The organism is Vreelandella sp. H-I2 (assembly GCF_052959335.1).
Window position 1 is genome coordinate 227,334 of sequence record NZ_JBRAMC010000002.1, and the last position, 57,671, is coordinate 285,004.

At 54.6% G+C, this 57,671-nt stretch carries 46 protein-coding genes (2 of these 46 cut by a window edge); 23 read left to right on the forward strand and 23 right to left on the reverse strand.

Annotation, left to right across the window (positions count from 1 at the left end; genetic code table 11):
- The 4 genes in view from modA to ACUVOF_RS05660 are tightly spaced (at most 27 nt apart) and all read left to right on the forward strand, a layout consistent with a single transcriptional unit that may run on beyond the window.
- Positions 1-374: the end of a molybdate ABC transporter substrate-binding protein gene (gene modA, locus ACUVOF_RS05645; protein WP_447043413.1), read on the forward strand. It extends 412 nt beyond the left edge of the window; the window shows 374 of its 786 coding nt (coding positions 413-786); its start codon lies beyond the left edge, outside the window; its stop codon occupies positions 372-374.
- A gap of 27 nt (positions 375-401) precedes the next feature.
- On the forward strand, positions 402-1,070 hold the full coding sequence (gene modB, locus ACUVOF_RS05650) for a molybdate ABC transporter permease subunit (protein WP_447043787.1): 669 nt from the start codon (positions 402-404) through the stop codon (positions 1,068-1,070).
- Between the two features lie 7 nt (positions 1,071-1,077).
- Positions 1,078-2,199 (forward strand): ABC transporter ATP-binding protein, encoded by a 1,122-nt coding sequence (locus tag ACUVOF_RS05655; protein WP_447043414.1) that lies wholly within the window; start codon positions 1,078-1,080, stop codon positions 2,197-2,199.
- 2 nt (positions 2,200-2,201) lie between these two features.
- Positions 2,202-2,735 (forward strand): DUF192 domain-containing protein, encoded by a 534-nt coding sequence (locus ACUVOF_RS05660; protein WP_447043415.1) that lies wholly within the window; start codon positions 2,202-2,204, stop codon positions 2,733-2,735.
- A 161-nt stretch (positions 2,736-2,896) separates the two neighbouring features.
- Here ACUVOF_RS05660 and ACUVOF_RS05665 read toward each other — a convergent pair whose 3' ends face one another.
- On the reverse strand, positions 2,897-3,631 hold the full coding sequence (locus tag ACUVOF_RS05665) for a ParA family protein (RefSeq protein WP_113269090.1): 735 nt from the start codon (positions 3,629-3,631) through the stop codon (positions 2,897-2,899).
- A gap of 318 nt (positions 3,632-3,949) precedes the next feature.
- Between ACUVOF_RS05665 and ACUVOF_RS05670 the strand changes: the two genes are divergently transcribed.
- The 11 genes from ACUVOF_RS05670 (at position 3,950) to ACUVOF_RS05720 (ending at position 18,036) form a co-directional block, all read left to right on the forward strand.
- Positions 3,950-4,960 carry a DctP family TRAP transporter solute-binding subunit gene (locus ACUVOF_RS05670; RefSeq protein WP_447043416.1) on the forward strand — a complete coding sequence of 337 codons (1,011 nt, stop codon included), beginning with the start codon at positions 3,950-3,952 and terminating at the stop codon, positions 4,958-4,960.
- Positions 4,961-5,021: 61 nt separating this feature from the next.
- Complete coding sequence (locus ACUVOF_RS05675; protein WP_447043417.1) at positions 5,022-5,501, forward strand: TRAP transporter small permease; 480 nt, start codon at positions 5,022-5,024, stop codon at positions 5,499-5,501.
- Complete coding sequence (locus tag ACUVOF_RS05680; protein WP_447043418.1) at positions 5,491-6,795, forward strand: TRAP transporter large permease; 1,305 nt, start codon at positions 5,491-5,493, stop codon at positions 6,793-6,795. Before ACUVOF_RS05675 ends, ACUVOF_RS05680 begins: the two co-directional genes overlap by 11 nt.
- 457 nt (positions 6,796-7,252) lie before the next feature.
- Positions 7,253-8,233, forward strand: coding sequence for a TAXI family TRAP transporter solute-binding subunit (locus ACUVOF_RS05685; protein WP_447043419.1), 981 nt, complete (start codon positions 7,253-7,255; stop codon positions 8,231-8,233).
- A 197-nt stretch (positions 8,234-8,430) separates the two neighbouring features.
- Positions 8,431-11,034 carry a TRAP transporter permease gene (locus ACUVOF_RS05690; RefSeq protein ID WP_447043420.1) on the forward strand — a complete coding sequence of 868 codons (2,604 nt, stop codon included), beginning with the start codon at positions 8,431-8,433 and terminating at the stop codon, positions 11,032-11,034.
- An 11-nt stretch (positions 11,035-11,045) separates the two neighbouring features.
- Complete coding sequence (locus tag ACUVOF_RS05695; RefSeq protein WP_113269096.1) at positions 11,046-11,474, forward strand: universal stress protein; 429 nt, start codon at positions 11,046-11,048, stop codon at positions 11,472-11,474.
- Positions 11,475-11,813: 339 nt separating this feature from the next.
- Positions 11,814-12,632, forward strand: a complete 819-nt coding sequence (locus tag ACUVOF_RS05700) for a DUF2189 domain-containing protein (protein ID WP_113269097.1) — start codon at positions 11,814-11,816, stop codon at positions 12,630-12,632.
- Between the two features lie 160 nt (positions 12,633-12,792).
- Complete coding sequence (locus tag ACUVOF_RS05705; RefSeq protein WP_447043788.1) at positions 12,793-13,290, forward strand: molybdopterin-dependent oxidoreductase; 498 nt, start codon at positions 12,793-12,795, stop codon at positions 13,288-13,290.
- Positions 13,280-15,526, forward strand: a complete 2,247-nt coding sequence (locus ACUVOF_RS05710; RefSeq protein WP_447043421.1) for an ATP-binding protein — start codon at positions 13,280-13,282, stop codon at positions 15,524-15,526. Before ACUVOF_RS05705 ends, ACUVOF_RS05710 begins: the two co-directional genes overlap by 11 nt.
- Positions 15,507-16,673 carry a nitric oxide-sensing protein NosP gene (gene nosP / locus ACUVOF_RS05715; RefSeq protein ID WP_447043422.1) on the forward strand — a complete coding sequence of 389 codons (1,167 nt, stop codon included), beginning with the start codon at positions 15,507-15,509 and terminating at the stop codon, positions 16,671-16,673. The genes ACUVOF_RS05710 and nosP overlap by 20 nt, the downstream gene beginning before the upstream one ends.
- Positions 16,642-18,036, forward strand: a complete 1,395-nt coding sequence (locus ACUVOF_RS05720) for an ATP-binding response regulator (RefSeq protein ID WP_447043423.1) — start codon at positions 16,642-16,644, stop codon at positions 18,034-18,036. The genes nosP and ACUVOF_RS05720 overlap by 32 nt, the downstream gene beginning before the upstream one ends.
- On the opposite strand, the gene ACUVOF_RS05725 is transcribed toward ACUVOF_RS05720, so the two are convergent.
- Positions 18,033-18,710, reverse strand: a complete 678-nt coding sequence (locus ACUVOF_RS05725) for a response regulator (RefSeq protein WP_113269101.1) — start codon at positions 18,708-18,710, stop codon at positions 18,033-18,035. The genes ACUVOF_RS05720 and ACUVOF_RS05725 overlap by 4 nt on opposite strands.
- A gap of 116 nt (positions 18,711-18,826) precedes the next feature.
- Here ACUVOF_RS05725 and exaC point away from each other — a divergent pair, with 116 nt between their 5' ends.
- Both exaC and adhP read left to right on the forward strand, forming a co-directional pair.
- Positions 18,827-20,347, forward strand: a complete 1,521-nt coding sequence (gene exaC, locus ACUVOF_RS05730; RefSeq protein WP_447043424.1) for an acetaldehyde dehydrogenase ExaC — start codon at positions 18,827-18,829, stop codon at positions 20,345-20,347.
- Positions 20,348-20,469: 122 nt separating this feature from the next.
- A complete protein-coding gene (gene adhP, locus ACUVOF_RS05735; protein ID WP_447043425.1) occupies positions 20,470-21,498 on the forward strand; it encodes an alcohol dehydrogenase AdhP in 1,029 nt (342 codons plus the stop codon).
- 84 nt (positions 21,499-21,582) lie between these two features.
- On the opposite strand, the gene dauA is transcribed toward adhP, so the two are convergent.
- The 7 genes from dauA to ACUVOF_RS05770 form a co-directional block, all read right to left on the reverse strand.
- Complete coding sequence (dauA, locus tag ACUVOF_RS05740; RefSeq protein ID WP_447043426.1) at positions 21,583-23,325, reverse strand: C4-dicarboxylic acid transporter DauA; 1,743 nt, start codon at positions 23,323-23,325, stop codon at positions 21,583-21,585.
- Between the two features lie 147 nt (positions 23,326-23,472).
- Positions 23,473-25,521 carry a choline BCCT transporter BetT gene (betT, locus tag ACUVOF_RS05745; protein WP_447043427.1) on the reverse strand — a complete coding sequence of 683 codons (2,049 nt, stop codon included), beginning with the start codon at positions 25,519-25,521 and terminating at the stop codon, positions 23,473-23,475.
- A 217-nt stretch (positions 25,522-25,738) separates the two neighbouring features.
- Positions 25,739-26,158, reverse strand: coding sequence for a hypothetical protein (locus tag ACUVOF_RS05750; protein WP_447043428.1), 420 nt, complete (start codon positions 26,156-26,158; stop codon positions 25,739-25,741).
- Between the two features lie 191 nt (positions 26,159-26,349).
- Entirely contained in the window at positions 26,350-27,045 is a 696-nt protein-coding gene (locus ACUVOF_RS05755) for a response regulator (RefSeq protein ID WP_447043429.1), read from the reverse strand.
- A gap of 103 nt (positions 27,046-27,148) precedes the next feature.
- The gene (locus ACUVOF_RS05760; protein ID WP_447043430.1) at positions 27,149-28,555 is read right to left on the reverse strand and encodes an ATP-binding protein; all 1,407 of its coding nucleotides are present in this window, start codon (positions 28,553-28,555) and stop codon (positions 27,149-27,151) included.
- Entirely contained in the window at positions 28,555-31,695 is a 3,141-nt protein-coding gene (locus ACUVOF_RS05765) for an efflux RND transporter permease subunit (RefSeq protein WP_447043431.1), read from the reverse strand. Before ACUVOF_RS05765 ends, ACUVOF_RS05760 begins: the two co-directional genes overlap by 1 nt.
- A complete protein-coding gene (locus tag ACUVOF_RS05770; RefSeq protein ID WP_447043432.1) occupies positions 31,692-32,912 on the reverse strand; it encodes an efflux RND transporter periplasmic adaptor subunit in 1,221 nt (406 codons plus the stop codon). The genes ACUVOF_RS05765 and ACUVOF_RS05770 overlap by 4 nt, the downstream gene beginning before the upstream one ends.
- A 202-nt stretch (positions 32,913-33,114) precedes the next feature.
- On the opposite strand from ACUVOF_RS05770, the gene ACUVOF_RS05775 reads away from it, so the two are divergent.
- Together ACUVOF_RS05775 and ACUVOF_RS05780 are read left to right on the forward strand one after the other, a co-directional pair.
- Positions 33,115-33,708: a TetR family transcriptional regulator C-terminal domain-containing protein gene (locus ACUVOF_RS05775; RefSeq protein ID WP_447043433.1), complete on the forward strand. Its 594-nt coding sequence runs from the start codon at positions 33,115-33,117 to the stop codon at positions 33,706-33,708.
- A 127-nt stretch (positions 33,709-33,835) separates the two neighbouring features.
- A complete protein-coding gene (locus tag ACUVOF_RS05780; RefSeq protein WP_447043434.1) occupies positions 33,836-34,729 on the forward strand; it encodes an alpha/beta fold hydrolase in 894 nt (297 codons plus the stop codon).
- A 20-nt stretch (positions 34,730-34,749) separates the two neighbouring features.
- Here the strand turns inward: ACUVOF_RS05780 and fabF are convergent, their stop codons facing one another.
- Positions 34,750-36,021 (reverse strand): beta-ketoacyl-ACP synthase II, encoded by a 1,272-nt coding sequence (gene fabF, locus ACUVOF_RS05785; RefSeq protein WP_447043435.1) that lies wholly within the window; start codon positions 36,019-36,021, stop codon positions 34,750-34,752.
- An 81-nt stretch (positions 36,022-36,102) separates the two neighbouring features.
- Here fabF and ACUVOF_RS05790 point away from each other — a divergent pair, with 81 nt between their 5' ends.
- The gene (locus ACUVOF_RS05790; RefSeq protein WP_447043436.1) at positions 36,103-36,744 is read left to right on the forward strand and encodes a TetR/AcrR family transcriptional regulator; all 642 of its coding nucleotides are present in this window, start codon (positions 36,103-36,105) and stop codon (positions 36,742-36,744) included.
- 189 nt (positions 36,745-36,933) lie between these two features.
- Positions 36,934-39,117 carry an OsmC domain/YcaO domain-containing protein gene (locus tag ACUVOF_RS05795; RefSeq protein WP_447043437.1) on the forward strand — a complete coding sequence of 728 codons (2,184 nt, stop codon included), beginning with the start codon at positions 36,934-36,936 and terminating at the stop codon, positions 39,115-39,117.
- Positions 39,118-39,190: 73 nt separating this feature from the next.
- Here ACUVOF_RS05795 and ACUVOF_RS05800 read toward each other — a convergent pair whose 3' ends face one another.
- Positions 39,191-40,093 carry a LysR family transcriptional regulator gene (locus ACUVOF_RS05800; RefSeq protein ID WP_447043438.1) on the reverse strand — a complete coding sequence of 301 codons (903 nt, stop codon included), beginning with the start codon at positions 40,091-40,093 and terminating at the stop codon, positions 39,191-39,193.
- A 100-nt stretch (positions 40,094-40,193) separates the two neighbouring features.
- Here ACUVOF_RS05800 and ACUVOF_RS05805 point away from each other — a divergent pair, with 100 nt between their 5' ends.
- The gene (locus tag ACUVOF_RS05805) at positions 40,194-40,409 is read left to right on the forward strand and encodes a DUF2798 domain-containing protein (RefSeq protein ID WP_022522320.1); all 216 of its coding nucleotides are present in this window, start codon (positions 40,194-40,196) and stop codon (positions 40,407-40,409) included.
- Between the two features lie 29 nt (positions 40,410-40,438).
- On the opposite strand, the gene ACUVOF_RS05810 is transcribed toward ACUVOF_RS05805, so the two are convergent.
- The 8 genes from ACUVOF_RS05810 to ACUVOF_RS05845 all read right to left on the reverse strand — a co-directional run bounded on the left by ACUVOF_RS05810 (position 40,439) and on the right by ACUVOF_RS05845 (position 49,171).
- On the reverse strand, positions 40,439-41,311 hold the full coding sequence (locus tag ACUVOF_RS05810) for a DMT family transporter (RefSeq protein WP_447043439.1): 873 nt from the start codon (positions 41,309-41,311) through the stop codon (positions 40,439-40,441).
- Positions 41,312-41,480: 169 nt separating this feature from the next.
- Positions 41,481-42,710 (reverse strand): nucleoside recognition domain-containing protein, encoded by a 1,230-nt coding sequence (locus tag ACUVOF_RS05815; protein ID WP_447043440.1) that lies wholly within the window; start codon positions 42,708-42,710, stop codon positions 41,481-41,483.
- Positions 42,711-42,797: 87 nt separating this feature from the next.
- Complete coding sequence (locus ACUVOF_RS05820) at positions 42,798-44,135, reverse strand: four-carbon acid sugar kinase family protein (protein WP_447043441.1); 1,338 nt, start codon at positions 44,133-44,135, stop codon at positions 42,798-42,800.
- On the reverse strand, positions 44,132-45,400 hold the full coding sequence (locus tag ACUVOF_RS05825) for a ribulose-bisphosphate carboxylase large subunit family protein (RefSeq protein ID WP_447043442.1): 1,269 nt from the start codon (positions 45,398-45,400) through the stop codon (positions 44,132-44,134). The genes ACUVOF_RS05820 and ACUVOF_RS05825 overlap by 4 nt, the downstream gene beginning before the upstream one ends.
- Positions 45,401-45,418: 18 nt before the next feature.
- A complete protein-coding gene (locus ACUVOF_RS05830; protein ID WP_447043443.1) occupies positions 45,419-46,693 on the reverse strand; it encodes a TRAP transporter large permease in 1,275 nt (424 codons plus the stop codon).
- Positions 46,690-47,220, reverse strand: coding sequence for a TRAP transporter small permease (locus tag ACUVOF_RS05835; RefSeq protein WP_447043444.1), 531 nt, complete (start codon positions 47,218-47,220; stop codon positions 46,690-46,692). Before ACUVOF_RS05835 ends, ACUVOF_RS05830 begins: the two co-directional genes overlap by 4 nt.
- A gap of 65 nt (positions 47,221-47,285) precedes the next feature.
- Positions 47,286-48,284: a TRAP transporter substrate-binding protein gene (locus ACUVOF_RS05840; RefSeq protein WP_447043445.1), complete on the reverse strand. Its 999-nt coding sequence runs from the start codon at positions 48,282-48,284 to the stop codon at positions 47,286-47,288.
- A gap of 59 nt (positions 48,285-48,343) precedes the next feature.
- Positions 48,344-49,171 (reverse strand): phosphogluconate dehydrogenase C-terminal domain-containing protein, encoded by an 828-nt coding sequence (locus ACUVOF_RS05845; protein WP_447043446.1) that lies wholly within the window; start codon positions 49,169-49,171, stop codon positions 48,344-48,346.
- 234 nt (positions 49,172-49,405) lie between these two features.
- On the opposite strand from ACUVOF_RS05845, the gene ACUVOF_RS05850 reads away from it, so the two are divergent.
- Positions 49,406-50,116 carry a transcriptional regulator NanR gene (locus ACUVOF_RS05850; RefSeq protein ID WP_447043447.1) on the forward strand — a complete coding sequence of 237 codons (711 nt, stop codon included), beginning with the start codon at positions 49,406-49,408 and terminating at the stop codon, positions 50,114-50,116.
- 55 nt (positions 50,117-50,171) lie between these two features.
- Here ACUVOF_RS05850 and ACUVOF_RS05855 read toward each other — a convergent pair whose 3' ends face one another.
- The 4 genes from ACUVOF_RS05855 to ACUVOF_RS05870 form a co-directional block, all read right to left on the reverse strand.
- The gene (locus tag ACUVOF_RS05855) at positions 50,172-51,407 is read right to left on the reverse strand and encodes a cation:proton antiporter domain-containing protein (protein ID WP_447043448.1); all 1,236 of its coding nucleotides are present in this window, start codon (positions 51,405-51,407) and stop codon (positions 50,172-50,174) included.
- 236 nt (positions 51,408-51,643) lie between these two features.
- The gene (glgB, locus tag ACUVOF_RS05860; protein ID WP_447043449.1) at positions 51,644-53,878 is read right to left on the reverse strand and encodes a 1,4-alpha-glucan branching protein GlgB; all 2,235 of its coding nucleotides are present in this window, start codon (positions 53,876-53,878) and stop codon (positions 51,644-51,646) included.
- Positions 53,871-57,218 (reverse strand): maltose alpha-D-glucosyltransferase, encoded by a 3,348-nt coding sequence (treS, locus tag ACUVOF_RS05865; RefSeq protein WP_447043450.1) that lies wholly within the window; start codon positions 57,216-57,218, stop codon positions 53,871-53,873. Before treS ends, glgB begins: the two co-directional genes overlap by 8 nt.
- 103 nt (positions 57,219-57,321) lie before the next feature.
- Positions 57,322-57,671, reverse strand: the final stretch of a protein-coding gene (locus ACUVOF_RS05870; RefSeq protein WP_447043451.1) for an alpha-1,4-glucan--maltose-1-phosphate maltosyltransferase. It continues 1,690 nt past the right edge of the window; the window shows 350 of its 2,040 coding nt (coding positions 1,691-2,040); its start codon lies beyond the right edge, outside the window — the gene reads right to left on this strand; its stop codon occupies positions 57,322-57,324.

Consider the following 57,671-nt stretch of genomic DNA (forward strand, 5'->3'; position numbering starts at 1 on the left):
CACCTACTCGCATTGCGCTGGCCAATCCTGAACACGCGCCTTATGGCGTCGCGGCGCAGCAGGCTTTGAAGCATGCTGGGCTTTGGGAGCAAACCGAGCCGCTGCGGGTACTGGGCGAAAATGTCTCCCAGGCGGCACAGTTTGCGCTTTCTGACGATGCGCGGGGAGGTTTGGTGGCTTATTCCTTAGCACTAGCACCCGCCTTGAACGAGCGAAGTGAGTACGTACTCATCCCCGAGAGCTGGCATGACCCGCTACGTCAACGCATGGTGTTGACCAACCAAGCGGGTGAGGTTGCCAGCGCCTTCTACCAGTGGCTGCAAAAAGACGAAGGGCAAACCATTTTGCGCACCTATGGGTTTAGCGTTGAATAATGGCTTGGTCATAATGGATGGTTCTTGATGGATTGGTCGGCGCTTTCGGTCTCGCTACGTCTTGCGGGTTTTACCTGCCTGATTCTCATCCCTATCGCTATTTGGCTAGGCCGTGCTCTGGCCTACGCGCTTTTTCGCGCTAAAGGACTGTGCGAAGCGCTCGTGGCGCTTCCGCTAGTGCTACCACCCACCGTGCTGGGCTTTTATCTGCTGATGAGTTTTGGCCGAGATGCGCCGGTGGGGTCGCTTTGGGCGGACCTGACCGGCGGTGGGCTGAACTTTACCTTCAACGGTATCTTGTTGGCTTCGCTGATAGCTAACCTGCCGTTTGCCGTGCAGCCCATCCAGCGCGCCTTTGAACACGTGCCCCACAACTTGCGGGAAGCGGCCTGGTGCAGCGGGCTAAGCCCGTGGCAAACGCTGCTGCGTATCGAGCTGCCCTTGGTTTGGCCAGGGATTATGTCAGCGGCAGCCTTGACCTTTGCCCATACGCTGGGGGAGTTCGGTGTGATCTTAATGGTAGGAGGCGCGATTGATGGCGAAACCCGCACGCTCGCTATTGCTATTTATGATCGCGTTCAAGCCTTTGATAAACAAGGCGCGGCGCAGATGTCGGCACTGCTGCTATTGGTATCGTTTATTACGTTGGGACTCGTATATGGGTTAGCTGGACGTCGGCGGTGGGTACGTGGCTGATTCGTGTATGGCTCGCTTACGTGTGGCGGTCAAGCAAGCGGGGCCGATACCGCTGGCTGCAGAGTTCGTTTGCCAGCCCGGCGAACTGCTGGCGCTGGTCGGGCCATCGGGCAGCGGAAAAACCACGCTGTTGCGTACCATTGCCGGGCTTTATCGCCCCCAGAGCGGGCAAGTGGAGTGCGCTGGCAAGGTTTGGTTTGATGCTGAGCGTAAGCATTCACTCCCACCTCAGCGTAGGCAGGTCGGCATGGTGTTTCAGGACTATGCGCTATTTCCCCACCTAACCGCCTCGGAAAATATTCAACTCCCCCTGCGCCATTTGCCGCAACTACAACGTCAGGAACAGGCCGAACAGTGGCTTGCCAAGGTGCGTTTAGACGGATTGGGCAAGCGCTACCCTAATGCACTTTCAGGCGGGCAACGTCAGCGTGTGGCACTAGCCCGCGCCCTGGCTCGCGAGCCCAAAGTGCTGCTACTGGATGAGCCTTTTTCAGCGGTGGATCAAGTCACCCGTCGGCGTTTGCAGCGTGAACTGGCGCTGCTGCGACAGCAGATCGACATTCCTATTGTGCTAGTGACCCACGATCTGGAAGAGGCTGCCGCCCTCGCCGATCAAATCTGTGTACTACATAATGGCGCCAGTCTGCAGCAAGCCGCCCCAGAGGGACTGTTTAGGCGTCCGACGTCGCCACTGGTTGCTCGCCTATTAGACCGGCATAATCTGTTTGAAGGCGTCGTCGTTGACATAGAGGGGCAGCGACGGCTGCAGTGGGGAGAGTGCTATTTAGAAGTGGCTGAGGGGCTCGATACTCAGCCAGTAGGCGAAACCGTGACATGGTACTTGCCGCCCTCCGATATTGTGCTTCACCGCCGTGACCGTCCCTCAAAGGGCGAGCGGGAAAATCCGTTGGCTGCCACCGTCAGCGAGATGGTGGTATTGGGCGGTATTACTTCAGTTTCCTTAAGCATCGGTCATGACGATATGTTACGTTTTGACATTGCCACCCATGCCGCACGCCGCAACCAGTTGACCAGCGGAGAAGTGGTGAATGTCTCACTACTGGCGACAGGCATTCACCTGATGCCGGGCCACCGAGTTCGCGCAGATGCGCATGACAAAAGGAAGTAAGTATGGATCCCACGCGTCGCACACTGCTTAAAGCGTCGTTACTGTTACCGCTGGCAGCGCTATTGCCGATGTCGTTACTCAGCTCGTTTGCTTGGGGGCAAGCCACGGCGAAAGACATGCAAACGCTGACGCTGGCCATTCATAGCGAGGACGGCCCACACCGTTTACACGTTGAGGTGGCGGAAACAGCGTCCCAGCGTCAGCGAGGCTTGATGGGACGGGAGAGCTTGCCTGAAGCAAATGGCATGCTGTTTCGCTTTGAGAGCGAGCAATCGGCCAATAACGCCTTTTGGATGTATCGCACCCTGATTCCCCTCGATATTGCCTTTATCGATGCGAATGGTCGAATAGTGGCGATTAATACCATGCAGCCCTGCGAATCTTCCTCGTCGAGCGAATGCCCTTCCTACCCAGCTGGGGCGGCGTATCATTCAGCACTAGAGGTCAACGGCGGTTACTTTGCCGAGCGTGGTATCAAAGTGGGTGATTGTGTTTCCATCCCCGAGGAAGCCGGTTACTGCCAGCCTGCGGATTAAGCTGGACGGCGGCGAAATCAGACCACGATCAGGGCTATACCCGCGACCACTAAAGTCGCCGCCGACTAGTTTATATGCGCCTAGGCTGTCGCCCATTAACAGCGCGCCGGTACCTCTTCCGCCTGCGCAAGCCAATTAACAGCAGAACGAAGTTCAGACGTTCATTGCATACGCTGCGCGATCTCTCGCCACAGCGTGGCGTAGGCGCGACCGCCCCGACTGCTGCGGGCGAAATGCCCGACCGGAGCGCGTTCGATACCCATGCGCTCAACCTCACTGGCGTTGGGCACGGTCGTCGACAGGCGCCTCGGCCAGCGTTCGCTGAGACTCTCCATCACCTGACGGTGCAGGGTCTTGCGACGGTCGGCGAGGGTGACGAACGGCCAGATTGGGCAGGCATGGTCGACCGCGTCGAGATGACCGTCCAGTTGCTCAAGAGTGCGCAACGACAGGGTAGTCGGTACCATCGGCACCAACAGGGCATCAACGCTGGAAAAGATCTGCTCGGCGAGTGCCGACAGGCTCGGCGGGCAGTCGAGTATCACCAGGTCGTAACTGCCCATCACCGGCTTGAGGATCTTGCGCAGCCGACTGGGCTTGCGGGTTTCCATCGACGCTTCCAGGTCGCGCGAGCCCAGCGCCGCCGGCAGCAGGTCGAGCCCCTCGAAGTCGGTCTCGCGGATCGCCCGGTCGAGATCGGCCTTGCCCTTGACCAGCTTGTCGACGCCTCCGCGTACTTTGGGTTTGCTGCGCAGGTAGAAGGTGGTGGCGGCCTGCGGATCGAGATCCCACAGCAACACTCGCCTGCCGTCGCGTGCCGCTTCGGCGGCGAGATTGACGGCGGAGGCGGTCTTGCCCACGCCACCCTTGATACTATAAAGCGCCAGCATCTGCATAGGGAGCTCCCGGCTTGGTGACTGTTTAGTCTAACCGATTGGCCTGAGTGGATATGTGACGTTTCGGTGACGGGGGCGGTGGCGAGAAAGTGAGCTAACAGGTTTTAGGGGTGTTTTACTGGTACCTAGGGAATTGGCTGCGTTATCAATAGCAATGTCTATTCGTCGACTGTTTTTTCTTAATCATGCCAACTTTAGACGTCTTTCTTTCGTGCGCTAAGTGCATACAATAAGTGGGGCTTTCTCGACAATCCTCGAAATGGCTATTCGCGCATATTATAAATCGCACACCATAAAAATAGATAAAAAGGATCTACCATGACGCTGACACGCTCAATGGCTCGTTTTACTGCTGGCTTAGCCGGGGCGGCACTGCTTTCTGCCTCCCTTTCTGCACAAGCACGCGAACTTTCGGTTTCCACCGTTTTATCTGATGCTTTTCCGTGGGGGCAGGCAGCGGAAAAATGGGCGGAACTGGTGGAGGAACGCAGCGACGGCGAGCTAACGCTGCGCGTTTACCCCAACTCTCAGTTGGTTTCCGGTGACCAAACCCGCGAATTCTCCGCCATGCGTTCCGGCTTGATTGATGCAGCGGTGGGCTCGACTATTAACTGGTCGCCGCAGGTGCCGGAACTGAATCTTTTCTCTTTGCCGTTTTTCATTCCCGATGAAGCCGCCGTCGATGCAGTCACTGGTGGTGAAGCGGGCGAGCTGGTGTTTGAAGCGATCGAATCACGCGGCGTTATCCCGCTGGCGTGGGGCGAAAATGGCTTCCGTCAGGTCTCCAACTCACGCGGTCCGATCAGCGAGCCGGATGACTTGGACGGCCTGAAAATCCGAGTTGTTGGCTCGCCGTTGTTCCAGGATACCTTCTCGGCCTTAGGCGCCGACCCCACCCAAATGAGCTGGACGGACGCTCAGCCTGCGCTGACCACCGGCGCCGTTGATGGCCAGGAAAACCCACTCTCTGTATTTGACGTCGCGCGCATTGATCAAGTTGGCCAAGAGCATTTGACGCTCTGGAACTACATGAATGACCCTCTGATTTTTGCGGTCAATCAGCAGGTATGGCAAACATTGAGCGAAGAGCAACAAACCCTGCTGCGCGAAACCGCGGTAGAAGCGGGTGAGTGGGAAATCGCCATGACACGTGAAGAAGAGAGCGAACGCCTAGCGGCGATTCAAGAGCGCGGTGTGACGGTGACAGAGCTTTCCGATGAACAGTACCAGGCGTTTGTCGATGCCACACAGTCTGTTTACGAGAAATGGGCACCGCGGATTGGCGATGAGGTGGTTAACGCCGCCCAAGCCGCTATCGACGCGCGCTAATAACTGTTGATGTTCTAACTCCCGGCTCTTAGGGCTGGGAGTTTTTTGCTGTGAGGCTGCCATGAAAGGCTTTCCCGATGCGCGCCCGGAACGCTGGCTGGGCGCGCTGGCATTAATCATTATCTCGATGATCAGTTTGGGTAATGTCATTACGCGCTATCTGACCGGCGGTTCTTTTTCTTTTACCGAAGAGTTCTCGGTTTTCTTGTTGGTAGTACTGACGTTTGCCGGTGCCTCGGTGGCGCTAAGGCGTAACCGGCATATTCGCATTGGCTTTTTGGAGCGTGCCTTGCCGCTTAGGTACCGTCGTGCGCTGATTCTCTTCCAAGCGTTGTGCAGTTTTATTGTGCTGGGTTTGATCACCTGGTACGGCGGCAAATTAGCTTGGCAAGAGTATCAATGGGAATCGCTTTCGCCAGGATTAGGCCTTCCTCAATGGTGGTATTTGGTTTGGTTGCCCGTGCTTTCTGCGGCCATGTTATGGCGCTTGTATCAGCAAACCGCTGACCGTTTGGCGGGGAGGCTAACCGATGAGCCCTGATGTCTGGATGATCCTGGCGTTTGCTGGCCTGTTGATTGCAGGGGTGCCCGTGGCGTTTTCGCTGGCGCTTTCTGGAGCAGTTGGCATTGTGATTGGGCTGTCGCCGGATATGCTGGCGACCTTGGGCACGAATACCTATAACAGCATTGCAAAGTACCCATTAATTGCGATTCCGCTATTTATACTTACCGGGCTTATTTTTGAGCGCTCCGGCGTGGCGCTGCGCTTGGTGCGATTTGCCCAGGCGCTGATTGGCCCACGCCATGGCGGCTTGGCGCTGGTCGCGGTGCTGGTGTGCATGATCATGGGCGGCATGAGCGGCTCCGGGCCTGCCGATGCGGCGGCCGTAGCGATGGTGATGCTGCCCAGCATGACCAAAGCGGGCTACCCCAAGCCGTTTTCCGCCACGCTAATTGCTGCTTCTGCTTCAACCGCGATTCTTATCCCGCCTTCCGTTGCACTTATCCTTTACTCGATTGTGGTGCCCGGTGTCGATTTGCGGGCCCTGTTTGCGGCAGGGCTATTCCCCGGCATATTGGCAGGCATAGCACTATTGGTACCTGCCATGATCGTCTCCAAACGTTATGGTTGGGAAGGCGGCACACCGGTAGAAGGTGCCGAACAGCTCAGCGTACGCACTACTTTTAAACAGGCGATACCGGCGCTGTTTGCACCCGTGTTGATTTTGGGTGGTTTGCGTTCGGGCTTGTTTACGCCCACCGAAGCAGCCGTCGTGGCAGTCGCCTATGGGGCGATTGTTGGGCTATTTCTTACCCGAGAACTGTCGTTGCGCGATCTGTGGGAGTTACTGGGCGAAGCGGCGATTATCTCTGGGGTAGTGATGCTGATTATCGCGCTTGCCGGTATTTTTGCCTGGGCGGGTACCATGCTGGGCACTTTCCGCCACTTGGCTGAGTGGATTATTAGCCTGACGGACAATGGCGTACTGCTGCTTGTTTTAGTGATGTTAGCGGTGCTGGTCGCTGGCATGTTGTTAGATGCGATCTCGATTTATCTCATTATGATGCCGATCCTGATTCCTGTTATGCAGCACTTCGAATGGAACCCGGTGTGGTTTGGGATTCTACTGGCAATGAACATTGCCATTGGTCAATTTACCCCGCCGGTGGCGGTCAATTTAATGGTAACGACCGAAGTGGCGAAAATACGTTTGGAGCAAACACTCGGTTGGGCGTTGTTGTTTGTGGTCGCCATGGGGTGTGCGCTGGCGCTGGTAGCCATCTTCCCAGCCATCGCTTTATGGCTACCCGGCGTCTTGGGATATAACATCTGACGGGGCTAAAGGGGTGCTGAGACTGGTCCAGAAGAAGCTGCGGCTGTCTAGCTGTAGTGAATATCATTATTCCCCATGCCAAAACGGTATGGACATTAACGCTTACTTAACGTTGCCAACCGTTAAACTACTATCTACAAAGTGAAAATGCGTTTTAAATAAGGGGAGGCACTGTGGTGCTTTGCCAAGCGCGCTTTTTATCGCTAAAGGCTTATTTTCTATCGCTAAGGGCTTTGTTTTTCGCTAAAGTCCTGGTTTTTCGCTAAAGTAGTATTAGCAGGCAGCCACCAGGGGTGCTTGTAACAGATTGTCTTAAAAACGTTTTGGGATAAGCCCATCTGAGGGAGCGAGTCGCTAGGTGGGTCCAAAGCGCATGATGTTGATAATGACAGTGTTGCTAACGACAGTGTTGATAACATCAAATACGCTCATAACATCAATATAAAGAGGTGTGTTCATGAAACGCCATACGTTTTCTACCGCTGCTTTCTCCGGTGCGCTACTTGCCAGCGCTGCTTTCGCCTCCCCGGCAATGGCACAGGATGACGAGCAGTTCATCACCATCGGTACCGGTGGACAAACCGGTGTGTATTACGTCGTAGGGCAGTCGATCTGTCGTTTGGTTAATCGCCTCGAAGACGCCGATATTAAGTGTAATGCACCTTCAACCGGTGGGTCTGTCGCCAATATCAATGGTATCAAGTCCGGCGAGCTGGACATGGGCGTCGCCCAATCTGACGTTCAGTATCAAGCCTACAACGGCACCGGGAACTTCGAAGGCGAGGCCTACGAAGATTTGCGGGCTGTGTTCCGTGTCCACGGTGAGCCTCTGACGCTGCTTGCACGTGCTGATTCTGGCATCGAGACACTTGATGATTTGGAAGGCAAACGCGTGAACATCGGTAATCCAGGTTCAGGCCAGCGCAACACCATGGAAGTGGTGATGGACGCCAAGGGCTGGACCGAAGATACTTTCTCTCTGGCATCTCAGCTTGACGCAGCCGAGCAAGCGGCGGCACTTGCCGATAATAACGTCGATGCCATGGTTTACGTAGTGGGCCACCCGAATGGTTCCATTCAGGAAGCGACCACCACCGTTGATGCTCGTCTGATTCCGCTGAACGACGAAGACATTCAGGGCATTGTCGATGAATATCCCTACTACTCCTCTTCGGTAATCCCAGGTGGCTTATATCGCGGCAATGATGAAGATGTCGAAACCTTCGGTGTTGCAGCGACATTTGTAACCACGGCTGAAGCAGACGAAGAAGTGATCTACCAGACCGTTAAAGCGGTTTTTGATAATTTTGATCGTTTCAAGCGTCTGCACCCGGCCTTCGAAAATCTTGATCCAGAAGAGATGGTGACTCAAGGTCTTTCCGCACCGTTGCATGATGGAGCGGCGCGTTACTACCGTGAACAAGGCTGGATCGAGTAATTCAGTAGCCTGAGGTAGTATTACCTTAGCAAGGAATGCGCGGTTACCTAAGGGTGCCGCGCATTTTGGTTTACGCTGTTGATAAAGCGTTTAGGATGTTGATAGGGCATTTAGGATGTTGATAGGGCATTTAGGATGTTAATAGAGCAATTCGATATGGCAATTAAGTGTCAATCGACTCGGAGCAGGGCAGGCATATGACAGAAGATAAGAACAGATCTTCGGGAACCGGAGTAGACCTGGATGACATGGTTGCCTCCAGCGACACGGGCGCCCGTAAACCAGCCGGTATGCCCGGCAAGCTCTTGGTCAGCATTGCGGCAGCGTGGTCTCTGTTTCAACTGTGGATCGCTTCCCCGGTGCCCTTTGTTCTGGGTTTTGGCGTATTTAGTGCCACGGAAGCCCGCTCTATTCACTTAGCTTTTGCGCTGTTCTTGGCGTATATGGCCTATCCGGCACTCAAGCGCTCGCCCCGTGACCGTGTACCGATCCAAGATTGGGTGCTGGCAGCGGCAGCGGCCTTTTGTGGCGCTTACATGTTCATGTTTTACGAGCAGTTATCCCAGCGCCCCGGTGCACCGATCCTGCAGGATGTGATCATTGGCATCGCCGGGATATTGCTACTGCTTGAGGCGACACGCCGTGCGCTTGGCCCGCCGTTAATGATCGTGGCGTCCGTCTTTCTTGTCTATAGCCTGGCTGGCCCATGGATGCCGGGTATTCTTTCCCATGGTGGGGTCAGCCTCTATGGTTTGATTAACCACCAGTGGTTAACGACTCAGGGTGTTTTCGGTATTGCGCTGGGTGTCTCCACCAGCTTCGTCTTCCTATTTGTACTGTTCGGCGCTCTGCTCGATAAGGCAGGTGCTGGCAATTACTTTATCAAGGTAGCGTTCTCGCTGCTTGGTCACTATCGCGGTGGGCCCGCTAAAGCGGCTGTGGTGGCCTCGGCCATGACCGGCCTGATTTCCGGCTCCTCTATTGCCAATGTGGTAACCACCGGTACCTTTACGGTGCCGATGATGAAGCGCGTGGGGTTCTCCTCGGAAAAGGCGGGCGCTGTTGAAGTGGCGTCATCGGTCAACGGCCAGATTATGCCACCTGTAATGGGGGCCGCTGCTTTCTTGATGGTCGAATATGTAGGTATTTCTTACGTTGAAGTCATTAAGCATGCCTTCCTGCCTGCGCTGATTTCCTATATCGCGCTAGTCTATATCGTTCACCTCGAGGCCCTTAAGGCCAATATGAAGGGGCTTCAGAGCAGTAATCCCCCTAAGCCTTTGGTCAATAAAGTGATCGGCTTCTTGGGTGGTTTACTACTCATGATGGTTACCGCGTTAGCAGTCTATTACGGTCTTGGCTGGCTCAAGCCGGTGTTAGGCGAGGCGACGCCTTGGGTAGTAGGCGTTGGGCTGACGGTGATTTATATTGCCCTGCTCAAGCTTGCGTCAGGTTACCCCGAGCTCGAGCTTGATGATCCTAACGAACCGATTTATTCGCTGCCCCAGACCAAACCAACGGTGCTGGTTGGCTTGCAGTACATCCTGCCGGTGATTGTGCTGGTCTGGTGTTTGATGGTGGAGCGTTTGTCGCCTGGGTTGTCGGCCTTCTGGGCCACTATTTTCATGATTTTCATTATCCTTACTCAGCGTCCGATCACGTCGATCTTTCGTGGCCGCAGTGATATGAAGGCGGATCTGCGTGAAGGCGTGATGGATTTATGGAATGGTTTGGTCACCGGTGCCCGCAACATGATTGGCATCGGCATCGCTACGGCCACCGCCGGTATTATCGTCGGTGCCGTCTCCCAAACCGGGGTAGGGCTAGTACTGGCCGAAGTAGTGGAAACACTGGCCATGGGTAACTTGATGCTGATCCTGTTGCTGACGGCAGTGCTTAGCTTGATTCTCGGTATGGGGTTGCCTACCACGGCTAACTACATCGTCGTTTCGGCTCTACTGGCACCGGTGATCGTTAATTTGGGCGCAGAGAATGGCCTATTAGTGCCGCTAATTGCGGTCCACCTGTTCGTGTTCTATTTCGGGATCATGGCCGACGTTACGCCACCGGTGGGGCTTGCGTCATTTGCCGCGGCAGCCGTCTCCGGCGGTGATCCTATTCGCACCGGCTTCCAGGCATTCTATTACAGCCTGCGCACCGCAGCGCTACCGTTTTTGTTCATCTTTAATACCGACCTGCTGCTGATTGATGTGACCTTCCTGCAGGGGGTGCTGATCTTTATAGTGTCCACCATCGCCATGCTGATCTTTGCTGCCGCGACCCAGGGCTTCATGATTACGCGCAGCCGCTGGTATGAGTCCATTGTGCTGTTGTTGATTGCGTTCACGCTGTTCCGGCCGGGCTTCTGGATGGACATGATCCATGATCCCTACGAGTCCATTCCGCCTGCGCAATTTGTTGAAGCCTTGGGCGATGTCGATGAAGACTCGACGCTTCGCCTGCAGATCGCCGGTCTGGATGACTATGGTGATCCAATGAGCACTTATATGACCCTACCGGTGCCTGACGGTGAAACAGGCCAGGAGCGGCTTGAGAACCTGGGTCTTGAGCTGTTTATTGAGGATGGTACGGCAATCGTTGATATGGTGACCTACGGCAGCCAAGCGGCAGAACTCGGTTTCGACTTCGATCAAGAAATCATCGAAGTGTTAGCCCCTGTGAACCGCTGGACGAAAGAGATCATGTGGATTCCTGCATTCCTAATCTTTGGGTTGATTGTCGTCATGCAGCGCCGTCGGCGTGAAAAACAGCTTGCCGATGAGTCAGCCGCTACAGCCTAGGAGAGATCGCCATGTATCAGAAAATCTTACTACCCGTGGATCTCAATGAAGAGGCTTCCTGGCAGAAAGCGCTGCCCACGGCAATCACCCTTTGTGAAACCTTTGGCGCGTCGCTGCATATAGTGACCGTGCTGCCGGAATTTAAAATGCCCATGGTGGGTGCTTACTTTCCCAAAGATTTTTCACAAAAGGCGCATGAAGTAATAAAAGAGGCGCAGCACGCGTTCATTCAAAAGAACGTTCCTGAGGGGATCCAAACGCAGAGTATCCTTGTCGATGGCTCGCCGTGGGAGGCGATTATTAAAGTAGGCAAAAAACTGGATGTTGATCTGATCGTTATGGCTTCTCATACCAAACGTAAGTTTGTTGACTACGTGTTAGGTCCCAACGCTGAGCACGTCGTGCATCATGCCAAAGTATCGGTAATGATTGTGCGCTAGGAATAGCGTACTAGCGTAGAGAGCCGTGCAAAGTAAACTAAAAAGCTCCGGGCAACTTGCTCGGAGTTTTTTTATGCTTGGCTATATCGTGTTTTTATCTATATCTACCACTACATCTACTTTTTCTAACGCAACAATTTAATTGTCGCTTTCTCGCACTTTCGTGGATTTTTTGTACGCACAATCGGACGTCCCACGCCTCGCAACCGTTATTCAGCTACATTAATAGAGCGTTAAGTCATTAAGCTGGTATTAATGCTTTCAGCGATTAATGAGCGCTGATGTTTTGAGGTAAATCCTGAGATCAGGATCTATATCGGGAAGAACAGGAGTGATGCCATGAATGCGACGACAACAAAAACAAGCCACCATTCGGATCTGCCCAGCGTTAAAATCACTATTAACAAGGTCGGTATGGAGCGGCCAAGGGCATGGTTAGCTGCTGGCGTGGAGGATTTTCGCCGTGCAACAGTCGTGAGCCTTTCTTATGGCATGTTCTGGGTTGGACTTAGTATCGCTATTACCCTGGGTGCTTTTACGTTGGGGTATTGGTACTGGCTGCTGCCTATGATTGCAGGCTTTATGTTTATTGGCCCACTGGTGGCCGTCGGCTCTTATGGCATTAGTCGCGCGCTGGAGAACGGGCAAGTGCCTAACTTAGGGGATGCTTTCGGCAGTTGGCGACCTCATGCCGGCCAGTTGGCAATGATGGGCGTCATGATGATGATCTTCTTCCTCGCCTGGATTCGCTTGGCAACGCTTCTTTTTGCACTCTTTTTTGGTTTTGAAATCCCCAGCCCCGCCACACTGTATACCGCGCTTCTCACTACGTCAGAAGGGTTGAGTATGCTAGCGGTGGGTACGGTAGCGGGGGGTATTTTGGCGTTTGGTGCGTTTACGATTAGCGTCGTAGCGATTCCTACCTTGATGGATCAAGACCTAACCTTTATGGAAGGTATTGAAGCCAGCGTGCGCTGTGTCGGACGTAATTTCCGCGTCATGCTGTTATGGTCAGTGATACTTACGCTGTGTGTACTGATTGGTGTGATGACCTTCTATATTGGTTTAGCGTTGATTTTACCCGTTTTGGGTCATGCTAGTTGGCATGCTTACGAGGATTTAGTGCGCTTTGAGCGGTTGGACAACTTGGATTCATAGCTTAAAAGGGAAGCGTAAATGACGCTTTAGTGACGAAAAAGCAGTATTGGACCTGACCCGTTTAAGAAGATGGCGTAATCTTTACGCTGTCTTCTTTTATTTTGGGCATTGGAACCAGTAAGTTGCCCTTCGTGAGGTGTGTACTGTGAAAGCATTGTTAATGGGGTGGGTCGTGCTGATGTTCAGTGCTCCCCTGTCGGGGATTGCTGAAACAGGCGATGACTTAGGCATGCCTAGCGGGCCTGTTATTTTGACCGTTAGCGGGAATATTAAGCATACGAATGTCGGGAGTGAAGCGCAGTTTGACCGTGACATGTTAGAGGCATTACCACAGCACTCGTTTGAAACCAGTACGCCCTGGACCGAAGGTAGCAGCCACTATCGCGGCCCTTTGATGCGTGATTTGCTAACGCACTTAGGCGCTCAAAGTGACTCTGTTCATGTCGCTGCACTGAACGGCTATGAAGCTGAGATACCGGTCAGTGATTTCGAACAGTACGACGTTATGTTGGCTTTGCAAAAGGATCAGAAAGCGATTCCGATTCGTGAATATGGTCCTTTATGGGTGCTTTATCCCTTTGATCATGATGAAGCGCTGTTAAGCGAAAAAATACGCTTTAGAGCGGTATGGCAGGTTATGCATATTGATGTCCGCTAGCGCTTCAACAACGCAGGCCGCCAGTCTGCTACGTTATCCTCGTCGCTTTAAGCTTGTGGCTATCATTGCTGTCCTACTGTTGGCCGCGGCGCTGGTCGTCGCTACGTTAGCCGCTTGGCGGCAGGAAAACCTCACTCAAAGCCTACGCGAAGATACTGCTTGGGTTGTCTATAAGTTAGACCGTGATGCAGTGCAATTGTTAAACCATTTGCTGACAGTAGCGCATGGGCCACTTACCCCCGCGGCACACGATGAGCTAAACCTGCGCTTTGAGCTGTTGTACAGTCGGATAACGCTGCTCAATGAGGGAGAAGTCAGCACATTATTGCAAGAGATCGATACCGCGAGTGCGCTGCTGCGCCAGATCCAACAACAGCTCGATGTACTCGATAGTATGTTTGAGCCTTACGAGGTAGTTGAGCAACTGCCAGTACCGGCGCTAGAAGAAAATCTACAGACATTAACACGGTTAACCGAGCGCCTGGTCATCGTGATTAATGGCTATTTGGCAGAGTCGACGACAGAAGAGCGAGCCCAGCTCAGTCTGCTTTATAAACTGCTCATGACCCTGATCGTCGGTATGAGTTTGGCAGCCTTTTTGGTCGTTGCCTTCTTGGTGCGTGAGATGCGTGAAAGTGCAGCGATAAGGCGCAAGCAGGAGCAGCTTGGCCAGCAGTTAGAAGTTACCGCCAAGCAGGCTCAGGCAGCTAACCAAGCCAAGTCAGATTTTTTGGCCATGGTTAGCCATGAAATTCGCACACCGCTGAACGGCGTTATTGGCATGAGCGAGCTATTACGCGAGTCGACAAACCCTGCACAAATAGAAGACTACGCCCACACGATTCACGATAGCGCCAATCAATTGCTGGCAATGATCAATGAGATCCTCGATTTTTCTAAAATCGAAGCAGGTCATCTGACCCTTGAAACAGCGCCCACGGAACTCAAACCACTTATCGATAGTGTGGTGTTGCTGCTTGCGCCCAGGGCAACGGCAAAAGGATTAGCACTGCGTGTTTACGTTGATCCGCTGGTGCCTGAGTGGATATTGGTCGATGCAGGCCGTTTACGGCAAATACTGCTGAACTTGATCGCAAATGCGATCAAGTTCACCGACCGGGGAGACGTTAGCGTTAAAGTGTCTTCAACGGTGGAACGGCTGTTATTCGAGGTGATTGATACAGGCTGTGGTGTGAGCGAACAGCAGCAAGAGCGTCTCTTTGAGCCTTTTCACCAAGCGGATGAGTCGGTGGCAAGGCGTTTTGGTGGAACTGGGCTAGGGCTGGCGATTTGCAAACGGCTAAGCGAAGCCATGCAGGGGCGGTTAGGGGTTAAGAGCCAAGTAGGTCAGGGGAGTACCTTTTGGTGTGAGTTACCTTTAGTCGATGCTGACCCTGTATTAATGTCGCTACCCTCAGCCCCTAAGCGAGATTTTTCCGGGACAACATTGCTGCTGGTGGAGGACAACGCCGTCAACCACAAAGTCGCTGTTGGCTTATTGTCACGCTTAGGGTGCGAGGTGGTCTGGGCTGAGAATGGTCATGACGCTCTGACGATGGTCCAGTCACAGCAAGTGCATCTTATCTTTATGGATATTCAGTTGCCTGATATGAGTGGTTTGATCGTCACTCAGCGATTACGCGAGCAGGGCGGATGGTTGGCAAATGTTCCCATTGTTGCCATGACGGCTGGCGGCGCTGAAGATGACCGTCAACGCTGCCTGACTGCCGGGATGGACGATTACATTACCAAGCCACTGTCACTCTCAGCGTTAAGTAATGTGCTGGCGTTGCAGCTTTCTGCATCCCCAGACAAAGGTTCTGCATCGGCATTAGAGGTGTCAAAAACGCTAACTGGGGCGCCATCGTTGCTTAATGTCGATACGCTTGCCAGCCTGAAATTGGCCCTAGGAAAAGCGAGTCTGGCCCAACTGGTCATGCTTTATCACCAGCAAGTAAGCAACTATTCTGCTCAACTAGCTGCTTGTTTAGCGATTACGCCATTCACGCCGGAGCAGAAACAGCAAGTGATGCGCTTGGCGCACCAGCTGCGTGGCGAGTCAGTGAGCATGGGGGCCGAACAACTCGCTGAATTGGCGAAGCAACTTGAAATATTAGCCAATACGGAGCGAGCCACCTTCAGCCAACTCGATGAGATGTTCAGTACCATAAGGCTTACAGCGGCGCATACGCATTCCGCGTTGGAGAGGTGGTGTCGTGACCACTTATCAGATTGAGCAAGGTATTCTCACTGCGGCCAGTCAGCATACCAATGCGTACTTTGCAGCGGCTGAGCTAGCCGACGCTTTACAGCATGAACACTTGGGATTCGTGCTGTTTTTCTGTAGTGCGGAGTATGATTTAGCGGGACTGGCAGACGCGCTGGAAAGCCACTTTCCCTCAACGCTGCTAAGTGGCTGTACAACGGCTGGGGAAATTACCCCACTCGGTTACGACCGAGGCACCATCGTGGCGATGGGGTTTGATCGGCGCCTGTTTGCTGTCGAAACGGCGCTCATTGATGACCTGGACCATTTTGAATTGACCCACGCCCAGCCGCTGGTGGATGGGCTGCTGGCGCGCTGCCGTCGACAAACCATCGCGCCAATCAATGAACATAGCTTTGTATTAACGTTATTGGATGGTTTATCCAGTCGTGAAGAGCAAGTGCTCGCCACCTTAGATGCTGCATTGGGGCATATACCTAGCTTTGGCGGCTCAGCGGGCGACGATAATCATCTTAGTCATACCCATGTTTACACTGCCGGGCGCTTCCATAGCCACGCGGCTGTTGTGGTCATGATTAATACCAGGCTCCCTTTTGAAGTGTTTTCAACCCATCATTTAACCCCTTTAACTCATAAGCTGGTGGTAACTGAGGTGAACCGTGAGCGTCGGCGGGTAATCGAGCTCAATGGTTTACCTGCCGCGCAGGTGTACGCCGACTTGGTTGGTGTTGCTCCAGAGCAGCTCAGCGCAGTGATATTTGCCCGTCACCCATTAGCTGTCCGCATTGGTGGGCAGCACTACGTGCGCTCCATACAGCGTGTGCATAGCGACGGTAGCCTGAGCTTCTACTGTGCGGTGGAAAACGGCATTGTGCTGACGGCTATGCAATCAACGCCATTACTCGAAAACCTAAAAATGATGCTTGCCGGGGTGAGCGCTAGGCTGGGTACGCCTAGCGTGATTATTGGCTGTGACTGTTTTCTACGCCGTATGGAGCTTGAAGCGCTAGATCATGTAGAACAAGCGTCGCAGCTGCTGCGCCAAGCAGGGGTTGTAGGGTTCAATACCTACGGTGAGCAACATCATGGTATGCATGTGAATCAGACGTTTACGGGGGTGGCGTTTGGATCTCTTCCAGCTTTCGACCACTACTAACGCGGTGGGTGACGCTCAAGCGACAAGCGAGGAGACGTTACGCGAAGAGAACCGTCGCCTGCGTAAAGTCTGCCATGCGCTGATGGAGCGGGTGGAAACGGGCGGCAGCGCCGACGCTGCCCCTTATGCCGCTTTCGAACGTTCGGTCTTGCTCGCTGAACAGGTGCGGGAGCGCACTGATGCCCTTCATCGCGCATTAGATGAGCTGGGGCAAGTTAACACACGCTTGTTGGCTGCCAAAGCCGAAGCCGAAGCGGCTAATCTCTCTAAAACCAAATTTTTAGCAGCGGTTAGCCACGACCTGCTGCAGCCGTTAAATGCAGCCAGACTATTTGCCAGTGCCTTGGAAACCCATGCGCTTCCTGATGCATCGCAAGCACTGGTGGGGCATATCGGTCGCTCTTTAAAAGATGTCGAAGGATTACTGGGAACACTTGTGGATATCTCACGCTTGGATGCTGGGGTATTACACGCCGATAAAGCACCTTTTGCGGTGAGCACATTATTGGACGCGTTGGCAGAGGAGTACCGCCAAGTGGCCGGGGTGCGTGGTTTGGCATTGCATTACGTGCCATCCAGTACGGTGATTGAATCCGACTTAGCGCTGCTGGCACGGGTGATTCGAAACTTCCTAAGTAATGCAGTGCGTTATACCGAGCATGGACGCGTACTGCTGGGCTGTCGGCGTCGCCGGGATGGATTGGAAATTATGGTAGGTGATACCGGCCCGGGTATTCCAGAGCAGCAGCGCGAAGCAATCTTTCTGGAGTTTCGACGTGCTAACCAAGTGAATAGTGCGCACAGCCGTGGTTTAGGTTTGGGGCTAGCTATCGTTGACCGCATCAGTACCATGCTGGAACAGCCCGTATCTCTCACATCACGCCCCGGCGAGGGAGCACTGTTTTCGATCACGGTGCCTTACGCAGAGGCCGCCTTGCCCATAGCACTGCCCAAAAAAAGCGCCCCCTCGTCACCTGAAGAGATAGATCCCTTACACGGCTGTGTCATTTGGGTGATTGATGATGACTTGGCTATTCTTGAAGGGATGCAGGCGCTGCTGGGCAGTTGGGGGTGCCGGGTGCGCGCAGCAGCCACTGTCTCTGCCTTAGAGGCCGCCAGCGATGGTGAGCGCCCCGAGGTGCTACTGGTCGATTACCATTTGGGCGAACATCGCGAAACGGGCATCGGTTTGGCCGCACGGCTGCAGCGCCGATACCCTGGCTTGGCATCTGTAGTGATTACGGCTAATCATGAAGCAGAAATTAAGCGCGCTACCCGCGAAGCGGGTATGCATTGTCTACTCAAACCATTAAAGCCATTGCGGCTTCGTATGCTGCTTGGCACTCTGCTAAATAAAAGCTAGTGAGCGAGTTTGGCCTGATAAAAGCTTAAATCTTCCTCGCCAGCGATCACAATCGCATGGACCCGGCTGGTGGCGTTTAGTTTGCGCAAAATCGCCGATACGTGAGTTTTAACGGTGGTTTCAGCAATCGATAGCTCCCTGGCAATCTGCTTATTTGACATCCCTTTGGTCAGGCAGACCAATACCGCCAATTGTTTCTCGGTTAAACGCGCCAAGCGCTCACTGGTAGCCATGGCGCTAGCGGTAAGTGAGGCCGAAGCAACACGCGGCGCCGGGCGGCGCATAATATCGGGTGGCAGGTAGAGCTGGCCTTCAAGAATCTGCGTTAACGCCACCAGCAATGCCACCCGCGGCGTGGATTTGGGTATATAGCCCACCGCGCCCAAGGTAATGGCATCAAGCACTAATTGTCGCTCTTGGTGTGCAGACACAATCGCTACCGGCAGCCAGGGGAATTCCTCGCGCAGGCGGGTTAATCCTTCCAGCCCCTCGGCATCCGGTAGGCTTAAGTCCAGCAAAAGCAAATCCAGCTCAGTGTGCTGTTCCACCAGCGTTATCGCATCAGCGAGGCTCTCCGCTTCCAGCAGTTGGCTATTAGCCAGGCCGCTACTCACCACGGTCTGTAGCGCGTCGCGAAATAGTGGATGGTCATCTGCCACCAACAGGGAATACATGGCGTCTCCTACCAAGGGATGAGGGCTAATCCTGCTATCGGGCTATATCGCCATTTGCTTTACTGAACAACACTGTCAAAGCACCTTTAATAATCATAATACTCAGGAGCTATACAATGATCTACGCCAACCCTGGTGATAACGGTTCTGTGGTGTCGTTTGAAAAACGCTACGGTAACTATATCGGCGGCGAATTTGTTGCCCCGGTGAAAGGTCAATACTTTGACAATATTAGCCCTGTCAATGGCCATGTCTTCTGCGAAATCCCCCGCTCAACGGCAGAGGATATCGATAAAGCCCTGGATGCAGCTCATAAGGCGGCGCCTGCCTGGGGGAAAACGTCCGTTCAAGAGCGTAGCAATATCCTGCTAAAAATCGCCGACCGCATTGAGCAAAATCTGGAAATGCTCGCGGTAGCTGAAACGTGGGATAACGGTAAAGCAGTACGCGAAACCCTCAATGCTGATATTCCCTTGGCTGTTGACCACTTCCGCTACTTTGCGGGCTGCTTACGCTCGCAGGAAGGAACTGCGGCAGATATCGACGCCAACACCGTCTCCTATCATTTCCACGAGCCGCTGGGCGTGGTGGGGCAAATTATTCCCTGGAACTTTCCGATCCTTATGGCCGCCTGGAAGCTCGCACCTGCTCTGGCGGCGGGTAATTGTGTGATCCTTAAACCTGCCGAGCAAACCCCTGCCTCGATACTGAAAGTAATAGACGTGATTGGCGACCTGCTACCGCCAGGCGTGCTCAATATCGTCAATGGTTTTGGCGCAGAAGCGGGGCAGGCATTGGCCAGCAGCAAGCGTATCGCCAAGATCGCCTTCACCGGCTCCACCCCTGTCGGTGCGCATATTCTAAAATGCGCGGCGGAAAACATTATCCCGTCGACCGTAGAGTTAGGTGGTAAATCCCCTAACATCTACTTTGCCGATATTATGAACGCCGAGCCGACGTTTATTGATAAAGCGGTGGAGGGGTTGGTGCTGGCGTTCTTTAACCAAGGCGAAGTATGTACTTGTCCTTCGCGGGCATTGATACAAGAGAGCATGTACGACGAGTTCATGGCCAAGGTGATCGAGCGCACCCAAACCATCAAGCGCGGCAACCCGCTAGACACCGATGTGCAGGTGGGTGCACAGGCCTCCCAAGAGCAATTCGACAAAATCATGTCCTACATGGATATCGCCCGCGAAGAAGGTGCAGAGTTTCTCACCGGCGGCAATAAAGAGACCATGGACGACAGCATCAACAGCGGTTACTACATTCAGCCCACGCTGCTGAAGGGCAATAACCAGATGCGCGTTTTCCAGGAAGAGATCTTTGGCCCTGTAGTCGCAGTCACTACCTTCAAAGATGAGGAAGAGGCGCTGGCGATTGCCAACGACACCGAGTTCGGCCTGGGCGCCGGCGTGTGGAGCCGCGACATTAATGTCGCCTTCCGCATGGGCCGTGGCATTCAAGCGGGTCGCGTGTGGACCAACTGCTATCACCAGTATCCCGCCCACGCGGCATTTGGTGGCTACAAGAAATCCGGCGTTGGCCGCGAAACTCACAAAGTCGCCCTTGAGCATTACCAGCAGACCAAAAACCTGCTGGTCAGTTACGATATCAACCCGCTGGGCTTCTTCTAAGCCGCTCTGCTAGCCATACCGTCCGGTGGTTTGCCGGGCGGTACTGTCAGTCCCCCTGACGCTGACTCTACCGATAAGAGCAGTCATTAAACTGCCGTATCGAAAACCATAGGAGTTGCATCATGGATAGCACAATGCGCGCGGCGGTCGTTCGTGAGTTTGGCCAGCCGTTGGCTATAGAAGAAGTCGATGTACCTCGTCCTAAGCAGGGCGAAGTATTGATGAAAGTGGCGGCCTCTGGGGTTTGCCATACCGATTTACATGCCGCTCACGGTGATTGGCCGGTAAAACCCTCGCCACCGTTTATTCCCGGTCACGAAGGCGTTGGGCATATCGTGGCGGTAGGTGAAGGTGTTTCTCACGTCAAAGAGGGTGATCGCATCGGTGTGCCCTGGCTCTACTCGGCCTGTGGCTACTGCGAGCATTGCTTAGGTGGTTGGGAGACCCTGTGCGAGTCCCAGCAAAATACTGGCTACAGCGTTAACGGCGGGTTTGCGGACTACACTCTAGCGGATGCAGGCTATGTAGGGCGCCTGCCTGATGCCGTCGATTTCATCGAAATAGCCCCGGTACTATGCGCGGGAGTAACGGTTTATAAAGGCTTGAAAATGACCGATACCCGCCCCGGCCAGTGGGTGGTGATTTCGGGCATTGGTGGCCTGGGCCATATGGCGGTGCAGTACGCCAAAGCAATGGGGCTGAATGTGGCGGCTGTTGATATCGATGACGGTAAGCTAGCCCTGGCCGAGCGTTTAGGCGCCACGGTAACCGTTAATGCTATGAAAACCGACCCGGCGGCGTACCTGAAGAAAACCATTGGCGGCGCTCACGGGGCATTGGTGACAGCGGTATCGCCGAAAGCATTTGATCAGGCCCAGAATATGCTACGCCGCGGCGGCACGCTGGTGCTTAATGGCCTACCTCCGGGCGAATTCCCGCTGCCAATTTTCAGCACGGTGCTCAACGGTATCACCATTCGCGGTTCTATCGTGGGCACGCGCAGCGACCTGCAGGAAGCGCTGGATTTCGCCGCCGAGGGTAAGGTCAAAGCGACAGTAGCAACCGATACACTGGATAATATCAACGATGTCTTCCAGCGTATGATTGACGGCAAGATAGAGGGTCGCATTGTGCTCGATATGGCTAGCTGACATCTGGTTAATTGACGTCATACCAGGGGGATAAAAATCCCCCTTTTTAATTCCGACAATGTCATAGCATAGCTGTTATTTAGCCTACGCAGGAGTCTCGCGACCTAGCCAGCGCCGCGCCATGCGCTCGGCGTGAGTAAGGTGACTCACGACCGCTAATTTGCCTGCTTCACGGCGAATGCCTGCACGCTTTAGTTTCAGCGCCATGCGTGGCGGCAAACCAACAAATATTACCCCGACACTTTGCTCACCAAGCTCCCGGCGGAGCGTGTCCAGCGCGACCATGGCCGTGGTATCCAGGCTAGGTACGTCGCGCATATCCAGGACGACTATCCGTACGCTGTGATCAATCACTCGCAGCGTAGCGATGGCTTTTTCTGCCGCACCAAAAAACAAAGGGCCACTGATTTTGTAGAGCGCTACTTCCGGTGGGAAGTGTTCGCCCGTGGAAGGCGTTGCCAAGCGCTGAGTATTGGTTAGCTGTACCATACGACGGATAAACAGGGCGGCGGCTAGGCCAATACCCACGGCCACGGCGATCACCATGTCGAAAACAACCGTGAGTGCGAAGCAGATCAACAGCACCGACACATCGCTGGCGGGGGCGCTTTTCAGCGTATGCACAAAGTGACGCGCCTCGCTCATGTTCCAAGCAATAATGAATAACAGCGCGGCTAGGGCGGCCATGGGGACGAAACCAAGCACTCCCGCCAGTGCGACTACCGCAAGCAACACCACCAACGCGTGCACTAAAGCGGCAATAGGCGAAAAAGCGCCGCTTTTTACATTGGTGGCTGTGCGGGCAAGCGCTGCGGTTGCGGTAATGCCACCGAAGAAGGGCGCCACTAAATTGCCGAGTCCTTGGCCAATCAGTTCGACGTTAGGGTCGTGACGTGTACGAGTTAAGCCGTCAGCGACGACGGCACACAGCAATGATTCAATCGCTGCGAGTAAGGCGATCGCCAGCGCCGGGCCGAGCAGCGCTTGAATCAGCGCAAGGTTGATTACCAGCGGCGTGCCATCCGCCCCCGGGAAATGCCAAGGGGCGATAAAACTAGGTGCGAAGGGTGGAATACCGTTGCCGCTTTCACCCTGGAACTCCCAGCTAAACCGCGAGGCGATAGTGTCGACCTCAACGCCAACCATTAACAGTAGCGAGGCAGCCAGCGTACCCATCGCTAAACCTACCAGTGGTGCCGGTACAGGTGTTTTTAAGCGCGGCCAGACTATCAGTGCTGCCAAGGTGACGAGCCCCACGCCGATCTCTGCCAGCGACAGGGAGGGCAGTGCTTGGCCAATCAAGATGAGATTATGCAGGGTGCTGTCGCCTAGTTCGACATCGGTTAAACCCAGAAAATCGGGCAATTGAAGAAGCGCAATCACTACCCCGATGCCTGCTGTAAAGCCCAGAATCACCGGGTAGGGCACGTACTGAACCAGGCTGCCCAGCCGCGAAAGCCCCAGTGCCACCAAAATAGCGCCGGCCATAAAGGTAGCAATCAGCAGCCCGCCCAAGCCATGGTTGGCCACGATGGGAAATAGGATCACTACAAAGGCGGCGGTAGGGCCTGAAATGTTAAACCGTGAGCCGCCGGTTAATGCAATCACCGCCCCTGCCACGATAGCGGTGTATAACCCATGCTGAGGCGGCACGCCGGTGGCAATCGCTAGCGCCATGGATAGTGGAACAGCCACCACGCCAATCGTCAGCCCCGCCAACACATCGCGCTTAAATTTTCCCAACGTGTAACCTTCACGCCAGGCGCTGAGTAAGGCGCTGCCAGGCATTGGGAAAACGTATCCCGAAGGTAGATGGGCACGGGACATAGGGTCAGCCTCCTAAAAATAGGGAAAACAAGCCATTACGCTACGCCTGCACTGAAATTTGCACAACAAGGCGTTAGTCGCGGCATCATTTGCACACAAAAATCCCGGCCTGAGCCGGGATTGTAGGTGCGCTAGATACGGATGCTGTTACATCTGAGCATTTTCAGGTGGTTCGCCGATCGTGCCGGGCATCGCCTGTACATGGCCCATCTGCTGGCCTGCCAGGGTGAGGAAATGTAGGTGACGTTCGTACTCGGCCACCAAATCACCAATTACCTGACCACGGGTATAACCGTTAAGGTCTTTATCCTGTCCCCCTTCTGCCAGGTAGACGTCCAGGCGTACATAGAAGTCATCATCCGCCTGGATGAAGCTGGGGGTACGCATACGGTGCGGGCATACCTGGTAGACAAAGCTGGTGGCCTCGCCAAAATCGACCTGTAGCATCAGGTTGGATAAGGATTCTCCCTCAACACGCTCTTCGGACACGTTGGCGGTTTGGCCTCGGCTTTCAAGCTCCTGAGCGAACTGAGTCATCGCTGGGCGAATAGAGTGCTCAATCGTAGCGGCCGCACCTGCACGGTTAGAGGTATCTAACGCACGGTCCAAGCGCTCTTTCCAGTCGCCCCCTGGGGCACTGCCTGCGATCATCCGGCGTGCATCGGCCTTGCTGCCTTCCAATTTCAAGGCTTTGTACATACCAATCATCACCGCAAAAATCACCACCGAGAATGGTAGTGCGGTAATGACAACGGCGCTCTGCAGTGCATTTAAGCCGCCGGCCATGAGCAGGGCAATGGTGATCAAACCGATCACTGCCGACCAGAAAATACGCAGTTTCACCGGCGCATCGTGGTTAACGTCGCTCAAAATAGAGGTGAAGTTGGCCAATACCAGGGCACCGGAATCTGCTGAGGTAATAAAGAAGACGATGCCCAGAACGGTGACCACCGCGGCTGTTAGGCCTACATAGGGGTAATACTCAAGCAGCGTATAAAGCGTGGTTTGCGGTGTGTTTAGGGCTTGCTCACCCAGTTCGACAACACCTTGATTGGCGACCAGTTCAATACCGCTGTTACCGAATACCGACATCCATACCATCATAAAGGCCAGCGGAATAAACAAGGCGCCTGCGACAAATTCACGAATGGTCCGGCCCCGGGAGATACGCGCCAGGAACAAACCCACAAACGGCGTCCAGGCGATCCACCAGCCCCAGAAGAAGATCGTCCACCACATTTTCCACTCTTGAGCGCCCTCATCAGCAAAGGCGTAGGTGTCAAAACTGGCGCCTACAAATCCCGAAAGATAGTCACCGGCGTTATTAACCACTTTATCCAACAGTACCAAGGTGTCGCCAGAAAAGAGCACAAACAGCATCAATGCCAGCGCCAACAGCATGTTGAACTCAGAGAGACGGCGTATGCCTTTTTCAACGCCGGTCACCACAGAAATCGTTGCCAATACCACCACCAGTACAATCAAGATCACTTGGACCGTGAGGGTTTCGGGCACGCCAAACATATAGGTGAGGCCGTAGTTAAGTTGCATTACCCCAATGCCGAGGCTGGTAGCAATACCGAATACGGTGGAAATGACCGCCGTAATGTCTACCGCGTTACCAATCGGGCCGTGGATACGTTTGCCCAGTATGGGGTAGAGCGCGCTGCGGATGGCCAGGGGCAGGCGATGACGGTAGCTGAAGTAAGCCAACGCCATACCCATCAACACGTACAGCCCCCAGCCGGAGAGCCCCCAGTGCAGATAGGTTTGAACGACGGCGTTACGCATTGCGGCCTGGCTTTCCGGGGTTAAATCCGGGGGAGCCAAATAGTGCGCAACCGGCTCAGCAACACTGAAGAACAGCAGATCGATACCAATACCCGCTGCAAATAGCATGGCTGACCAGGAGAGCAACGAAAACTCGGGGCGTGAATGATCGGGCCCCAGACGAATACTGCCAAAGCGCGACATGCCAATAGCAACCACGAATACCAAGTACGCCACAATGGCGAGCATGTAGTACCAGCCGAAGGTTTTACTCACCCAGGCAAGCCCGGCATCAAAAAAGGTGCCAGCTTGCTCGGTAAACACCATGGTGAACACTAAAAAGACAACGATACCCGCCACACTGCCGTGGAAAACCACGGGATTGAGACGGTCGCGGGAAGGGAGGTGGGGAATGTCTTTCGCCATGCAGGCGGGCTCCTGTTGTTGAAAGAGGAAGGGATTATTTTATTTTGAATGAACGTTCAAATAAAATACGCGATTAAGTAGCCTCCTTCAAGCTAACCTTTCTCCGTGTGGGTTGGATGGGAGACCGTTAGCGGTATGCAGAGCGGCATATAGACGCAAAAACGCCCGGGAAAACCGGGCGTTAAAGCTAACGATAAGAAGTGGTTAGCGCTTACGCTTATTCACTATCGGCGCTTTCTTCTTGCTCATCATGGTGGCCGCGTTTACCGTGCTTACCACGATACTCCTCATGAGCTTCGTGCATGGCGTTGCGTAGCGCTTCCTGCTCTTCGTCTGTGAGGATCTCAGCGACACGCTCGTGATGCTCGTCACGCAGTGCGTGCATAGCCTCGCGATGCTCGGCGTGTGCTTCGTTGAGCTCAGCCTGCTTCTCTTCTGAGATCTCGGCGCGCTGATACACTTCCTGGCGACGCTCCTCCATGCGTTCTTCCATCCGTTCGCGATCAGGGCCTTGGCTTTCATGGTCACCATGGCTATGTGCTTGAGCGGTAAGTGCTAATGGAGCAATGGTGATAGCCAGCAGGGCAGGGGCAAACAGTTGGCGAATTGACACTTTTTTAGCGCTTGAAATTTTCATAAGTTCTCTCCTGGTGAGTTGACAGTGACAGTATCACTAGGCGGCGTGCAAACCGTTTGCAGAGAGTGTGCAACAATCATGATCTTATTGGCTGGTTGAAGGTCGTCGTCGGTAGGTGAGGGGGCACCTAGCTACCCTGAAGCTGCAAGATGGGGGCTGGCCATCGCGGTGCCTAACCAGCAGATCAATCCTTAACCCTCCGGCTGATACTTATACCCGACGCCATATACCGAACGAATGATCTCCAGTTCAGGTAGTGCTTCGTGGATTTTCTTGCGCAGTTTTTTAATGTGACTGTCTACGGTGCGCTCCGAAACGATACGGTTATCGCGGTACATGTGGTCCATTAACTGTTCGCGGCTGAAGATACGCCCAGGCGCCTGCATCATCACGCGTAAGAGCTGAAACTCCACTGCCGTGAGGCCTAAATCCTGCCCATGGGCGAGCGCTTGCCAGCCATCATCGTTTAATACCACGGCCGCGTTTTTCATCTCAAGGGGTGCCTCGGCTGCCGCTTGGCTGCGGCGTAGTACGGCTTTGACACGGGCGACCACTTCTCGGGGGCTGAACGGTTTGCAGATATAGTCGTCGGCGCCTAGCTCCAGCCCCAGCAGGCGGTCGACCTCCTCGACTTTGGCGGTCACCATGATGATCGCTATAGAGGGCCACTGCTGGCGTATTTCCCGGCTCAGAGTAAGGCCGTCTTTGCCTGGCAGCATGATGTCGAGCAGTACGAGGGCCGGAAAATGCTGTTCCAGCCACGGCATCACTTCATCACCGTGGCCCAGGGTAGTTACCTCAAATCCATGACTGGTCAAGTAATCCGCCATCAGGCGGGCAATTTTCGGTTCATCCTCAACAACCAGCAAAGAGGCAGCATGAGACATAAAGGTAGGCTCGCTTAGCAATTAACGTGAAAGCATGGCTTAAAAACGTTTTTAACCATTAGCTTTGATAATATTTGTCCTGAAAACAATCGCCATGAACATATCAGCCAGTGGTCAAAAGAGGAAAACGCAGCGTCCAGCGTAGGCCGCCCAGGGATGAAGCCGAGGGGGTCAGTGTCGCGCCGTGCGCATTGACCAAAGCGCTGGCAATGGAAAGCCCTAAACCGCTGCCGCCGCTGGCACGGTTACGTGAACCTTCCACACGGTATAACCGCTCAGTTAGACGAGCTAATTCGCCTTCCGGCACGCCCGGCGTACTATCTTCCCAAGTGACTACTGCCATGCCCTGTTGAGTCGTGAGCGTAACGCGCAGCTCTCCCGGCGGTTGCGTGTACGCACAGCTATTATCCAAGAGATTGCTCCATAGCTGGCGCAGGCGCTGGGCATCGCCACGAATCATGATGCCAGGCTCGATGCGCTCGGTCAGCGTTAAACCGCTTTCCACCAGCCAACGGTCGGCATCGTCCAACCGGCTGGCCAGGCAGTCGCTTAGATCCATCGGCGCCAACTGTATATCCAGCGCTCCCGCATCGCTTTGCGATAGCAGGCGTAAATCCGCCACTAGGCGCTCTAGTTGGCCCACTTCTTGGGCGAGTGAGCCGAGGTTTTCCTGATTCAGGGGCCGAATGCCATCCTGCATGGCTTCGATCTCCCCTCGCAGCACTGCCAGCGGCGTGCGCAGCTCGTGGGCCGTATCAGACACCCAGCGGGCGCGGGCATCTCGGCTGGCTTCCAGAGTCGCGGCGAGAACATTAAAATCCCGCGCCAGTCGCGACAGTTCATCACGGCCGCGTTCAGGTAGTCGGGTGTGGTAGTCGCCTTCGGTGAGGCGCAGCGTAGCGCCTGCCAGTGCCCGCGTGCGACGCCCCAGCCACCAGGAAAGCCCACCCGCCAAGAGCAGCGAGGCAACGCACAGTGAGATGACGATGAGCACAAGGTTGCGCTGCTGGCGCTCAAGAAAGCGGCTCTCCATGCGCTCCATCATTTCGCGAGGCGGCCGAAACCCCAGTGAGCCGATATGGGTATCGCCGCTACTTAGCGTCAACCAATGCCAACTGCCCGAACCTTCGCGCCCACTCCTGGGGGGGACCACAAAGCGGTCGTCCGCTGCGCGCAGGGTGAAATCCCGCGCTTCACCCAGCGGAGAAGGGCGGTCGCGGTGCTCCTGACCCAGTTCAAAGCGGACAATAAACGGCCAGCGTTCGGGTGATTGTTCAAGCCACTCCCAGCTCTGCTGGGTTTCCCAGCGGGTGACCAAGCCATCCGCCAACAGCGCTGCACGGCGTTCCTGGGCTTGGTTGAGATAATCGAGAAAGCCGCGGTCAATACTGTAAGAGACGGCCAAAAACATACTGGCTGAGATCGCCACATTAACGCTGAGGATAATGACAAACAGTTTGAGGCCCAGCCGGGAGGGCCGCCATTGGCGTATTGCATTGAGCACAGCCATTAATGGGCCCCCTCTTCTTTGCTGGGCTGGTTGTCACCCTGCTTGTTTTTAGCGAGAGCGGGCGGGCGTGGCGCGCTGAGTCGTTCGCGGGCATTTTCCATGCCCAGGTAGAGGCAAGGGACCAGAATCAGCAGGATCACGGTGGCGAACAGCATACCGAAGCCCAGTGAGATCGCCATGGGGATCATAAAGCGCGCCTGCCGTGAAGTTTCCAAAATCATCGGCGCCAAGCCTAGAAATGTCGTCAGGGTGGTCATCATGATCGGTCGTAGACGACGCGTGGCGGCTGCCACGATAGCTTCTCGGGGAGCCATTCCTTCGCGGCGTTTACGATTGGCGTAGTCGATTAACACCAGGGCGTCGTTGATCACCACTCCGGAGAGCGCGAGCATGCCTAACAGGCTGATAATCGAAAGCCCAAAGCCCATAATCATGTGGCCTGCGACTGCACCGACAATGCCAAACGGTATCGCGGCCAGCACCAGTAGCGGCTGCAAATAACTTCGGAAGGGAATGGCGAGCAGTGCATAAAGGGCCGCGATCATTAACCACATCGAGGTCTTCAACGTGGCCAAGTTGTCGGCGGTATCCTGTTGACGACCACCCATGCTGACTTCAAGCCCCGGCCAGGTCGCTTCTAAGTTGGGAAAGACCTCTTCCTGCAGCGTAGCAAGCACTTGATTGATCGCCATGTCGCTTTCCGAGTCGGCGGTAACGGTAATAATTCGTCGCCCGTTAATGCGTTCAAGGCTACTGGAGGCTTGACTGATAGTGATGTCAGCTACTCTGGATAGCGGCACGCTTAGCCCGTCAGGGGTGCGCACCGGCATGCGGTAGAGCTCGTTTAAGCTGTCGCGGTTATCAGTAGGCAGGCGTACCTCAACGCTGATCTCGCTGTGCCCGACATATTGTTCAAGCGCGGTGGCGCCTTGGAGTGGCCCGCGCAGTGCTTGGGCTAAATTGTTCCCGGTGAGCCCCAGCGCACGACCCTCCGCGGAAAGACGCATTTCCAACTGCGGTTTGCCGTCGCCAAGCCCGCTGTCGATATCCGTGAGTCCATAGCCGCCCAATGTTTCTGCCAACCGTGCGGCGGCGGCCTCCAGTATCTGTGTGTCGGGATGAGACAGGCGAAGGCTCAGCGCTGCACCGCTGCCAGGACCGCCGGCATCTGAGGCAAAGCGCACCGATTGCGCACCAAGTAAATCGCCGGTTAGGGCGCGCCACTCACGGGCAACACGAGAAGGCGGCCAAATATCTAGGCTTTCTGGCGCAATCTCTAGCTCTACTTCCAAACTCTCACCGTCCAAGCGAGTATGAGTACTGCTAAAACTGAGTGACTCTTCGCGCTGGCTAAGCTGTTCGCTAGCATCCAATAACTGCTGGCTTAGCTCGCGGCTAACGCTGATAGGGCTGCCAATAGGCAGGGTGACGCTGGCCTCGACTTCGTCGGATTCCACTCTGGGCATTAATGAAAAACCCAGCCGCCCGCTCATTGCCCATGAGAGGGCGATAAGCAGGATCGCAATGCCCAACGAAATACTCAGCAGACGCTGGTTCAGCGCACGTTGCAGAAATGGTTCGAACTGGTGGTAGGTGAAGTGATGCAAGCCGCCCTGGAGACGTTGACGAAGTGCCTCAAGCGGGCGCTGCCACGCAGGGGTCTGGCGCGGCTTGCGGCTATGGGCTAGGTGGGCCGGCAGAATAACGAGCGCTTCCAGCCAGGAAATTAAAAACACAGTGACCACGACGACCGGCACGGTGGCAAAAATCAGTCCCAAAAAGCCGGGTAAAAATAGCAGCGGCAGGAAAGCGACGATGTTGGATAAAATCGCGAAGGTCAGCGGTGTGGCGATCTCGCTGGCGCCTTTCACTGCTGCATCGCGCAGCGAATAGCCTTCCTCACGGTAGCTGTAGATGTTCTCGCCGACGATGATGGCGTCATCCACCACGATCCCCAAGGCGATAATAAAGGCGAACATCGACATCATGTTGAGCGAGACGCCGACCCAAGGCAGAAACAGCATGGCGCCCAGAAACGCCGTTGGAATACCCAAAGTGACCCAGAAGGCCAGCCGCGCTTCCAAAAACAGCGCCATGAGCACCAATACGAGCGCCAGCCCCATCCAGGCATTTTTTAACAGCAGGCTGAGACGGTCTTCGTAAATTTCCGAGCTATCGCGGGAAATATCCAGACTGACGCCCTCGGGCATGCCTGCGCGCAGTCGTTCAAGCTCACCGTTGACCGCTTCTGAAATGCTGGTCGGGGTTTGATCGCCGATTTGATAAACATCGACGGAGAGACCAGGCTGGCCATTATAAAACTCCTCACGATCGGTCTCGGCAAAGCCGTCGCTGACCCTAGCGATCTCGCCCAGCGCAATGGGGGCGCCCTGAGTGCTGGTAAGAATTGGCAGTTCGGCAAAGGCTTCAGCGCTGTTACGGCGGCCCTGATAGCGAATTAGCCATTCACCTTCCGCCGTTGTCAGTTGGCCACTGGCAAGATCAAGCGCCTCTTCCGCTATGCGGCTAGCCAACGCTTGGTGATCCAGGCCATAGCGTTCAATGGCTTCTTCATCGAGGTGGACTTGAATTTCCCGCTCACGGTTGCCGGAAAGCTCTACGCGAGAAATACCCGAGGTGGCTTGCAGTTTACCCCGCACCTCTTCGGCCGCATCGTGCAACGCCTCTAGACCGACCTGGCCGTATACTTGCAGGCTCAGCACGCTACGCGAGCGTCCGGCCAAGGTGAAACGCGGTGGGTCGGCAGCACTGGGCAGAGTGGTGATGGCATTCACCGCCTGCTGAATATCCTGATAGGCGCGCATCACATCAATGCCGTCAATAAGCGTGGCGCTGACGTTGGCGCTGCCTTCGCTGGCCGTGGCGGTTAGCTCATCGATGCCTTCCACATCGGCAATCGCGGCTTCCACCGGCAGCAGCAAGCTTTGCTCAACATCTTCCGGTGTGGCGCCAGGGTAGCTGATAGTGACTTGCACGACTTCGATGTCGAATTCAGGAAACACTTCCTTTTTAATCGCCAGCGATGCCATTAGGCCGCCGACGATAAACAGCACCATCAATAAGTTGGGGGCGACACCATGATCGACCATCCATGCCAGTGGGCCGCGTGGCACCTTCATGATTCGTCTCCCGGTTCATCTCCCGCTTGGGCTGGGGTGTCGTTGGGCCTACGAATGCGGACTAGTTGGCCTTCTCTAGGCTGGGCTAAGCCTGTCGTGACGACTTGTTGGCCGGCTTCCAGACCGCTACGAATCAATGCATCATCCTCACCGCGGTAAGCCAGCTTGACCGGCGTGCGTCGCAGGCGATTATCCTCGTCGACCCGCCACGTTACGTCGCCCGGGCGAAGCGCCGCAGAAGGTAGTGAAATGAGCTGTTCGTGAGTGGCGGGTTGAAAAGACGCACGCAGCACATCACCTAGGCGCAGGGCAGGGCCGTCGGTCTCGAGTGCCAATGGATCGTTAACGGCGATTAAAAGCTGTGCCTGCAGGCCGTTTTCTTCCAGGCTGGGCAGCATCGATACCAGCGTGCCTTCACGAGTAGCGCCTTCGGACCAGCCGCGACTGGTTAAGGTGACCCGCCCGCCCACTTCCAGCCAATCAGTCCACTCGCCGGGCAGTGAGGCGCGTACCCAAAACTGCTCCACGCCCACCAAATGCACGACCTCTGTCCCCTGGCTTAACAAGCTGCCGGCGCCTACCAAGCGCTCTTGCACCATGGCCTGCCAGGGGGCGGTGAGGGTTGCGCGCTCGACATTCAGTGCCGCCTGGTCGCGAGCTACCCGCGCTTGGGTGACTTGAGACTGGGCTTGGCGTAACTGCGGTTCACGTAAGACCAGCGAACGTCGTTCAGCGGAAAGCTGACGACCAAAAGATTCGTACTCGCTCCGGGCGCGCTGCTGTTCCGCCTGCTCCAACGCCAGTTGTGCTTGGGCATTAGCTAACTGCGCTTCGGCATCCTCAAGACTTAAAGCCAGGTCGGCTTGATCAATAAAGGCCACGGGAGCGCTTTGCTCAACTACTTGCCCCGGCACAACACCGTCGGCAAAACGCTCCAGCTGTCCTGCCACGCGGCTGGCCAGCCTTGTTTCCTGTTCCGCCTCAACGCGCCCAAACCCGTAAAGGTTCGGTGCCTGGGCACTCGTGCTCACCGTGACCACGTCTACCATGGTAGGCAGTGGTTCAGGCGGTGGGGTTCGCTCAATACGGGGTGGTTGGGTAATAATCCACCACGCGAGGGCAAGGGTGCCAACAAAAATGAATAAGGCCACCAAGGCGCCCAACCGAATTCGGCCTTGTTGTAAGGTAGGATAAGAGTAAGAACGTATGGGTATCATTAACGCGCGTGATCCGTTGAGAGCGAAATTTCCAGAAAAATAAGCGTATGATGCTAGCATCACTCATTGTTGAGCAGCGATAAGTCAAACAATGTGCAAATAACATGCAACTGCTACTCGCATAGCACCCATTTGATAGCAATAGACTGACTGGTCTACTTTGGTTGTATGCAAAAATTGAACGTATGAAAAACTTGGACGTATGAAAAACAACGTAACCCGCGACAAATTAATTGATAGTGGCGCCCAGCTGATTAGTCAGCAAGGCTACAACGCGACGGGCATTAATGCTGTATTAAAGGTCTGCGGTGTGCCTAAGGGCTCCTTTTATCATTACTTCTCCAGCAAAGAAGATTTCGGCCTGGCGGTAATTGAGCGCTTTGCCACAACCTATGACGAAACGCTGGTGGCACTGTTGGAAGATAGTGATACGCCGCCGCTTGAGCGTCTAAAACGCTACTTCGCAGCCGGTCGTGCTCATATGCATGAGTGCGATCACGCGACGGGCTGTTTGATCGGCAACCTTGGTCAAGAGCTTTCGGGCCAGAGCGATACCTTCCGCGATGCGTTAAACTTGGTATTTCAGCGCTGGGAGCAACGCTTTGTGCACTGCTTGAAGGACGCCCAAGCGCGAGGGGACATCGCCACTCATACTGCGCCAGAGGCGCTCGCCAGCTTTATTCTCACTGGCTGGGAAGGCGCTATTCTGCGTGCCAAAACGCTTAAATCTGTCGAACCTATGGAGCAGTTTGAAAAGATTTTGTTTCAGCAGGTGTTAAATAGCCCTTCTCCTTGACTGTTTATCGTTGCTCTTTATCGTTGCTCTTTATTGTTTCTATGCTTTTCATACCGACTCCAAAAAACATACTAACCTCCACTTTGCTTCCTTATCAGCCTAGCGGCTAGCAGACCAGGAGCACGCCATGTTTCCAGGATTTGAAAAACATATACGCCACGTTAACGGTGTTGATATTGCCTTTCGAATCGGTGGCAGCGGCCCGGCGTTACTGCTGCTTCACGGTCATCCGCAAACCCATGCCATTTGGCACGGGGTCGCTGGGAAGCTTGCCCAGCACTTCACCGTGATCGCGGCGGATTTGCGCGGCTACGGCGATAGCAGTAAACCTGAGGATGATCCGGAGCATCTTAATTATTCCAAGCGCGCCATGGCGACCGATATGGCGGAGCTAATGAGCACGCTTGGCTTTGAGCGTTTTAAAGTGCTGGCCCATGATCGTGGGGCGCGTGTCGCCCATCGCTTAGGCGTTGACCACGCTGAACGCGTAGAACGCATGGCGCTGCTGGATATCGCCCCAACGCTTGCCATGTATCGCGGTACCACCGAGGCCTTTGCGCGCAGCTACTGGCACTGGTTCTTCCTAATTCGCCCACAGCCACTGCCGGAAACGCTGATTCAAGCCGACCCCGCTCAGTATTTGAGAAGTGTGATGGGTGCTCGCAGTGCAGGTATGACGCCTTTCTCATCAGAAGCGCTAGCAGAGTATGAGCGCTGCCTGGCGCTACCCGGAACGGCTACCGGCATCTGCGGCGACTACCGCGCCAGCGCCACGATTGATTTAGAACACGATCAGGCAGATATCGATGCAGGCATAAAACTTACCTGCCCAATTAAAGTGATGTGGGGTGCCGAAGGCGCTATCGAAGCCAGCTTTGATGCGCTTGATGAGTGGCACAAGGTGGCCACCGATGTAGAAGGCACAGCGCTCCCTTGCGGTCATTACATTGCCGAAGAAATTCCTGAAATATTGCTAGAGGAAGCGCTGCCGTTTCTATGCAGGGTCGGTTCTTCTGCTTAATTCTTTAACGCTCAATACGGTTAACGTTCAATACGACTAACGATAAGCGCTGCATTGACGCCACCAAAACCAAATCCGTTGCACAATACATGCTTAGTGGCGTGCTTATGATGAGTCGCCGTGACGAAAGTTAAATCCTGCATATCATTATCGCAATGTTCTAGGTTGATGGTGGGCGGAAGCTGCTGATTATTGACTGCCAATACAGAAAAAATACTTTCTATGCCCCCCGCTGCGCCTAATAGGTGGCCTGTTGCGGCTTTGGTTGCCGAAATAGGGATGGTGGGCAAGCGCTCACCGAATACGTTACGTAACGAGGCAATTTCAGCCCGGTCGCCAACGGGAGTAGAAGTGGCATGGGCATTGATATGATCAATAGCATCAGTAGTAAGGTTTGCCATGTTTAGCGCCGCTTGAATCGCTGCTGCTGCGCCGGACCCATCTTTTGGGCCTGCCGTTAGATGGTAGGCATCCGCGCTGGTGCCGTAGCCGCTAATCACCGCTAACGGCGTTGCCCCCCGCGCGACCGCATGGTCAAGCGTTTCGATCACCATAACGCCAGCGCCTTCTCCCATCACAAAGCCGTTACGGGCTTTATCAAAGGGCCTGGAGGCACGTTCAGGGGCGTCCGCTTCTGTGGAAACGGCCTTTAAAGCGTTGAAGCTGGCGAGTGAAAGAGGGTCAATGCACGCCTCGGCGCCACCAACGAGGGCAACGTCGGCTTCTCCGTTGCGTATAATGCGCATACCGTCGCCAACCGCCTGTAGCCCTGCCGCGCAAGCCGTTACCGGGCAGCCCAGTGGGCCTTGAAAACCATAGCGAATTGACAGATTGCCAGCAGCCAAATTGGCCAGAAAGGCGGGTACAGTGAAAGGGGAGAGTTTTCGATAGCCGCGCTCAGCAAGGGTTTTTTGAGCTTGTGTAATGGTAGGGAAGCCGCCAATACCAGAGCCAATAATGGTGGCCGTTCTGCGTTTTTGAGCCTGCTCAACGGGGAACCAGTTGGCTTGTGACAGTGCCTCTTTGGCTGCCGCCAATGCGTAGAGGCTGAACAAGTCCATTTTGCGCTGCTCTTTGGGGTCGGCTATCGCATCCAGATCGATACCGCCGGTGGGGTCATGGCTAATGCTCGGCACCACCCCGGCAATCTTGATCGGGATATGGCTTGTATCAAAACGGTCAATGGTGCTGATGCCAGACTGGCCGTTAATCAGTCGTTGCCAACTTGTATTGACGCTGTTACCTAGCGGGCTGACCATACCCATGCCGGTAATCACGATGGGTGAGTGCATAGTGACTCCTAATTTATTGATATGGTCACCCTAGCAATGGGCAGTATATGATCAAGATAATATTTAGCTGACGAGGTAGATATGCCTTATCCCAAGAGCCATAAATCGAAAACCAAAGAGCGCATTTTGGCTTCAGCGACAGAGCTATTCAGCCGCAACGGGTTTCAGAAGGTGTCGATTGGCCAGATTATGAAGCTAGCGAAGATGACCCACGGCGCCTTTTATGCCCATTTCGCTTCAAAAGAGGCCCTTTACAATGAGTCTGTTCGTCTGACCATTGATAACAGCCGCGCGGCTAGGCTGGTAAAAGGGCCGCTTTCGTTACAACACCTGACCGAATTAGTCGCCAACTACTGCAATCTCCAGGAGTTGGAAACGAAACATAGACCGGGACCTGAAGCGGTGCTGTTCAATGAAATAGGCAGTGAAAAAGCCGAAATCCGCACCCTGTTTGAAGCGTCATATATGAGTATGAAAAAGATGCTTGAGACCCGGTTGATAGCACTGAGTAAGTTGAAACAGCTCCCCTTTGCTAGTGACCGCCAAGCGATTTCTGATAAATCTCGGGTCATATTGGCGTCTCTAGTTGGGGCAGTCGCCATTGCCAAAAGTCTGCCGGGGGAGGTGGAGCGAAAGCAGGTATTGATAGCCACACAACGCCAGATTTTACTAATGCTTGGGGTCAGCGAAACTGAGGCAGAGCGTATGATGCAAGCACAATAATTCCTCCCTCTATTAAACAGATCGCCAAGATACTGCCGTAGTAAGCACTGCCATTGTTGCACGACGAGAGGTAGATGTTTTGGGTGACTGCCCAAGACGAGACGGGTAAAAAACTGGATAATGGCCGCCATTCGCCTATCGGCTAACGTTGATACGCCCAGGCACACTCATTATCCCGGACGCCCGCTCATGGAAATCAAAGTTAACTATCTCGACAACCTCCGCCTGGAGTCCAGGTTCGACGATTTTACGGTCATCTCCGACCAGCCCATTCGCTATAAAGGCGACGGCTCGGCCCCCGGCCCGTTTGACTACTTCCTGGCCTCATCGGCCATGTGCGCGGCCTATTTCGTCAAGGTGTACTGCAACGCGCGGGACATTCCCACCGAGAATATTCGCCTATCGCAAAATAACATCGTCGACCCGGAAAACCGCTACAAGCAGATTTTCAAAATCCAGGTCGAGCTGCCGGAAGATATTTCAGAGAAGGATCGCGAAGGCATCCTGCGCTCCATCGACCGCTGCACGGTGAAGAAGGTCGTCCAGACCGGCCCCGAGTTTCAGATTGAGGTGGTCGAGAATATCGATGAAGACGCCCAGGCACTGTTGATGGGCGCGCCGGAAGGTGGCAGCACCTACATCGAAGGCAAAGACCTGCCGCTAGAGCAGACCATCGCCAACATGAGCGCGATACTTGCTGACCTGGGCATGAAAATTGAAATTGCCTCCTGGCGCAATATCGTGCCCCACGTGTGGTCGCTGCATATCCGTGATGCGGCATCGCCGATGTGCTTTACCAACGGCAAAGGCGCGACCAAAGAGAGCGCGTTGTGCTCTGCGCTGGGCGAGTTTATCGAGCGTCTGAGCTGCAACTTCTTCTACAACGATCAGTTCTTCGGTGAGGAGATTGCGAACCGTGAGTTCGTTCATTACCCCAATGAGAAATGGTTCAAACCGGGCCCGAATGACGAGCTGCCTGCGGAAATCCTCGATGAGCACTGCCTGGCGATTTACAACCCGGAAGGCGAGCTTTGTGGCTCTAACCTGATTGACACCAACTCCGGTAACGAGTCGCGCGGCATCGTCTCACTGCCGTTTGAGCGTCAAAGCGATGGCGAAACGGTGTACTTCCCGTCGAACCTGATCGAAAACCTGTTCCTGAGTAACGGCATGAGCGCAGGCAATACGCTGGTAGAGGCGCAGGTGCAGTGTCTGTCGGAAATTTTCGAGCGGGCGGTGAAGCGCGAAATTCTCGAGCAGGAGCTAACGCTGCCTGATGTGCCGCAGGAGGTGCTGGCCAAGTATCCCAGCATTGTCGAAGGCATTAACGCCCTGGAAGCCCAAGGGTTCCCGGTACTTGTAAAAGATGCCTCTATGGGCGGGCAGTTCCCGGTGATGTGCGTCACTTTGATGAACCCGCGCACCGGCGGCGTGTTTGCTTCTTTCGGCGCCCACCCGAGCTTCGAAGTAGCGCTGGAGAGAAGCCTGACTGAGCTGCTGCAAGGCCGCAGTTTCGAAGGCCTGAACGACCTGCCGCTGCCCACTTTTAACTCGCAGACGGTTTCCGAGCCCAACAACTTTGTCGAGCACTTTATCGATTCGGTGGGGGTGGTCTCCTGGCGTTTCTTTAGCGCCAAGCCCGATTTTGAATTCAGCGAGTGGGACTTCTCCGGCAGCAACGAGGAAGAAGCCGAGACACTGTTTGGCATCTTTGAAGAGTTGGGTGCCGAAGTGTATATGGCGGTACACGAAGACCTGGGCGCACCGGTGTGCCGCATTTTGGTGCCGGGCTACTCGGAGGTATATCCCATCGAAGATCTGATCTGGGATAACACCAATAAGGCCCTGGATTACCGCGAGGATATTCTTAATCTGCACTGCCTCGACGACGATCAACTGGCTGATCTGGTCGAGCGGCTGGAAGAGAGCCAGATGGATGACCACACCGATATCATCACGCTAATCGGTATCGAGTTTGATGAAAACACCGAGTGGGGCCAACTGACGATTCTGGAACTGAAGCTATTAGTCTACCTGGCGCTTGGCCGTCACGAAGAAGCGTTGGACTGTGTACAGATGTTCCTGCAGTACAACGACAACACCGTCGAGCGCGGTCTGTTCTATCAAGCGGTGAACGCGGTACTGGAAATTGTGCTGGATGATGAACTGGCGCTTGAAGATTACCTGCACAACTTCCAGCGTATGTTCGGCGAAGCCACCATGGCAGCTGTGGTTGGTTCAGTGAGCGGCGAAGTACGTTTCCATGGCCTAACGCCCACTAATATGCAGTTAGAAGGCCTAGAGCGCCACCAGCGCTTGATCGAAAGCTATAAAAAACTTCATGCTGCACGTTCGGCCAAGCTGGGTATTTAAGCTTTTCTGAAGCATGAATAGAGACTCTTTGCTGGCGTTACGGCGCCACCAAAGAGGCTTTTGTCCGGCAGGGTTACTTGGCGGAGTGGAACCAGGTTTGGTGGCTGAGAAACTCAATTAACTCGCTTCGAAACATCTTGGCCCGTGCTGAAAGGCTGCGCCGGGAGGGCCACACTAAGAAGATCTCTCTGTGGCGGCCCTGCCACGCTGGAAGTACCCGTGTCAACTCCTTTGTTTCTAAGCTGTTCGCCACCATGCTGGCGGGCATCAAGGAAACGCCTGCGCCTGCTTTGGTGAGGTTGAGGACAATACTCATATCATTACTAAGATGAAAATGCTGTTTATGGCACACGTGCTGACGACCATCCTGATTGAATAGCTGCCATTCGCTAAACATCTTTGCCGCCACGCTGGGACATGTCGCTAGCTCAGTGATAGTGCTGGGGAGAGAGTGCTTCATGGTGGGTGATGCCACCAAAACCGGCTCAATATAGCCTAGATATTTTTGGATCAGTGTCGAATCTTTTTGTGGCCCAGAACGTAGCGCGATATCCGCCTGTTGATCACGAATATCGACGATGTTGTTATCTAGTTCAATGGTTAGCGCAATCTCGGGATAATGGTGGATAAAATATCGCCAAAACGCATCCAGCGGCCCATTCCCCAAATTGACCGGAGCCATCACTTTTAAGGGCCCGCTCAAACTATGCAGCGTTTGATCCAAATTCAAAATGCGCTGATCTAGTGCGAGCACCAATTCCTCACATTCGCGGTAGTAGGATTCGCCGTGAGGCGTCAACGTCAACCCCTTGGTTGAGCGATAGAGCAACTCAACGCCTAACGTGGCTTCTAATGCGCTTATACGCCTCGACACGGTGGCAATCGTCATCTTCAACGATGCCGCCGCAGCCGTGAGGCTGCGTTGATTAGCGGCCACGATAAAGATATTTAGGTCATCTAAAGAGGGTTTGCGCATTTTGCAATTCTGTAAAATTGATTCTCATATATTGGCATATATTACCGTTATATATGTTTGTTAATCTGCCTGCACTTATACATCATCCTTAGGTACTCTCATGAAACATAGAATTATCTTCGCTATTCTCATGTCGTTTACGCTATCGCTAATTATGTCTGCCTGGGTGACCTACGTGAATATCGGGATGCATGCTGATTTTGTTGGCATCTGGATGCACGCTTGGTTTCTTGCCTGGCCAGCCGCTGGGATCATTGCGTTTATCAGCGGCCCCTTTATCCATAAGTTAGCCCACCGCATTGCCGAGAAGGTCTAAGGGCCCGACTGATTTGGGTTTACGGAAGACTATGCCTTGCTTGTCGTAATACTGAGCGCTGTCACCGTTACCAGGATCAGCCCCATACCCACTATCTGAATAATACTCAGGCTTTCATTTAATACAGCCACGCCAAATAGGGTTGCGGTGATAGGCTCTATCATGGCCACCATGGAGGCGAGCGCAGGCGTCGTTCGTTTTATGCCCACAATGTACAGCACAAATGATAACCCTGCGCCTAAGACGCCGAGTATTAAAAACAAGTGCCATTCTGATGAGCCCAGAACGCTCAAGATCTGATTAGTATCACTTGGCACAATGAGAGTGATGGCCAACACGGCAAAGGCAATCGAGAGAATGGCGGCTGGACTGCCATGAGATGCCGCATACTTAAAGCCAAAAATGAACACCGCATAAGAGAGCCCTGCAAGCAGCCCTGTGACCACCCCTATGAGCGAGAGTCCGCTAGCCCCAATGGCATACAGCTTGGTGAGCAGCACCACGCCCACCATCACCAGGGCGATGGCGAGCCACTTGGCAGCAGTGGGGCGCTCGAGCTTCAGCGCAAACGAGGCCAGGTAGACAAACACCGGGGCGCAGTACATCAAGGTGGCCGCCACCGCCACGCTGCCGTGCTCAATACTGATAAAGTAGAACGTGAAGTTGCCGGCCACGCCCAGGCCTGCCACCACCGACCAGAACCAAAGCTGCCGACTGGCCAAACCCCGGCCGCCGCGTTGGAGCAGAAGCCACACCAGCGCGAAGAGCAACCCAACAAAACCACGGTAAAAAGAGACGACCGAAGCATCCCAGCCGCTGTCTAACAGAATGCCCGCGATTCCACCGGATATCCCCCAGAAGAGAGCCGCGAGCGCTATTAACATACTACTAGCGCCTGCCATATTTCACCTTTCGTCCATGAGCGATTAACACCCGTGAGCAGCGGCTGCTGAAACGCATTTCCTTTGCTTAGCGATGGCTCTTGATCTGCTGCCTGCAGACCTTAAGTGATGCATATAAAAGGTAGACGCTACGCTTAATGAACGAAAGCCTTCAGGCGGCTAACCCTTATTAGCCAAAGAACCAGTAACACACCAAAATGGCGGTGGTGATGCCCGCGGCGTCGGCCACCAGGGCACAACCCAAACCGTGACGAATACGGGTGATGCCCACAGCACCGAAGTAAACAGCCAATACATAAAAGGTGGTTTCGGTGCTGCCTTGCATAGTGGCCGCGAGCAGGCCAGGGAAGCTATCGACGCCGAAGGTGTCCATGGTTTCGATCATCATGGCGCGGGCGCCGCTGCCGGAAAGCGGTTTCACAAAGGCGGTGGGCAGAGCATCGACAAAGCGGGTGTCCCAGCCAAAGCCTTCGACCAGCCAGCGGATACCGCCTAAGCCAGCGTCTAAAACGCCGCTGGCGCGAAGCACGCCGACCGCTACCAGCATGGCGATCAAGTAGGGCAGCAGAGTAATGGTAAAGCTCAGCCCCTCTTTCGCACCTTCGATAAAGGCGTCATAGACCCTCACCCCGCGTAGCGCCCCTACCACTAAAAACATCATTACGATGCTAAATAGCGTCAGGTTGCCGACTAGCGTAGAGGCCGCGGCCAGTGCCTGGGCGGACATGCCTGCCAGCGTGGTAATCAGTAGCCCCAACGCAAGTGCAGCAATCGCTAAATAGGCTAGCACCACGGGCTGCCAGAGTTTTAAGCGCTGCATCAATGCCACCGCCAAAAGCCCCGCCAGACTGGAGGCGGTTGTGGCCAGCAAAATAGGTAAAAAGACCAGCGTGGGGTCGGCAGCGCCTTGCTGGGCGCGATACATAAACATCGTTACCGGCAGTAGCGTGAGAGAAGACGTATTGAGCACCAGAAACAGAATTTGTGCGTTGCTGGCGGTCTCACTGCTGGGGTTAAGGCTCTGCAGCGAGTGCATGGCCTTGATGCCAATCGGCGTGGCGGCGTTATCCAGACCCAGGATGTTCGCCGCGAAGTTCATACTGATCAGCCCCATAGCAGGGTGGCCGCGGGGCACTTCCGGCATTAAGCGGCAGAACAACGGGTCGAGTACCCGCCCTAGCAAACGAATCAAGCCCGCCTTTTCGGCAATCGAAAGAAACCCCAGCCACAGCGTCATGGTGCCGAGCAGCACCAAAATAATATCAACGCTCACTTCTGCCATATCGAACAGTGACTGGACTAAGCGAGCAAATACTTCGCTATCGCCGCCGACTAACCATTGCCAAAGGGATGCCGCAAACGCAGCGATAAAAAAGCTTAACCAAATTCCATTGAGCATGGGAGTGGGCATCCTGGGCAGCGAAACGAGCAATGACGCCAATCCTACCGAATTCAGGTCGTTACAACACTAGTGGGGTTAAGACGCCTAGGCTATGCCGTCACGAATAGTCACAAAGTAGCTTTCACTGCCGATCTGTCCCCCTTTTAAGGCGACTTCCAAGCCATCAAAGACTGGCTGGTCGCTATGGGCGGTGCAGAGCGGCGAGCCAGGCGTTTCCGGCAGTGGTAGTCGCGTGGTTAGGGCGTGTACGTCAAGTTGGCTAAGCGCATGACTGGAAGTGTCGCCCCCAGCGATCACTATGCGCTTAAGCCTATGGGCTTCTACCATTTGGCGTAATAACTGACCTAAAGAGTGGCCAATAAGGTGGCGTGCCTTTTCCCCGCTCTGATGCACAGCATCCTCATCGCTGTTTGGCCCCATGGCCGTATACACAATGACGCTTTTGCCCTGATTGAGTGCCTCGATAGCGTCTTTTAATGCCTTGTTCATAGTGTCGGCATGCCTTTGATCGTCGATAAGTTTGACGACATCAATGGCAATGGCGCGAAAACCTTTGGTTTCCGCGTGTCGAATTTGTCGGGCAGTTACTTCAGAACAACTGCCCGACACCACGGCAATTTTTTCAACCGCCCCAGGAGAGGAGAAAAGAGTTGGGATTTCGGGTATGAGCGCCTGCTTTCGCCAAGTATCTACTAACGCATACTCTACCGCGGATGAACCCACCACGTAGCTGCCCTCGGGTAAGCGCGTTCGCCATAGCTGTGCGCCCACTTTTACCTGATGGTTGCGGTTCAGCGTGTCGTAGAGCAATACGTCATTCGAGCGGCTTAGTTGGTCAACCTGGGAATTGGTATTGGCTGATTCGATGCACAGTACGTCGGCTAAACCGATGGAGAGTCGGGATTGTTTAGCCAAATGAAGCCTTAAATCGGCTTCTGCCATGGGCGTTACTGGATGGCGGCTCATTACTGGGTGACGATCAATACGGTGAACCTCGCCATCGAAGGCGGCAAAATGTTGGCCAAAAACGGTATAGCGCTTTAGCTGAGGGGCACCGACCACCAGCGGCACGCAGCTTTGCGCGAACAGGGCTTTGCCTATTTCCAGCGCTTTGCCGATATTGCCAATATCCGGCGCGCTATCGAAAGTGGAGCACACCTTATAGTGACACAGTGAGGCGTTAAGGGATTGCAGCCATGCCAGGGCGTTGTTTAAGTGTGTTTCCATCCACTCGGGGGACTCGCTGCGGCTGGTGCCCGCTAGGCCAATCGCTGGGAAGTCGGCAAATGGAGCCAATTGCTCCTCGCTGGGCGGCGCCAGAAAAAGCACTGTTTCCACCCCGTTCAGGCTTAACGCTTCCATCACATCGGTGGAGCCAGTCAGGTCATCACCGTAATAGGAGAGAAGAAGAGGCATGCTCATACGCTAAAGGTCTCCATGGCCTGGGCAAGTTCTCGGTGCTCTCGGGCATAGGTTGCCAACGGGATGCCCGCCATGGCTGCTTGCCACGCCTGGCGCAGGCTTGCTACTCCACCAGCAATGCCTCCAGGGTGAGCCATGATGCCGCCACCACAGCAGTAAATCAGATCGCTATTGCCAAGTGCTTGATAGGTGTCAGCCACTTGGGCGGCGCTTTGCCCCGAAGAGAAGACCGGCATAATCTGATAACCCGCTGCAGGTGCCTCAAACATCGCTGTTTGGCAGGCGCGAGCGCTATTGATTACGCTAGCGTCCTCTTCGCTGAATTTATTGCGCAGGCCATTGACGTGGATATGATCCACTCCCGCTAGCCGCCACAGTTTATGGTAAGCGTCAAACGCCATCCCCAAGTGAGGTGAACGGCTTAACATGCCCCAGCCTGCGCGGTGACCATGCAGCGCTAGCTGGCAGTGTCGACGCAAGTGCGCGACACCTGCTAAGCCAACGCTGTTTATGGCGACCATGACGCAGCTGCCGCCAGCAGCCACCACGTAGTCATGCTGAGCGCGCATCTCGTCGATATCACCACTGATATTAAAGGCGTACATCACCTTTTTGCCGGTGCGCTCCGCATGGGCGTTGATAATCGGCATGATGGCATCGACGCGCGCGCACAGTGGGTTATGGGGGCCGTTAGCCTGCAGCTCGTCGTCTTTAATAAAATCAATACCTCCCGCCACAAGTTGCGCCACCATGTCGGCGGTTTCAGCCGGAGATAAGCCCACGCTGGGCTTAATAATGGTACCTATTAGTGGGCCGCTGGTAATGCCGGTTAGCTGGCGTGTGCCCGGCATCCCAAATTGTGGGCCTGGGTAGGCGTCTGCGAAGGCGCTGGGTAAGTCGATATCCAGTAACTTCAGTGCGGAAAACTCTTTGAGCTCAAACAGGTTGCCCGCAATGGTAGACACTAGATTCGGCAGAGAGGGGCCCATGTTTTCCAGCGGCCAGGAGAGCTCCACTAGTGCGCGCTGAAACAGAGCGTGGCCTTGCGGCGCCAGATCAGCGCGCATGGGCAGCGAAGGTGTCTCAACCGCGTCCAGTGTCTCAATATTTTCGACGACCGCCCCATGGGCTTCCCGCAAGGCATCGGTTTCATTGGCTAAGCGAGTAAAGGTGCCGGACGACTGCTCACCGGCCATGACTTGAGCCGCGTGCTCAACCGGGTAGGGCGTCTCAATCAGGTAGCGGGCGTGAATACGTGTGCTCATCAATTAGACTCCGGCAGTTCAAAAAAGGAGATCGCGCAGAAACAGCGAGATCATCGGCACATAGGTAATCAGCATCAGACAGGTGATGATGGTGAGTACCGGCGGCAGCAAAAAGCGAAATAGCTGTTCAACGGGTAGCTTGGCTACTTGTGCGGCGGCAAAAAGATTCACCCCTAGGGGCGGGGTAAACATGCCCAACGCTAAATTTACGACGATCACGATGCCGAAATGCACTGGGTCAATGCCAAACCCAATCGCAATGGGGGCCAAGATGGGGGCAAGAATTAAAATGGCGGCGGAAGTTTCGATAAACATGCCGACCACCAGTAGCAACATATTGATGGCGAGCAGGAAGGTGTAGCGATTATCAAAAGTGTTTTGTGCCCAGGCGCCAATATCACTGGCCAAACCTGAACGTCCAATCACAAAGCTCAGGATCGAGGCTGCGGCAATAATCAGCATGATCAAACCGGCTGATAAGGTACTCTCACGGAAAATACGTGGCAAATCAATTAGTTTGATGGTGCGATAAACCACCATGCTTAAAAACAGCCCATACAACACCGCTACCGCTGAGGCTTCGGTGGGCGTAAAGATGCCACCGTAAATCCCGCCAATAATAATGACCGGCATTAGTAAGGCGAGAAAGGCACTGCGAAATGCGGGCCAGATGGGCGAGCGTAAATCACCATCCTGGGTGCCATAGCCTTTTAAGCGGCACCAAATAACGACCATTACGATCAAGGCTAGCCCGATCATTAGGCCGGGGCCAAAACCGGCGAGAAATAGCTGTGTAATGGAGGTTTCTGTGCTGACACCGTAGAGGATCAATGGTACGGAAGGCGGAATGATAATACCCAGTTCCGCAGAAGAGGCCTGGATAGAGGCGGCCATCGGCGGCGGATAGCCACGGGCTACCATGGCAGGAATCAAGATGGCGCCGATGGCAAAGGTAGTGGCCACACTGGAGCCCGAGATGGCGGCAAACATCATGCAGGTCACCACGCAGGTGCAGGCCAAACCGCCCTGAATGCCGCCAACCAGTGAGCGGGCAAACTCGACCATCCGGTTGGCAATGCCGCCGTTGCTCATTATATGCCCGGCTAAAATAAAGAACGGCACTGCCATGAGCGGAAAACTATCTAACCCCACGAACATGCGCTGTGGAACGACCATGAGCGGAACGCTGCTGAAGAAATAAAGACCAATCACTGCGGTTAAGGCGATAGCAACCGCAATCGGTATCGACAAGGCAAACAGCGCGATCAACGCTGAGCTGATTGCCAGATTCATGGTGTTTCTCCTACATCAGGGCGGATAGGACTCGTCCTGTGCGGCCCGTGATGATGCTGATACTCGACACTGAGCTGGCGCGCAATCACTGCGACGATGGCGACGGCACAGCCAGTGGGTATAGCGGCATAAAACCAGGACATAGGAATTTCGAGCATGGCGATTTGTTGTCCAGAGACGCGCAAGGTGATCAGGTACCCCTGCCAGACAAGAATTGTGAGTAGTGTTAATACGGCGGCGCATACCAAACGCTGACCATAAATGCGCAAACGCGGCGGCAAGCGATCAAGGAAAAGGTCAATGGAGATCATGGCGCCGTACCAAAAAGCTGCAGCACTGACTAAAAACACGCTCCAGACAATCAATCCTCGCGCCAGGATTTCTGACCAGGCAGCGGGGTCGCCGAGTATAAAACGGGTAAAGACTTGGAAGGAGACTAAAGCCACCGCAATGGCGAGGAGTATTGCAGCGAGATTATGGCTGAGCTTGATGAGCACCTGGGCCAAACTATTCAGTAGCGACAACATAAGCGTAAACCTCATCGTCGGGGAGAAAATGCCTCCCGAAAGGGAGGCATGCAGCAAAGGGTGGCTCACTCGGTTGCGCGGATACGCTCTAGTAGTTCACTGCCATACTGGTCGGCGTAGCGTTCGTAGGCAGGTTCGGCGGCGGCACGGAACTGCTCGTAGTCGATCTCGGTCACCACTTCCATGCCGTTACTACGCAGCAAATCAACGCCTTCCTCTTCGATACGCTGGACGGCATCGCGTGAAGTTTGAGCGGCTACCTGGGCGGCCTCTCGGAACCAGCCCCGCTGCTCTTCACTCAGGTCATCCCAATAGATTTTGGACATCACTAGGGCAGTGGGGGAGTAAACATGGCCAGTCAGCGTCAGGTAATCCTGAATCTCCCACATATTATTCACGGTCAAAATGGGTATTGGGTTCTCTTGGCCGTCGATGGTGCCTTGCTGAAGGGCCGTAATGACTTCTGTCCAAGAAATGGGTGTTGGTGCGGCGCCCAAGGCTTTGAAGGTTTCCAGATGCACCTGGTTCTCCATGGTACGAATCTTCATGCCTTCCATGTCTTCGGGCGTTTCGACCGGGCGCACGCTATTGGTGAGGTGCCGAAAACCGTTTTCCGCCCAGGCCAAACCAATTAAGCCTTCGTCTTCGAACTCCTCCAGTAACGATTGACCAATCTCGCCATCCAGCACTTTATGGGCGTGATCGTAGTCGCGGAACAAGAACGGGAAATCGAGGGCGTAAACCGAGGGTACGAAATTACCGATAGGGCCGGTGGAGGTTAGTGTCAGCTCTACTGAACCGATCTGAAGGCCTTCAAGCACATCGCGTTCGCCGCCTAATGCACTGGCAGGGCGCAGATTGATTTTAAATTCACCGTCGCTAAGCCGATCAATCTCTTCGGCAAACGCTTGGCCGGCCTCACCATAGTGGGAGTTGAGTGGTGGCGTGAACGCTAGATTCATCTCTTGAACGGCAAACGCTGAGGTGCTGGCGGTCAGTACAAGGAGTGAGGCGAGGGTGGCCGCAATGTTGACTGAGGTTTTGTTGAGCTTGTAGGTGGTCATGTTCTACTCCAGTTTGTTGTAATTAGCGTTAGAGCTGAGGTGTTTATGTCGCATTAACCCTAGGTAATACGCCGAATGCTTTCGGCAATTTCTTCAGGCTCAAATACGCGTTTCCAGTCATCGCGCATCAACTGGGGTTTGCCATTTTCAATCGCTTTATTGCAGGCATCGGAGAATACGCCGGGCTGCTCCTCGAAAATGACTGCTGCCAGAATATTCATATGGCCGAGTAAAAAGTCTCGCGCGCACTCTTGGTCAACGCCGCGGGCGACGACTTCATCCATTGCTTCGCGCATTACTACCAGCAGCGTGGCGCATACGGTTTCAGAAAGGCCGGGCTCAAGCAGTGCCATCTGCTCAACCGACACTCGATGTGAGCGAACCACAGGGGCATAAAGGGTTTTCGCGATTGCTTCGCCTAATGCATAAAGCTCTTCAGGCCCCTGCATCAGGGCATTGACGATATGTTGCTTGGCCTTAGCGCCGCCAAAGTAGTCACGTTTGGCATCTAGATCCGTTTCATCATTGAAGATCGGCGGGTGGCAAGGGTGTGTCACGAAGTAGACCAAGTCGTCACGATTGGGTAGGTGGCCGGCAAAAGGAGCCGCAGCATCCAGTGTGATTACCATGGTGCCGCTGGCCATCAGTGGAGATAACTCTTCCGCGACGCGCCCCGCTAGCGTGTCGGGAACCGCGAGTATCACTACTTGGGCCTCGGGAACGGCCTGATGGGCATCTACGCAGCTAATCCCCAGGCCTTCTGATAGGCGCTGACGGCCTGCGTCACTCAATTCAACGTGGCTGACGGCGTAATCTGATTGTTGCAGGTTGCTTGACAGGCGATAGCCCATTTTTCCGCCTGCGCCGATAAGGGCAATGTTGGTCATAGCAGACTCCAATGAAGGGGTTGCATGGCGCTAGCCATGTGTTGGCCGAGGGTCTAAAGGGAAAGAGTCGATTGCTCGGCAACTGGTATGATGACATAATATCTATAGCAGTCTGTCAAATGCTGCTTTGGTCGCATGTAAGTAAATTGTGCCCCATTTGCAGTAGTGCAGCGTTAGACTGCAGACGCTCATTGGATAACCAAGCCGCTGTTTGGCTTGTGAGGAGAAATCGCCGTGCAACCAGCCCCTAAAATTACTCGGCGCAAGCTGTCAGATGAGGTGTTTGATCGACTGTATGAAATGATTGAAGCGGGCCAATACAAGCCTGGTGATACGCTGCCTTCCGAGCGCGAGCTGATGGATAGCTATGGCGTGGGAAGGCCGGCAATCCGTGAGGCGATGCAAACGCTGGAACGTATTGGACTTGTCGAGATTAATCATGGTCAGCGCCCTAAAGTACTGCAGCCGACGGCGGTAGGATTGATGTCCCAGATCGATTTAACCGCTCGTCACATGCTCGCTAGCTCGCCACAGTCGCTTGAACAACTTAAAGAAGCGCGCACCTTCTTTGAGCTGGGAATGGTAGAGAAGGCGACAGGTCAGGCTTCTGCGGCAGACATTGCTCACTTGAGAGAGCTGTTAGAACAGCAGCGCGGGCATTTAAATGGCGATGCTCAAGCCTTTATCGAGGTCGATATGGCCTTTCATACAGCCATTGCCGGAATAACCCGCAATCCGATTTTTATGGCAACTAGCCAAGCCATGCTGGGTTGGTTAGCGCGTTTTCACGCTAGTTTGCTGCACTGGGAGGGGAATGAAGATATTACCCTGCTGGAGCACGCCAAAATTATTGACTGCATCGAGCAAGGAGATAAGGAGGCTGCTGTAGAGGAGATGCGCAAACATTTAGAGCGCGCACGTCTGCTTTATTGCTTGAACAGTTAACCCTACAGCGACAGAAGCCGAAGAAGTAATGTTTAGAAAAAAGTAGAAGGCACTCTTATAACGATGCCCTGGCATCCTTCAACCGCCGGTAGAGATGCGAAAGCGGCATGGCGGTTAGTCCATGTACCACGATGGATGAAACAACGATCAAGCTCACCACGGGCCAAAGCTCCGCAACGTCTGTTTTATGATGGGCCAATGCCGCGTAGTAAAGCGCGGCGACCCCAATTGGCCCAAACCAGCCCGAGAAACTGCCGTCCAGCTTGCTTGGAAGGTCATTAAGATGCCCGCCTAGCAGTAGGAATAACGGCAACCGGCGGAGGAAAAGCACGCCAATAACAAGCGCCAGTGCCGGCCATCCCAAGGACATCCATTCGTTCCAGGGAATCATTAAACCGAGCAGGATGAATATTGGTGAAGTAAAAAAACGGTCCACCCCCTCGACGACCCTTTCTTCCTCCTGGCGTTCTGACGCGTTGACTTGTTGATCGAACGCTAACCCCGCCACGAACACGGCAAGAATTCCATTGCTTCCAATCAGCTTCACTGCGGCAAGAGTAGTGAGCGCAAGCGCGGTTGTTACCATTAACATCGACGATTGGTCGATAGTCTTTTTTTCTTCAGCTTTGCGCATCGTAAAGCCTACCGTATAGCCGATCAGGGCTCCGGCTACGAAGGCCACTAAAATATCGCCAAAAATGACACCTAGAATCTGCATAGTCATGGATTGGCCAGTTGGAAGCGTCAGCAAAAACACGGCAACCATGACAAAGATGAACGCAAGCCCATCATTGGCGCCCGATTCACTTGAAATTATCTGACGTAGATAAGCGGGAAGATTTTCTTTTGCAACGGGCCCGGTCACGAGGGTCGAAGCAACCACCGGATCAGTTGGGGTAATCGCTGCACCGATGAGTAGAGCGGCTCCTATTGGCAAGCCGAGTGTCCAACCTGTTAAAGCGCTGCTACATAGCCACATGAACGGCATACCCACCAGCAGTAAAAAGCAAAGTGGTCGCCAGTGGTTAAAAATATAGGATTTGGGTAAGCGCAGTGCGATACCCATCAAGCCAATCGCGATAGCTAAGCGGGCCACTTGTTCCAAAATGGCCATTTCGTTACTCCACTGCGCTGGTTCTAGAAATCCAAACCCAGTAGGTCCCAACACAACCCCGACGAGCAACAAGGTGACTGAGTCGGGTAAACCGATCCGCTTTAGCGGTGTTGATAATAGTCCCAGAAATAGCGCGCTAGCAGCAACGACTAATAACCCAATATTAAATTCGTGCATCCGTTCGCTCGCTTGTTAATAATATTTTTTAGTCTCTTTTCACACCGAGGACAAAGGAACGTAGTTGAAAGCTGTCCTTCAAAACTGTTCGTCAAAACTGGTCTTCAAAGCTGGTTTTCAAAGAGTGTGCTTCAAAGCCTAGTTCTTCAAAGACGCCGCATTCAAACTACTATCCCTTTCCTCGGTGACTCATATCTCCTAATGACTTGATCCAGTTCAATAACTATTACGCGCTATCAACGCGTGCTCGGGGTTTCGACCGGGCGTAACAGCAGTACCGCCAGTGGTGGTAGGGTGAGTTCTAGGCTGGCGATTTGTCCATGAAGAGGAGAGTCTTCAGCTGTTAGTTGGCCCAGGTTGCCCATGTTGGAACCTCCATAGCACTCGGCGTCACTGTTAAGGCGTTCTTCCCAGCCACCGGCAAGCGGCACGCCCAGGCGATAACCCATTCGTGGCACCGGCGTCATATTGGCAACGACCAGCAGCGGCTCACCGGCGGCACTCCAGCGCAGCCAAGCAAAAACGCTATTGGTGTTGTCATTGCCCACGACCCAAGTAAACCCTTGTGGTTCGCTATCGCATTCGTGCAGAGCGGGTAGCTCCCCGTAGCAGCGGTTAAGATCGCTTAATAATCGGCGAACACCGGCATGGCGGCCTTCGGCGAGTAGTGACCAATCCAGCTCACGGTCGTGGCTCCACTCACGCCACTGGCCGAACTCGCAGCCCATAAACAGTAACTTTTTACCGGGCTGAGCCCACATGATTGAAAGATAAGCACGCAGGTTAGCAAACTGTTGCCACTCATCGCCTGGCATCTTGCAGATCAGTGAGCCCTTACCGTGTACTACCTCGTCGTGAGAAATGGGTAATACGTAGCGTTCGGAGAAAGCATAGACCATTGGAAAGGTCATATCGTGATGCGAGTAGGTACGGTAAACCGGGTCCTTGGCGATATATTCCAAGGTGTCGTGCATCCAGCCCATGTTCCATTTATAGGCGAAGCCCAACCCCCCCTCATCGGTTGGCTGGGTAACGCCGGGCCAAGCGGTGGATTCCTCGGCGATCACGACTGTGCCTGGGGCTTCTTCACTGATGACGTCATTAAGGTGGCGAAGGAAGTCTATCGTCTCAAGATTCTCATGACCGCCATAACGGTTGGGAATCCACTCGCCTTCGTTGCGGGAGTAGTTGCGATAGAGCATCGAGGCAACGGCATCGACGCGCAGTGCATCGACATGGAAGTGCCTCAGCCAATGCAGTGCCGAGGCGAGCATAAATCCATGCACTTCACGCCTGCCCAAATTGTAGATGTAGGTGTCCCAATCCTGATGGAACCCCTCGAAAGGATGCTCATATTCGTACAAGGCAGTACCGTCGAAGCGCGCCAGGCCATGGGGGTCGGTAGGAAAGTGGGCCGGTACCCAATCAAGAATGACACCCAGCCCGGCGCGATGGCACTCATCGACGAAGTAGGCAAAGTCGGCAGGCTTGCCGAAACGGGCACTGGGTGCAAACTGGCTCAGCGGCTGGTAGCCCCAGGAACCGCCAAAGGGATGCTCCATGATCGGCAATAGTTCGACATGGGTGAAACCCATTTCCAACACATAAGGAATCAGTTGCTCGGCCAGATCACGCCAGCTATAGAGTTCGCCGTTGTCGCCGCCATGTTTGCGCCAGGAGGCGGCGTGCACCTCGTAGATGCTAATTGGCCGAGATGGGTCATGTGATTTTTGCCGCTGAGCAATCCATTCTTCGTCATGCCAGGTAAAAGGCGTGGTATCGGCCACCACCGAGGCGGTAGAGGGCGGTGCTTCGGTGGCTAAAGCAACAGGGTCAGCGCGAAGGCCAATGGCACCGTGGGCCTCGACAACCTCATACTTGTACGATTCCCCAGGCCCGATGCGCGGTACGAATATCTCCCACACGCCGGCGGAAATACGCAGGCGCATCACATGACGGCGACCATCCCAGCTATTGAAATCACCCACCACCGACACACGTTTGGCATTGGGTGCCCAGACGGCGAAGCGCACACCGTCGACGCCATCCACCGCCATGGGCTGAGCACCCAGACAGTGCCCAAGGTTACGGTGATTGCCTTCGCCTAGCAGGTAGAGGTCCATTTCGCCCAGTAGCAGCCCGAAACTATAAGGGTCCTCGGTTATCTGTTCGCCTTGGGGCCAGCGAATGCGCAGCAGATAGGGAGCCGCATGCGGCAGCCTCGCAGCGAACAAGCCGGGGATCTGCATGCTGGTCAGGCAGCAACGCAACGTGCCGCCTTCGCGGTCGAGAACATCAACCCCCACTGCGCCAGGTAGGAAGACGCGCAAGAACTGGCCTTCGTCATCGGTATGAATGCCGAGGATCGAGAAGGGATCATGGTGATTTCCCTGTGCCAGGGCGTCGGCGTCTTCCTCGGTCAACCACAAGCTGCGATCCAAAATGGGCTGGGTGTGAATAACTTCATTCATGTGGCTCTCCTGGGCTGAGTTGTTCGATGATCGCAGCTAAGCCGCGCAACGGTACACCCAGCCATGCAGGGCGGTTGGCGGCTTCGTAGGCGATCTCGTAGGCCGTCTTTTCGAGGACAAACAGATCGACCGCAGCGGCGGCTCCGCTTGCTTTCTTCCATTCGTGGGGCATTTCCAGTGTTGCCTGCCAATAAGCGTTGAGGAATGCTTGCCGTCCTCTGAGCAGGTACTGCTCCACGACAGCGTGGCCGGTAGCGGTGTTTGAATCGACGACTTCATTTTCGCCTGGCCGAGCCTCTTCCACCTTGGCATAGGCATAGTCGAAAGAGCGCAACATGCCAGCGACATCACGCAGCGGGCTATCCTTAGCACGACGTTCTTCCAGGGGTCTGGCCGGTTCGCCTTCAAAGTCGATGATGTAGGCATCATCATGGGCCACCAATACTTGACCGAGATGCAGGTCGCCATGGATACGGGTGATCAGGCTGCCTTCGGCCATTTCAGCCATCATCTTAATGGACGCCATAAGTGCATCACGCCGATTCAGGATCGCATCGGCAAGCTGCTGCTCGGCTTCGTCAGCGCTGCTCTTGTGCTGCTTAAGCAAGTCCAACGCTTCCTCGACGCGCTGCGTTACGCGCTGCGTCCAGTGTTCTACATGGGATGAGCCCGCGACATCAGGCGCAAACGCCGGATCATCGCTTGGCATTGCCAGTACCATATGCAATTCACCCAGCCGACGCCCTAGCGTAGCCGCAAACTCTTCCAGCTCCTCGAACGCACCGTAGCGGGCTTCCTCCCGTGGTTCACTACCCCGCTCGTCATCCGCCACCGCTTCACGAATCGCTCGCTCCAGCTTGGAGCGAGTCCACGCCCAGGCATCGCCCTGGTTGTCGATGAAGCCTTGCAGGATCATTAGGGTCTGTGTGGTTCCCTCTTCGAGCCGGGTTACCACGCCGTAAAGGGGTACGGTATGCGTAAAGCCTCGCTCGGTCAGGTAGCTGCCGATTTCCGCTTCGGGATGAATGCCTGGCTCCAGGCGCCGAAACAGCTTGAGCACTAACTGATGGTTAATGATGATCGAGCTATTGGACTGTTCGGCACTCTGTTGCACTATCTCCGGATGCTCAGGAAGCGTCAGATCGGCGAAGGCCGCCGTTGGCAAGAAATGGACTTCTCCCTGCTCATAGGGCACTACGCTGCCTAACTGCATGCCTTCCAGCACCGCTAGCGTAAAGGCATCCAGGGTGACCGCATCGGTTAGCAGCCCGACTTCATGGAAGCGACGAACCCGCGCCATGGCGAGTTGTTGCGGTAGCGGATTGCTCTGCTCATCCTCGCCCAGGAAAGCCAGTGGCAGTTGGTAGCGCTCACTGCCTTGGCCATGTTTGACCTCCAGCTCGCTTAACAGCAGCGAATGCCCGCTGTGCTCAAGGCTGACGGTGGCGTGTAAACGGATCTCCTCAATACGCGCCTGCTTGGCGGCGAACCAGCGCCGCTTAGGCAGGTAGTTGGGGAGCGTTTCGCGTTCGAGTAATCGTCTGGGCGTTTCGTTGAAAATCTCTTCAAGACGCTTTTTGATAATGAGGGTGACGTAATCCGGCATTGGCTCAGGTACCGGAACATGCCACTCCGGCATGGCGGTCGCGGGAGCTAGCAGGAACCAGAAAAAACCGTAGGGGGGAAGGGTCAGCAAGTAGGCCAGTTTACCCACCGGCGGAAAGGCGCTACCGCCGACCATTTCTACTGGCACCTTTCCGGCAAAAGCGGACAGGTCGAGCTCCACTGCCTGGGCGGTACTGGCCACATTGGCCACACACAGCAATGTTTCTGTCTCGCCATTATCGAGCGTCATCTCACGTAGGTAGGCGAGAATATGCCGGTTGGCGGGGTAGAGCGGTCGCATGGTGCCACGGCTGAAGGCGCGATGCTGGCTACGCACTGCGAGTAGCCTACGCATATTATTGAGCAACGAATGCGAATCACGCACCTGCGCTTCGACATTGACGGTCTGATACCCATAGAGCGGGTCCATGATCGGTGGGAGCACCAGCCGTGCCGGATCGGCACGAGAGAAGCCGCCGTTGCGGTCCACCGACCATTGCATGGGCGTACGTACGCCATCACGGTCGCCGAGATAAATATTGTCGCCCATGCCGATTTCATCGCCGTAATACAACACCGGTGTACCCGGCATAGAAAGCAGCAGGCTGTTAAGCAGTTCAATACGTCTCCGGTCACGCTCCAGCAGCGGCGCTAACCGTCGGCGGATGCCCAAATTGATACGCGCTCGGCGGTCGGCGGCGTAGTGATTCCAGAGATAATCGCGCTCCTTATCGGTGACCATTTCCAGGGTCAGCTCGTCGTGGTTGCGCAGAAAGATCGCCCACTGGCAGGTGGCGGGTATTTCTGGGGTCTGGCGCAGAATGTCGGTAATCGGGAAACGGTCTTCTTGGGCCAGCGCCATGTACATGCGTGGCATCAACGGGAAATGGAACGCCATGTGGCATTCGTCGCCATCGCCGAAATAGGGTCGGGTATCTTCGGGCCATTGATTGGCTTCAGCGAGCAGCATGCGATCGGGGTAACGTTCATCAAGCACCGCACGAATCTTTTTTAGCACGACATGCGTTTCGGGCAGGTTCTCGTTGTTGGTGCCTTCACGCTCGACCAGATACGGAATGGCGTCCAGGCGCAGGCCATCGACGCCCATATCGAGCCAGTACTCCATTACCTTGATCACCTCGTCAAGCACCACGGGGTTGTCAAAGTTAAGGTCCGGCTGATGTGAATAGAAGCGGTGCCAGTAGTAGGCGCCAGCGACCGGGTCCCAGGTCCAGTTGGACGATTCGGTATCAAGAAAAATGATCCGTGTGCCGGGGTATTTTTGGTCGGTGTCCGACCACACGTAGAAATCGCGTTCCGGCGAGCCTGCCGGCGCTTGCCTGGCACGCTGAAACCATTCGTGCTGGTCGGACGTATGGTTGATAACCAGCTCAGTCAATACGCGTAGGCCGCGTCGGTGCGCTTCTTTGATGAAGCGCTGGGCGTCTTCCAGCGTGCCGTAATCAGGGCTAACGCTGGTATATTCAGCGATATCGTAACCATCATCGCGACGTGGCGAGGGATAGAATGGCAATATCCAGATCGTGTTCACGCCCAGGCTGACGATATAGTCGAGTTTCTGAATCAAGCCTTCGAAATCACCGATGCCGTCGTCATTGGCGTCGAAGAAGGCCTTGACATGTACTTGGTAGATGACGGCGTCCTTATACCAGAGTGGGTCATCGAGAAAATCCATGGCCTCGACGGCGTGTCTTTCGCTACTGGCATCCATCATTGGCTTGCCCTCTCTGTTTTCATCGGTATGAACAAATCGATCCGGATCATTCGTTGCAAACGAATCGCTTTCGAATCCAATTCAACTAGGTCGTCACGCATGGCTATTGGATGGGGCGAATACGCCAGATGGCGAATGGCAGTGCCGCCGGATCGAGCCGCATCGACTGCCATTTGCCATACCACGTCCAATGCCTGCCGCTCATTAGATCCTCCACGTGCAGTGCCGCCTCATCGGGAAGGTCGAACAGCCCCAAGGGCAATTCGAATGCGCCCTCCTGCGCCTCGAAGGGATCAAGATTCACGGCGATAAGGACAACGTTATCGCGTGTCTTGGTGCCCTTGGCGAACAGTAACAAGCGGTCGTTGTGTACCGGATAGAAGGTCAAACCCAGGTGGGTATGCAGTGCTGGGTTCTCGCGTCGGATTCGGTTGAGTTGGGCGATCTCGTAGA

Excerpts from the sequence above, each read along its gene's own strand:
- ACUVOF_RS05690 (WP_447043420.1), top strand. The coding sequence starts at position 8,431 with ATGACAGAAGATAAGAACAGATCTTCGGGAACCGGAGTAGACCTGGAT.
- treS (WP_447043450.1), bottom strand. The coding sequence starts at position 57,218 with ATGATGGATGCCAGTAGCGAAAGACACGCCGTCGAGGCCATGGATTTT.
- ACUVOF_RS05755 (WP_447043429.1), bottom strand. The coding sequence starts at position 27,045 with ATGTCTCATGCTGCCTCTTTGCTGGTTGTTGAGGATGAACCGAAAATT.
- ACUVOF_RS05750 (WP_447043428.1), bottom strand. The coding sequence starts at position 26,158 with ATGAAAATTTCAAGCGCTAAAAAAGTGTCAATTCGCCAACTGTTTGCC.
- betT (WP_447043427.1), bottom strand. The coding sequence starts at position 25,521 with ATGGCGAAAGACATTCCCCACCTCCCTTCCCGCGACCGTCTCAATCCC.
- ACUVOF_RS05845 (WP_447043446.1), bottom strand. The coding sequence starts at position 49,171 with ATGACCAACATTGCCCTTATCGGCGCAGGCGGAAAAATGGGCTATCGC.
- ACUVOF_RS05780 (WP_447043434.1), top strand. The coding sequence starts at position 33,836 with ATGTTTCCAGGATTTGAAAAACATATACGCCACGTTAACGGTGTTGAT.
- ACUVOF_RS05670 (WP_447043416.1), top strand. The coding sequence starts at position 3,950 with ATGACGCTGACACGCTCAATGGCTCGTTTTACTGCTGGCTTAGCCGGG.
- dauA (WP_447043426.1), bottom strand. The coding sequence starts at position 23,325 with ATGTCCCGTGCCCATCTACCTTCGGGATACGTTTTCCCAATGCCTGGC.
- ACUVOF_RS05680 (WP_447043418.1), top strand. The coding sequence starts at position 5,491 with ATGAGCCCTGATGTCTGGATGATCCTGGCGTTTGCTGGCCTGTTGATT.
- ACUVOF_RS05660 (WP_447043415.1), top strand. The coding sequence starts at position 2,202 with ATGGATCCCACGCGTCGCACACTGCTTAAAGCGTCGTTACTGTTACCG.
- ACUVOF_RS05765 (WP_447043431.1), bottom strand. The coding sequence starts at position 31,695 with ATGAAGGTGCCACGCGGCCCACTGGCATGGATGGTCGATCATGGTGTC.
- ACUVOF_RS05725 (WP_113269101.1), bottom strand. The coding sequence starts at position 18,710 with ATGTATTCCCTGTTGGTGGCAGATGACCATCCACTATTTCGCGACGCG.
- ACUVOF_RS05835 (WP_447043444.1), bottom strand. The coding sequence starts at position 47,220 with ATGTTGTCGCTACTGAATAGTTTGGCCCAGGTGCTCATCAAGCTCAGC.
- ACUVOF_RS05800 (WP_447043438.1), bottom strand. The coding sequence starts at position 40,093 with ATGCGCAAACCCTCTTTAGATGACCTAAATATCTTTATCGTGGCCGCT.
- ACUVOF_RS05665 (WP_113269090.1), bottom strand. The coding sequence starts at position 3,631 with ATGCAGATGCTGGCGCTTTATAGTATCAAGGGTGGCGTGGGCAAGACC.
- ACUVOF_RS05855 (WP_447043448.1), bottom strand. The coding sequence starts at position 51,407 with ATGCACGAATTTAATATTGGGTTATTAGTCGTTGCTGCTAGCGCGCTA.
- ACUVOF_RS05675 (WP_447043417.1), top strand. The coding sequence starts at position 5,022 with ATGAAAGGCTTTCCCGATGCGCGCCCGGAACGCTGGCTGGGCGCGCTG.
- ACUVOF_RS05825 (WP_447043442.1), bottom strand. The coding sequence starts at position 45,400 with ATGAGCACACGTATTCACGCCCGCTACCTGATTGAGACGCCCTACCCG.
- ACUVOF_RS05700 (WP_113269097.1), top strand. The coding sequence starts at position 11,814 with ATGAATGCGACGACAACAAAAACAAGCCACCATTCGGATCTGCCCAGC.
- adhP (WP_447043425.1), top strand. The coding sequence starts at position 20,470 with ATGGATAGCACAATGCGCGCGGCGGTCGTTCGTGAGTTTGGCCAGCCG.
- ACUVOF_RS05815 (WP_447043440.1), bottom strand. The coding sequence starts at position 42,710 with ATGCTCAATGGAATTTGGTTAAGCTTTTTTATCGCTGCGTTTGCGGCA.
- ACUVOF_RS05685 (WP_447043419.1), top strand. The coding sequence starts at position 7,253 with ATGAAACGCCATACGTTTTCTACCGCTGCTTTCTCCGGTGCGCTACTT.
- ACUVOF_RS05790 (WP_447043436.1), top strand. The coding sequence starts at position 36,103 with ATGCCTTATCCCAAGAGCCATAAATCGAAAACCAAAGAGCGCATTTTG.
- modB (WP_447043787.1), top strand. The coding sequence starts at position 402 with ATGGATTGGTCGGCGCTTTCGGTCTCGCTACGTCTTGCGGGTTTTACC.
- ACUVOF_RS05695 (WP_113269096.1), top strand. The coding sequence starts at position 11,046 with ATGTATCAGAAAATCTTACTACCCGTGGATCTCAATGAAGAGGCTTCC.
- ACUVOF_RS05705 (WP_447043788.1), top strand. The coding sequence starts at position 12,793 with ATGGGGTGGGTCGTGCTGATGTTCAGTGCTCCCCTGTCGGGGATTGCT.
- ACUVOF_RS05795 (WP_447043437.1), top strand. The coding sequence starts at position 36,934 with ATGGAAATCAAAGTTAACTATCTCGACAACCTCCGCCTGGAGTCCAGG.
- ACUVOF_RS05770 (WP_447043432.1), bottom strand. The coding sequence starts at position 32,912 with ATGATACCCATACGTTCTTACTCTTATCCTACCTTACAACAAGGCCGA.
- glgB (WP_447043449.1), bottom strand. The coding sequence starts at position 53,878 with ATGAATGAAGTTATTCACACCCAGCCCATTTTGGATCGCAGCTTGTGG.
- exaC (WP_447043424.1), top strand. The coding sequence starts at position 18,827 with ATGATCTACGCCAACCCTGGTGATAACGGTTCTGTGGTGTCGTTTGAA.
- ACUVOF_RS05840 (WP_447043445.1), bottom strand. The coding sequence starts at position 48,284 with ATGACCACCTACAAGCTCAACAAAACCTCAGTCAACATTGCGGCCACC.
- ACUVOF_RS05805 (WP_022522320.1), top strand. The coding sequence starts at position 40,194 with ATGAAACATAGAATTATCTTCGCTATTCTCATGTCGTTTACGCTATCG.
- ACUVOF_RS05810 (WP_447043439.1), bottom strand. The coding sequence starts at position 41,311 with ATGGCAGGCGCTAGTAGTATGTTAATAGCGCTCGCGGCTCTCTTCTGG.
- ACUVOF_RS05655 (WP_447043414.1), top strand. The coding sequence starts at position 1,078 with ATGGCTCGCTTACGTGTGGCGGTCAAGCAAGCGGGGCCGATACCGCTG.
- ACUVOF_RS05760 (WP_447043430.1), bottom strand. The coding sequence starts at position 28,555 with ATGGCTGTGCTCAATGCAATACGCCAATGGCGGCCCTCCCGGCTGGGC.
- fabF (WP_447043435.1), bottom strand. The coding sequence starts at position 36,021 with ATGCACTCACCCATCGTGATTACCGGCATGGGTATGGTCAGCCCGCTA.
- ACUVOF_RS05710 (WP_447043421.1), top strand. The coding sequence starts at position 13,280 with ATGTCCGCTAGCGCTTCAACAACGCAGGCCGCCAGTCTGCTACGTTAT.
- ACUVOF_RS05830 (WP_447043443.1), bottom strand. The coding sequence starts at position 46,693 with ATGAATCTGGCAATCAGCTCAGCGTTGATCGCGCTGTTTGCCTTGTCG.
- ACUVOF_RS05775 (WP_447043433.1), top strand. The coding sequence starts at position 33,115 with ATGAAAAACAACGTAACCCGCGACAAATTAATTGATAGTGGCGCCCAG.
- ACUVOF_RS05820 (WP_447043441.1), bottom strand. The coding sequence starts at position 44,135 with ATGAGCATGCCTCTTCTTCTCTCCTATTACGGTGATGACCTGACTGGC.